The organism is Nitrospirillum pindoramense (assembly GCF_007827955.1).
In the GTDB taxonomy this organism is placed as follows: domain Bacteria; phylum Pseudomonadota; class Alphaproteobacteria; order Azospirillales; family Azospirillaceae; genus Nitrospirillum; species Nitrospirillum amazonense_B.
Map to the genome: position 1 here is coordinate 55,370 of NZ_VITR01000018.1, position 57,671 is coordinate 113,040.

The 57,671-nt window shown below is 67.1% G+C and carries 47 protein-coding genes and 2 tRNA genes (2 of these 49 running past the window's edge); 36 read left to right on the plus strand and 13 right to left on the minus strand.

Annotation, left to right across the window (positions count from 1 at the left end; all coding sequences use genetic code 11):
- Positions 1-1,321, plus strand: partial view of a methyl-accepting chemotaxis protein gene (locus tag FBZ90_RS24075; protein ID WP_145735628.1) — the 3' portion only. Its footprint begins 368 nt before the window's first position; 1,321 of the gene's 1,689 nt are visible here — the last part of the coding sequence; its start codon lies beyond the left edge, outside the window; the stop codon is at positions 1,319-1,321.
- A gap of 79 nt (positions 1,322-1,400) precedes the next feature.
- Here FBZ90_RS24075 and FBZ90_RS24080 read toward each other — a convergent pair whose 3' ends face one another.
- Complete coding sequence (locus FBZ90_RS24080; RefSeq protein WP_211102288.1) at positions 1,401-2,390, minus strand: alpha/beta fold hydrolase; 990 nt, start codon at positions 2,388-2,390, stop codon at positions 1,401-1,403.
- 104 nt (positions 2,391-2,494) lie between these two features.
- Between FBZ90_RS24080 and FBZ90_RS24085 the strand changes: the two genes are divergently transcribed.
- Positions 2,495-3,403 (plus strand): helix-turn-helix domain-containing protein, encoded by a 909-nt coding sequence (locus FBZ90_RS24085; RefSeq protein WP_246130825.1) that lies wholly within the window; start codon positions 2,495-2,497, stop codon positions 3,401-3,403.
- A gap of 60 nt (positions 3,404-3,463) precedes the next feature.
- Here the strand turns inward: FBZ90_RS24085 and FBZ90_RS24090 are convergent, their stop codons facing one another.
- Together FBZ90_RS24090 and pyrC are read right to left on the minus strand one after the other, a co-directional pair.
- Positions 3,464-4,138: an orotate phosphoribosyltransferase gene (locus FBZ90_RS24090; protein ID WP_145735630.1), complete on the minus strand. Its 675-nt coding sequence runs from the start codon at positions 4,136-4,138 to the stop codon at positions 3,464-3,466.
- A 201-nt stretch (positions 4,139-4,339) separates the two neighbouring features.
- Positions 4,340-5,416, minus strand: a complete 1,077-nt coding sequence (pyrC, locus tag FBZ90_RS24095; RefSeq protein WP_145735632.1) for a dihydroorotase — start codon at positions 5,414-5,416, stop codon at positions 4,340-4,342.
- A 191-nt stretch (positions 5,417-5,607) separates the two neighbouring features.
- Here pyrC and hisS point away from each other — a divergent pair, with 191 nt between their 5' ends.
- Positions 5,608-6,981 (plus strand): histidine--tRNA ligase, encoded by a 1,374-nt coding sequence (hisS, locus tag FBZ90_RS24100; RefSeq protein ID WP_145735634.1) that lies wholly within the window; start codon positions 5,608-5,610, stop codon positions 6,979-6,981.
- Positions 6,982-7,212: 231 nt separating this feature from the next.
- Complete coding sequence (locus tag FBZ90_RS24105; RefSeq protein WP_246130829.1) at positions 7,213-10,410, plus strand: transglycosylase domain-containing protein; 3,198 nt, start codon at positions 7,213-7,215, stop codon at positions 10,408-10,410.
- Here FBZ90_RS24105 and FBZ90_RS24110 read toward each other — a convergent pair whose 3' ends face one another.
- Complete coding sequence (locus tag FBZ90_RS24110; RefSeq protein WP_145735636.1) at positions 10,411-11,382, minus strand: alpha/beta hydrolase; 972 nt, start codon at positions 11,380-11,382, stop codon at positions 10,411-10,413. It abuts the gene before it with no gap.
- Here FBZ90_RS24110 and FBZ90_RS28725 point away from each other — a divergent pair.
- The 7 genes from FBZ90_RS28725 to FBZ90_RS24140 all read left to right on the plus strand — a co-directional run bounded on the left by FBZ90_RS28725 (position 11,381) and on the right by FBZ90_RS24140 (position 19,069).
- Entirely contained in the window at positions 11,381-11,512 is a 132-nt protein-coding gene (locus tag FBZ90_RS28725; protein ID WP_276509115.1) for a hypothetical protein, read from the plus strand. The genes FBZ90_RS24110 and FBZ90_RS28725 overlap by 2 nt on opposite strands.
- Before the next feature lie 133 nt (positions 11,513-11,645).
- Positions 11,646-12,848 carry an MFS transporter gene (locus FBZ90_RS24115; RefSeq protein ID WP_211102290.1) on the plus strand — a complete coding sequence of 401 codons (1,203 nt, stop codon included), beginning with the start codon at positions 11,646-11,648 and terminating at the stop codon, positions 12,846-12,848.
- A 117-nt stretch (positions 12,849-12,965) separates the two neighbouring features.
- The gene (locus tag FBZ90_RS24120) at positions 12,966-13,916 is read left to right on the plus strand and encodes a bifunctional riboflavin kinase/FAD synthetase (protein WP_145735640.1); all 951 of its coding nucleotides are present in this window, start codon (positions 12,966-12,968) and stop codon (positions 13,914-13,916) included.
- 275 nt (positions 13,917-14,191) lie between these two features.
- The gene (gene ileS, locus FBZ90_RS24125) at positions 14,192-17,071 is read left to right on the plus strand and encodes an isoleucine--tRNA ligase (RefSeq protein ID WP_145735642.1); all 2,880 of its coding nucleotides are present in this window, start codon (positions 14,192-14,194) and stop codon (positions 17,069-17,071) included.
- Positions 17,068-17,565, plus strand: coding sequence for a signal peptidase II (gene lspA, locus FBZ90_RS24130; RefSeq protein WP_145735644.1), 498 nt, complete (start codon positions 17,068-17,070; stop codon positions 17,563-17,565). Before ileS ends, lspA begins: the two co-directional genes overlap by 4 nt.
- A 153-nt stretch (positions 17,566-17,718) precedes the next feature.
- Complete coding sequence (locus FBZ90_RS24135) at positions 17,719-18,222, plus strand: DUF3035 domain-containing protein (RefSeq protein WP_145735646.1); 504 nt, start codon at positions 17,719-17,721, stop codon at positions 18,220-18,222.
- Between the two features lie 235 nt (positions 18,223-18,457).
- Positions 18,458-19,069 (plus strand): hypothetical protein, encoded by a 612-nt coding sequence (locus FBZ90_RS24140; protein ID WP_145735648.1) that lies wholly within the window; start codon positions 18,458-18,460, stop codon positions 19,067-19,069.
- 14 nt (positions 19,070-19,083) lie between these two features.
- On the opposite strand, the gene FBZ90_RS24145 is transcribed toward FBZ90_RS24140, so the two are convergent.
- Positions 19,084-20,118, minus strand: a complete 1,035-nt coding sequence (locus FBZ90_RS24145) for a GIN domain-containing protein (RefSeq protein ID WP_145735650.1) — start codon at positions 20,116-20,118, stop codon at positions 19,084-19,086.
- A 308-nt stretch (positions 20,119-20,426) separates the two neighbouring features.
- Between FBZ90_RS24145 and pgi the strand changes: the two genes are divergently transcribed.
- The 3 genes from pgi to FBZ90_RS24160 all read left to right on the plus strand — a co-directional run bounded on the left by pgi (position 20,427) and on the right by FBZ90_RS24160 (position 24,982).
- Positions 20,427-22,094 (plus strand): glucose-6-phosphate isomerase, encoded by a 1,668-nt coding sequence (gene pgi, locus FBZ90_RS24150; RefSeq protein WP_145735652.1) that lies wholly within the window; start codon positions 20,427-20,429, stop codon positions 22,092-22,094.
- A 151-nt stretch (positions 22,095-22,245) separates the two neighbouring features.
- Positions 22,246-24,189: a DNA mismatch repair endonuclease MutL gene (gene mutL / locus FBZ90_RS24155; protein ID WP_145735655.1), complete on the plus strand. Its 1,944-nt coding sequence runs from the start codon at positions 22,246-22,248 to the stop codon at positions 24,187-24,189.
- A gap of 127 nt (positions 24,190-24,316) precedes the next feature.
- Positions 24,317-24,982 (plus strand): glutathione S-transferase family protein, encoded by a 666-nt coding sequence (locus FBZ90_RS24160; RefSeq protein WP_145735657.1) that lies wholly within the window; start codon positions 24,317-24,319, stop codon positions 24,980-24,982.
- Between the two features lie 201 nt (positions 24,983-25,183).
- On the opposite strand, the gene FBZ90_RS24165 is transcribed toward FBZ90_RS24160, so the two are convergent.
- The gene (locus tag FBZ90_RS24165) at positions 25,184-25,477 is read right to left on the minus strand and encodes a hypothetical protein (protein WP_145735659.1); all 294 of its coding nucleotides are present in this window, start codon (positions 25,475-25,477) and stop codon (positions 25,184-25,186) included.
- A gap of 176 nt (positions 25,478-25,653) precedes the next feature.
- Complete coding sequence (apbC, locus tag FBZ90_RS24170; protein WP_145735770.1) at positions 25,654-26,775, minus strand: iron-sulfur cluster carrier protein ApbC; 1,122 nt, start codon at positions 26,773-26,775, stop codon at positions 25,654-25,656.
- Positions 26,776-27,001: 226 nt separating this feature from the next.
- Between apbC and hflK the strand changes: the two genes are divergently transcribed.
- The 4 genes from hflK to FBZ90_RS24190 all read left to right on the plus strand — a co-directional run bounded on the left by hflK (position 27,002) and on the right by FBZ90_RS24190 (position 31,253).
- A complete protein-coding gene (gene hflK, locus FBZ90_RS24175; protein ID WP_338121757.1) occupies positions 27,002-28,378 on the plus strand; it encodes an FtsH protease activity modulator HflK in 1,377 nt (458 codons plus the stop codon).
- 15 nt (positions 28,379-28,393) lie between these two features.
- On the plus strand, positions 28,394-29,281 hold the full coding sequence (hflC, locus tag FBZ90_RS24180) for a protease modulator HflC (protein WP_145735661.1): 888 nt from the start codon (positions 28,394-28,396) through the stop codon (positions 29,279-29,281).
- Positions 29,282-29,312: 31 nt separating this feature from the next.
- On the plus strand, positions 29,313-29,498 hold the full coding sequence (locus FBZ90_RS24185) for a DUF2065 domain-containing protein (RefSeq protein ID WP_145735663.1): 186 nt from the start codon (positions 29,313-29,315) through the stop codon (positions 29,496-29,498).
- Positions 29,499-29,723: 225 nt separating this feature from the next.
- Complete coding sequence (locus FBZ90_RS24190) at positions 29,724-31,253, plus strand: DegQ family serine endoprotease (RefSeq protein ID WP_246130831.1); 1,530 nt, start codon at positions 29,724-29,726, stop codon at positions 31,251-31,253.
- Positions 31,254-31,264: 11 nt separating this feature from the next.
- On the opposite strand, the gene FBZ90_RS24195 is transcribed toward FBZ90_RS24190, so the two are convergent.
- Positions 31,265-31,867, minus strand: a complete 603-nt coding sequence (locus FBZ90_RS24195; protein ID WP_145735667.1) for a TetR/AcrR family transcriptional regulator — start codon at positions 31,865-31,867, stop codon at positions 31,265-31,267.
- Positions 31,868-31,941: 74 nt separating this feature from the next.
- On the opposite strand from FBZ90_RS24195, the gene FBZ90_RS24200 reads away from it, so the two are divergent.
- The 3 genes from FBZ90_RS24200 to FBZ90_RS24210 all read left to right on the plus strand — a co-directional run bounded on the left by FBZ90_RS24200 (position 31,942) and on the right by FBZ90_RS24210 (position 34,630).
- Positions 31,942-32,310 carry a darcynin family protein gene (locus FBZ90_RS24200; protein WP_145735668.1) on the plus strand — a complete coding sequence of 123 codons (369 nt, stop codon included), beginning with the start codon at positions 31,942-31,944 and terminating at the stop codon, positions 32,308-32,310.
- Between the two features lie 262 nt (positions 32,311-32,572).
- Positions 32,573-33,034 carry a hypothetical protein gene (locus FBZ90_RS24205; protein WP_145735670.1) on the plus strand — a complete coding sequence of 154 codons (462 nt, stop codon included), beginning with the start codon at positions 32,573-32,575 and terminating at the stop codon, positions 33,032-33,034.
- An 87-nt stretch (positions 33,035-33,121) separates the two neighbouring features.
- The gene (locus FBZ90_RS24210; protein ID WP_145735671.1) at positions 33,122-34,630 is read left to right on the plus strand and encodes a GxGYxYP domain-containing protein; all 1,509 of its coding nucleotides are present in this window, start codon (positions 33,122-33,124) and stop codon (positions 34,628-34,630) included.
- 141 nt (positions 34,631-34,771) lie between these two features.
- Here the strand turns inward: FBZ90_RS24210 and serB are convergent, their stop codons facing one another.
- Positions 34,772-35,689, minus strand: a complete 918-nt coding sequence (serB, locus tag FBZ90_RS24215; protein ID WP_145735674.1) for a phosphoserine phosphatase SerB — start codon at positions 35,687-35,689, stop codon at positions 34,772-34,774.
- Positions 35,690-35,692: 3 nt separating this feature from the next.
- On the opposite strand from serB, the gene miaA reads away from it, so the two are divergent.
- The 12 genes from miaA (at position 35,693) to FBZ90_RS24275 (ending at position 48,897) form a co-directional block, all read left to right on the plus strand.
- The gene (gene miaA / locus FBZ90_RS24220; protein ID WP_145735676.1) at positions 35,693-36,778 is read left to right on the plus strand and encodes a tRNA (adenosine(37)-N6)-dimethylallyltransferase MiaA; all 1,086 of its coding nucleotides are present in this window, start codon (positions 35,693-35,695) and stop codon (positions 36,776-36,778) included.
- Positions 36,779-36,909: 131 nt separating this feature from the next.
- Positions 36,910-38,685 (plus strand): acetolactate synthase 3 large subunit, encoded by a 1,776-nt coding sequence (locus FBZ90_RS24225; RefSeq protein WP_145735678.1) that lies wholly within the window; start codon positions 36,910-36,912, stop codon positions 38,683-38,685.
- Between the two features lie 55 nt (positions 38,686-38,740).
- Entirely contained in the window at positions 38,741-39,271 is a 531-nt protein-coding gene (gene ilvN / locus FBZ90_RS24230; RefSeq protein WP_246130838.1) for an acetolactate synthase small subunit, read from the plus strand.
- Positions 39,272-39,368: 97 nt separating this feature from the next.
- The gene (gene ilvC, locus FBZ90_RS24235) at positions 39,369-40,388 is read left to right on the plus strand and encodes a ketol-acid reductoisomerase (RefSeq protein WP_145735680.1); all 1,020 of its coding nucleotides are present in this window, start codon (positions 39,369-39,371) and stop codon (positions 40,386-40,388) included.
- Positions 40,389-40,630: 242 nt separating this feature from the next.
- Complete coding sequence (locus tag FBZ90_RS24240) at positions 40,631-42,187, plus strand: 2-isopropylmalate synthase (protein WP_145735682.1); 1,557 nt, start codon at positions 40,631-40,633, stop codon at positions 42,185-42,187.
- 335 nt (positions 42,188-42,522) lie between these two features.
- On the plus strand, positions 42,523-43,551 hold the full coding sequence (locus tag FBZ90_RS24245) for a rod shape-determining protein (protein ID WP_040849683.1): 1,029 nt from the start codon (positions 42,523-42,525) through the stop codon (positions 43,549-43,551).
- Positions 43,552-43,665: 114 nt separating this feature from the next.
- A complete protein-coding gene (mreC, locus tag FBZ90_RS24250; RefSeq protein WP_145735684.1) occupies positions 43,666-44,544 on the plus strand; it encodes a rod shape-determining protein MreC in 879 nt (292 codons plus the stop codon).
- 8 nt (positions 44,545-44,552) lie between these two features.
- Positions 44,553-45,062, plus strand: a complete 510-nt coding sequence (mreD, locus tag FBZ90_RS24255) for a rod shape-determining protein MreD (protein WP_145735686.1) — start codon at positions 44,553-44,555, stop codon at positions 45,060-45,062.
- 136 nt (positions 45,063-45,198) lie between these two features.
- Positions 45,199-47,184, plus strand: a complete 1,986-nt coding sequence (gene mrdA / locus FBZ90_RS24260; RefSeq protein ID WP_246130842.1) for a penicillin-binding protein 2 — start codon at positions 45,199-45,201, stop codon at positions 47,182-47,184.
- Positions 47,181-48,335 (plus strand): rod shape-determining protein RodA, encoded by a 1,155-nt coding sequence (gene rodA, locus FBZ90_RS24265; RefSeq protein WP_145735688.1) that lies wholly within the window; start codon positions 47,181-47,183, stop codon positions 48,333-48,335. The genes mrdA and rodA overlap by 4 nt, the downstream gene beginning before the upstream one ends.
- A 141-nt stretch (positions 48,336-48,476) precedes the next feature.
- Positions 48,477-48,552 (plus strand) — tRNA-Lys (locus FBZ90_RS24270).
- 269 nt (positions 48,553-48,821) lie between these two features.
- Positions 48,822-48,897, plus strand: a tRNA-Lys gene (locus FBZ90_RS24275).
- A 151-nt stretch (positions 48,898-49,048) separates the two neighbouring features.
- Here FBZ90_RS24275 and FBZ90_RS24280 read toward each other — a convergent pair.
- A complete protein-coding gene (locus FBZ90_RS24280) occupies positions 49,049-49,930 on the minus strand; it encodes a hypothetical protein (RefSeq protein ID WP_145735690.1) in 882 nt (293 codons plus the stop codon).
- A 199-nt stretch (positions 49,931-50,129) separates the two neighbouring features.
- On the minus strand, positions 50,130-50,666 hold the full coding sequence (locus tag FBZ90_RS24285) for an acyloxyacyl hydrolase (protein WP_186456017.1): 537 nt from the start codon (positions 50,664-50,666) through the stop codon (positions 50,130-50,132).
- Positions 50,667-51,051: 385 nt separating this feature from the next.
- On the opposite strand from FBZ90_RS24285, the gene FBZ90_RS24290 reads away from it, so the two are divergent.
- The 3 genes from FBZ90_RS24290 to FBZ90_RS24300 all read left to right on the plus strand — a co-directional run bounded on the left by FBZ90_RS24290 (position 51,052) and on the right by FBZ90_RS24300 (position 54,561).
- Entirely contained in the window at positions 51,052-52,668 is a 1,617-nt protein-coding gene (locus tag FBZ90_RS24290) for a bifunctional aminoglycoside phosphotransferase/ATP-binding protein (protein WP_246130843.1), read from the plus strand.
- Positions 52,669-52,814: 146 nt separating this feature from the next.
- Positions 52,815-53,687, plus strand: a complete 873-nt coding sequence (locus tag FBZ90_RS24295; RefSeq protein WP_145735693.1) for a universal stress protein — start codon at positions 52,815-52,817, stop codon at positions 53,685-53,687.
- Between the two features lie 253 nt (positions 53,688-53,940).
- On the plus strand, positions 53,941-54,561 hold the full coding sequence (locus FBZ90_RS24300) for a YajG family lipoprotein (RefSeq protein WP_246130853.1): 621 nt from the start codon (positions 53,941-53,943) through the stop codon (positions 54,559-54,561).
- A gap of 46 nt (positions 54,562-54,607) precedes the next feature.
- Here the strand turns inward: FBZ90_RS24300 and FBZ90_RS24305 are convergent, their stop codons facing one another.
- On the minus strand, positions 54,608-55,141 hold the full coding sequence (locus FBZ90_RS24305) for a hypothetical protein (protein ID WP_145735697.1): 534 nt from the start codon (positions 55,139-55,141) through the stop codon (positions 54,608-54,610).
- Between the two features lie 118 nt (positions 55,142-55,259).
- Positions 55,260-57,671, minus strand: the 3' portion of a protein-coding gene (gene pepN / locus FBZ90_RS24310; protein WP_145735699.1) for an aminopeptidase N. It continues 267 nt past the right edge of the window; the window shows 2,412 of its 2,679 coding nt (coding positions 268-2,679); its start codon lies beyond the right edge, outside the window; the stop codon is at positions 55,260-55,262.

A 57,671-nucleotide genomic window follows, 5' to 3' on the forward strand; every position in this document is an offset into this window, starting at 1 on the left:
CAAGACCCTGCCTGTCTACGCCATCGACAAGGACAAGGAACTGCCCAAGAAGGTCACCGAGACCAAGTCCTTCGACAAGGGTGACCACCTGATCGTCATGGCGCCGGTGAAGGCGGGCGCCAACCATGACCAGGTGGGCACGCTGATCGTGGCGTGGAGCCGCCAGGGCCTGAATGAGGCCATCGCCTCCACCGTCAAGGGCTCGCTGCTGACCGCCGTCGTCGTCCTGGCCGTGCTGGTCGGTTTCCTGGGCGTGCTGCTGCATTTCCTGGTCAGCCGTCCGCTGACCACCCTGCAGACCGCCATGGGCCGCCTGGCCAGCGGCGACCTGTCGGTGGAGATCACCGGCACCGACCGTGGTGACGAGATCGGCGCCATGGCCGGGTCCGTCCAGGTGTTCAAGGACAACGCCATCGAGGTGGAGCGCCTGAAGAAGGTGCAGGAGCAGGCGGAGCGGGAGTCGGCGGAAGAGAAGCGCCGCACCATGAACCGCCTGGCCGATGAGTTCGAAAGCACCGTGAAGGGCGTCGTTGCCCAGGTGTCCGAGGCCGCCGCCCGCATGCAGTCCAGCGCCCAGACCCTGTCCGGTTCGGCCGACGAAAGCCGCAGCCAGGCCGGCGCCGTTGCCGCCGCCACGCAGCAGGCGTCCGCCAACGTCCAGTCGGTGGCCAGCGCCACCGAGGAACTGGCCGGCTCCCTGGCTGAAATTTCCAACCAGGTCAACACCTCCGCCCGCATCGCCAAGGCGGCGGCCTCCACCGCCGAGAAGACGAACGAGACCGTGCAGTCCCTGGCCTCGCGCGCCCAGAGCATTGGCGACGTGGTGAAGCTGATCAGCGACATCGCCAGCCAGACCAACCTGCTGGCGCTGAACGCCACCATCGAGGCGGCCCGCGCCGGTGAGGCCGGCAAGGGCTTCGCGGTCGTGGCCAGCGAGGTGAAGAGCCTGGCCAACCAGACGGCCAAGGCGACAGAGGAAATCTCCGCCCAGATCTCCACCATGCAGGACGCCACCCGCGACGCGGTCGACGCCATCATCACGATTTCCAAGACCATCGCCGAGATCAACGACATCTCCGACATGGTCGCGGGTGCGGTGGAGGAGCAGGACGCGGCGACCAAGGAAATCGCCCGCAACGTCCAGCAGGCCTCCATGGGCACCATGGAAGTGTCGCGCAACATCGGCTCGCTGCAGCACGCGGCCGAGGACACCGGCAAGTCGGCCAACCAGGTGCTGGGTGCCGCCACCGGCCTGTCCCAGCAGTCCGACACCCTGTCTGGCCAGGTGGACCGCTTCCTGCAGCAGGTCCGCGCCGCGTAAGCACTCAGTCAGGTTTTAAACAAAACCCCCGCGGGAGCGATCCCGCGGGGGTTTTTGTATGGGCGGGCGGATCGCGACGTCAGGCCGAAATCCCCCAAAGTTTCCGGGCCTCCTCCGCGATCACGTCCGGATATTCCTCGGGAAAGAACAGCTTGGCCTGGGGCAGATGGCGGACGCCCTGGCAATTGGGCAGGACGCCGGCCAGGTAGTCGCCGCCGGCGGGGTCGAAGATGGTGTCGGCCGCACCCCAGACGATGCGCGCCGGCGCCGCCACCCGGCGCAGGTTCTTCTCAATGCCGGCCAGCGGGTTGGGGGTCAGGCCCAGGGTGTAGGCATGCACCAGGTCCTTGCGCCGGGGGCTGCCGACCAGCGGGCCCAGGTAATAGTCGATGGCCTCATCCGTGGGGCGCGAGGGGTCGCTGAAGGTTTGGCCACCCAGGCCCATGGGGCTGCGGGCCAAGTCCTTGTCCGCCACCCAACGCGCCAGCCAGCGGTCGGCGAAGGTGCCGGCCCGCGCCATCTCCAGCACCGGTCGCAGGGCGGGGGGCGGGCTGTCGGGCTCGGTATCGCAGTTGGTCAGCAGCAGGCTGCGCACCCGCTTGGGGTACTGGGTGACGAACAGTTGGGCCACGGCCCCGCCGCTGTCGTTGGCCACGATGTCCACCGCGTTGGCGCCCACACCGTCCAGGAAGGCGGCCAGCATGCGCACCTGGACCAGGGGCGTCACCGCCTGGCCGTCCGGCACGCGGCTGTAGCCCAGCCCCAGGAAGTCGGGCGCCAGGCAGCGGCGGTGGGCCGACAGCCTGTCGATGGCGCCGCGCCATTGAAAGCTGTTCAGGGGGAAGCCGTGCAGGAACAGCGCGTCGGGCCCACGGCCCTGGTCCATGTAGGCGACATGGCCGAAGGGCGTGCCGGCGTAGCGGCGCAAGGCGCGATAAGCGGCGGCGTCCAGCGGCCCGGTGCCGGACAGGGCGGCGGCGCTGGCTCCGGGGGCCCCGAGCGCCATGGTGGCGCCGATCCCGGCCAGGCCGCGCAGGAAATGACGGCGGGCGAACGGTGCGGAGAGCATCTCTCATCCCTCAAGGGAAGGTTGTTCGAATGCCCCAGGGATATCCCTGTATGCGACACGCGGTCGATAACCCGCCAGGTCATGGATTCTTGACCTCCGAGGTCATGGCTTTTGCCCGTGGCGGCCGTATCATTCCGTCCATCATGACCCATGCCGCCGCCGCGACCGTGACCACCCTTCCTTCACAGCCTACGCCGCCCCAGCCCACACCCTTGGGCCTGTTGCTGCGTGAATGGCGGGCGGCGCGGCGCATGAGCCAGATGGATCTGGCGCTGGAGGCCGGCGTCTCCACCCGGCACCTCAGCTGTGTGGAAACCGGCAAGGCCCAGCCCAGCCGCGAGCTGTTGGCGCGCCTGGCCGACACGCTGGACATGCCCCTGCGGGAGCGCAACGCCCTGCTGGTGGCCGCCGGCTACGCCCCGCGCTACGGCGAGGCGACGCTGGCCACGCCGGCCATGGCGCCGGTGCGCCAGGCCATCGACTTCATCATCGGCCAGCAGGAACCCTATCCCGCCGTGGTGATGAACCGTCGCTGGGACGTGCTGCGCACCAACCGCGCCACCTCCCGCATCGTCGGTCTGGCGCGCGGCGGCATGCCCCGGCACAACAACGTTCTGCGCCAGATCTTCGATCCCGACGACATGCGGCCGGTCATGGGCAATTGGGAAAGTCTGGCTGGGGACCTGATCTGCCACCTGCACAACGAACTTGCCGCCACGCCCCTGGACCAGGGCCTGCGCACCCTGCTGGACGATGTGCTGGCCTATCCCGGCGTGCCCGCCCGCTGGCGGTCGCGTGATCCGGACGCCTATCCCTTGCCGCTGTGCACCACGGTCTTCGCCGGCGGCGCGCTGGATGCGGAGGGGCATCCGCTGCGCTTCTTCTCCACCATCACCACCTTCGGTTCCGCCCGCGACGTGACGGTGGAGGAACTGCGCATCGAGTGCATGTTCCCCGCCGATGAGCGCACGGCGGAGCGGTGCAAGGCGCTGGCGGCGGGTTCGTCTGTATAAGCAAACAGCGGCATGGGTCGCCCCATGCCGCTGCGGCAAATGTCGCGCTGGGTGGGAGGCTTACGCTTCCACCTTGCCGCCGTTGGCGGCCGACCATTCGGCCGGGGCGTGCAGGAACTTCTCCACTTCCGCCATCGTTGCGGTATCGAAATAATTGTGGTCGCGGGCCACCTTCAGCACGTCCCACCAGGTGGTCAGGGCATGCAGGGTGACGCCGATCTCCTTCATCGTCTCCACGCTCTTGGGGAAGATGCCGTAGTGGAAGACGACGAAGGCGTGCTCACACACCGCACCGGCCTGGCGCAGGGCGTTGACGAAGCCCACCTTGCTGCCGCCGTCGGTGGTCAGGTCTTCCACCAACAGGATGCGGTCGCCTTCGTCGAACTGGCCTTCGATCTGGGCGTTGCGGCCGAAGCCCTTGGGCTTCTTGCGCACGTACTGCATGGGCAGGCCCATGCGGTCGGCCATCCAGGCGGCGTAGGAGATGCCGGCCGTCTCACCGCCGGCCACACCGTCGAACGCCTCGAACCCGGCATCGCGCATCACCGTCTGCACGGCGTAATCGATGATGGCCGAGCGGGCGCGCGGGAAGCTGATGACCTTGCGGCAGTCGATATAGACCGGGCTGGCCTTGCCCGAGGTCAGGATGAAGGGCTGGGCGGCGTTGAAATGGATCGCCTTGATGTCCAGCAGCATGCGGGCGGTCAAACTGGCGGCGGTCTGGGCGTCGATCATGGGGGACCTCGGGCGCTGAATTGGGAATTGGGTGGGTAATTACACCAACGGGCATGAGCAAGTAACTCATGCCGTTGTAGGACGCGACTGCGTCTGCCGGAGCGAGCACCGGAGGGCGCAGCGAGGATAGCCAAGCGGCCGGATGGCCGCGCCCGGCGCTTGAGGGGGCATTTGAGCGGTTACGATCAAATGCCACACGCCTTAGTCCTGCAGCAGGCGCCAGTCCAGCCGTTCGCCGGCGCGGAAGGGCAGGACAGCGTTGCTGCCGCCGGCGTCCACCAGGTCGGGAACGATATGGCCGTCGCGTACCAGGGTGATGGTGTCCTCGTTCGGCGCCAAGCCGTGGAAGCGCGGGCCGTTCAGGCTGGCGAAAGCCTCCAGCGCGTCCAGCTTGCCTTCCTCATCGAAGACCTGGGCGTAAAGCTCGATGGCACTGGCCGCCGTATAGATGCCGGCGCAGCCGCAGCCTGATTCCTTGGCGCTGGTGGGGTGCGGCGCGCTGTCGGTGCCCAGGAAGAACCAGGGCTGGCCACTGGTGGCGGCGCGGCGCAGGGCCAGTCGGTGCTTCTCCCGCTTGGCGATGGGCAGGCAGTAGAGGTGCGGGCGGATGCCGCCCGCGAAGATGGACGACCGGTTGATCATCAGGTGATGGGCGGTGATGGTGCAGGCGAGGCGCCCACTGGCCCCGTGCGCCTCCACCACGGCCACCGCCTCCTCGGTTGTCGCGTGTTCCAGCACGATCTTCAGGGCCGGGTAGCGCTCCATCAGGGGCAGCAGCACGCGCTCGATGAACACGGCCTCACGGTCGAAGATGTCGATGGCGGGGTCGGTCACCTCGCCATGGACCAGCAGGGGCATGCCGATGTCCTGCATGCGCGCCAGCACGCCGGCCACGTTGGCGAGGTCGGTGACGCCGTGGGCGGAATTGGTGGTGGCATGGGCCGGGTACAGCTTCACCGCCCGGAACAGCCCTTCCTCATAACCGGCGGCGATCTCATCGGCGCTGCTGCCATCGGTCAGGTAGGCGGTCATCAGCGGCTGGAAGCGGGCACCCCCGTTCTCGGGCAAGGTGGCCAGGACTTCCTCGATCTCCGCCTTGTAGCGCCGGGCGGCGGCGCGGTCGGTCACCGGCGGAACGAGGTTGGGCATGATGATGGCCCGGCCCATCTGGCGGGCGGAGTGCGGCAGCACGGCGCGCAGCATGGCCCCGGTGCGGACGTGCAGGTGCCAATCGTCGGGGCGGCGCAGGGTCAGGCGGGCGGCGGTGGTCGCGCTCATGGGGATGGGTCCGGCTTATGATGTCCGGGCGCCAGTGGTACGCGCTCAGGTGCCTGGGCTCAACCCCTGTGCGCCCCAGGTGTCGCGGATGGCCCATGCTTGGGACGCGCGACCCATGCTTGTGGCGCGCCACCGGGCAAATCGGGTATGAAGCCCGTCTTGTCCGTCTCTTAAAATCCGAGTCCGATCCCATGGCCCTGATCGCCCCCCGCACGCCGCCCGGCACGATGGAACTGCTGCCGTCCAAGCAGATCGCCTTCCAGCGCATGCTGGACACCATCCGGCGGGGCTATGAGCGCTTCGGCTTCCTGCAGATCGAAACGCCGGTGTTCGAGACCGTGGACGTGCTGCTGACCAAGTCGGGCGGCGAGACGGAAAAGCAGATCTATTTCGTGCAGTCGACCGGCGCCCTGGAACAGGCCAAGCGCCCGGACATCGCCCTGCGCTTCGACCTGACCGTGCCCACCGCCCGCTATGTCGCGGAGCATGAGCACGATCTCAGCTTCCCCTTCCGCCGTTATCAGATTCAGCGCGTCTATCGCGGGGAGCGGGCGCAGAAGGGCCGTTACCGCGAGTTCTATCAGTGCGACATCGACGTCATCGGCAAGGACAGCCTGTCCGTCGCCTATGACGCGGAGATGCCGGCCGTCATCTACACCGTGTTCCGCGATCTGGCGGCGGTGGGCATCGATGTCGGCCCCTTCCAGATCAACCTGTCCAACCGCAAGATCCTGCGCGGCTTCCTGGAAGGGCTGGGGTTGAGCGAGGGCGAGGCCCAGGCCGCCGTGCTGCGTGAGATCGACAAGCTGCCCAAGGTGGGCGTGGACGCCGTGCGCACCACCCTGACGGGGGAACAGGCGCTGTCGGCCGAGACGGCCGACGCCATCCTGGCCTTCGTCGGCATCGATGGCAGCACAGATGAGATGTTGGCCAAGGCCAAGGATCTGGGCAGCGCCAGCGCCCTGGCCCAGGAAGGCCTGGATGAGCTGACCCAGGTGGTGGCGGGCCTGCGCGCCCTGGGCGTGCCGGACAGCCATTTCCGCGTCAATTTCTCCATCACCCGCGGCCTCGATTACTACACCGGCACGGTGTACGAGACCTTCCTGACCGACTTCCCCCAGATGGGCAGCGTCTGCTCTGGCGGGCGCTATGACAACCTGGCCAGCCAGTACACCAAGAGCAAGCTGCCGGGCGTGGGCATCTCCATCGGCGCCACCCGCCTGTTCTATGTGTTGGACCAGGCCGGTCTGGTGAAGGACCAGACCAGCACCATCGACGTACTGGTCACCCAGTTCGCGCCCGAACTGCTGCCCGACTACCTGGCCCTGGCGGGTGAGTTGCGCACTGCCGGCCTGAACGTCGAGGTGCATCTGGAGCCGGCAAAAATCGCCAAGCAGATGAAATATGCCGACCGTGCCGGCATTCCCGTGGTGCTGATGATGGGCCCGGATGAGAAGGCGGCGGGCACCGTCACGGTGAAGCGGCTGGCGAGCGGCGAGCAAGCGGCCGTGGCCCGTGCGGACCTGCCGGGTCACCTGCTGGAATCGTTCGGTCGCGCCCGCTGACGGCTGCGCGGCGCGGGGCTTGCATCGAAGATCCGGTGTTCGGGGCTTCGCCCGTGTTCGGATAACACCGGCGCGGGGCTACCCCCAACAGCAGGCGGCCCTTGATATCGCTTGATCACGGGCGGGTTAAGGCCGCTTAGTTCCAAGTGACGATGGGTTCCAGTTGAGGGTGGGGCTTTCGCCGGATGGCCTGGACGGGTCTGCGCTAGGGGGGTACCGCGTACGCGGGCGATGACGACCAGCACCGAGAACAGCTTGGGCGGGAGCCCTCTGGCGGGCATCGGCGGGCGCGGCGACACCTTGGCCGCGTTGCGTCCACCCGTGTCCCGCCTGTCGCCGGGAGCCAAGGCCGCCGATACCGACGCCGCCGGTCCCAAGGTCCGTCGCCGGGGCACCCCGCTATGGGTGCGTATCCTGGGCTGGACCACCAGCCTGGCCATCATGGGGGGCATCGGGGGCGCGGCCTGGCTGGAGACGCAAACGTCCGGCTTTGAATCCGCATTGCTGGCCCGGGTGGGCCGCGACCTGCGCTTCTCCGTCTATCCCGGGCCCACCACGGCGGTGCGCTACCCCACCGGCGGGCCTTATGACGAGAGGCTGGGCTATACCCAGATGCCCAGCTTCCTGGAGCGGCTCACGGCCGGTCCCTACCGCGTCACCGCCCAGGCGCGCATGTCGCCCACCCTGCTGGACTATCTGGACCTCAGCTTCTATCCGCCCTATGCGGAGAAAACCTCGGCCGGGCTGCAGGTGCTGGACCGCGGCGGCACGCTGCTTTACGGCGCCAGCTATCCGGAGCGGGTGTTCACCAGCTTCGCCTCCGTCCCGCCGCTGGTGGCCGACACCCTGCTGTTCATCGAGAACCGCAAGCTGCTGGACCCGGCGCACCCCTATCGCAATCCGGCGGTGGATTGGGACCGCTTCGGCCTGGCCCTGCTGCAAATCCCCTTGCAGGTCATCAACCCGGGCGCCCAGCGCATCGGCGGCAGCACCCTGGCGACGCAGACGGAGAAGTATCGCCATTCCGCCGGCGGCCAAACGGCCGACGGGGTGGAGAAGCTGCGCCAGATGGCGTCGGCCAGCATGCGCGCCTACATGGATGGCGCGGACACGACCCAGACCCGCTTCCGCATCCTGGTGGATTACCTGAACTCCACGCCCCTGTCGGCCCGGCCCGGCATCGGGGAGATCAATGGCCTGGGCGACGGCCTGTGGGCCTGGTATGGCACCGACTTCGCCACGGCGAACCAGATCCTGCGCGACCAGCCCCGGACGGAGGAGGATTTGGCGACCCAGGCGGTGGTCTATAAGCAGGTCCTCAGCCTGCTGCTGGCCCAGCGGCGCCCGTCTTTTTACCTGACCGCCAACCGCACGGCGCTGGACGCCCTGTGCAACGAGCATCTGCGGGTGCTGGAAAAGGCGGGCGTCATCCCCCCGGCGCTGGCCGACGCCGCGCAGAACTTCCAACTGCGCTTCCGGGAGGAGGCGCCGGACCCGCCCGATGTCTCCTATGTGGAGCAGAAGGCGGTCAACGCCATCCGCAACCGCCTCATCTCCATGCTGGGCGCCCACACGCTGTATCAGCTGGACCGCCTGGACCTCACCACCGACACGACGCTGGACCAGGCGGCGCAGGAACGGGTGACGGCGGTGCTGAAGCGCCTGGCCGACCCGGCGGCGACGGCGGAGCTTGGCCTGACCGGCGACCGGCTGCTGACCGGGGCCGATCCCGCCAAGGTGGTCTATTCCGTCACCCTGTATGAACGCGCGCCCCACGCCAACCTGGTGCGGGTGCAGGTCGACACCCTGGACCAGCCGCTGGACCTGAACGAGGGCGCGCGCCTGGATTTGGGCTCCACCGCCAAGCTGCGCACCCTGATCTCCTATCTTGAGATCATCGAGAAGCTGTACCGTGACTATCACCAGCGCGACGCCGCCGCGTTGCGCGACATTTCGGCTGCGGCGGACGACAACCTGACGCGCTGGGTGACCCAGACGCTGGCGCAGACGGGCGATCAGGGGCTGCCGGCCCTGCTGAACGCGGCCATGGAGCGGACCTATTCCGCCGGCACGGGTGAGCGCTTCTTCACCGGCGGCGGCCTGCACAGCTTCAACAATTTCGAAAAGTCGGACGACCACCGTATCCTGACGGTGTCGGAGGCGCTGCGCCGCTCGGTCAACCTGGTGTTCATCCGCCTGATGCGCGACGTGGTGAACCACTACATCGCCGAAGGGCCGGCGCGGAAGGACGACGTCCTGGACGATCCGCGCAACCCGGCCCGCCAAACCTACCTGGCCCAGTTCGCGGACCGGGAGGGCAGCACCTTCCTGAACCATTTCTGGGATGAGTATGGCGGCCTGAACCCCGACCAGGCGCTGGAAAAGCTGGCGGCCAAGGCCGGCACGCGGGAGGAGCGGCTGGCCGTCATCTACCGCTCCGTCCGACCCAATTCGACGCCGGAGGATTTGGCCCGCTTCCTGGCGGCCCACGGCGCCACGGAGAACGAGACCCGTGCCCCCGGGGCGCATGTCAACGCCAAGCCGCAACCGCTGAAGCCCGCCACGGTGGCCGCCCTGTTCGAGAAGGCGGACCCGGAGAAGTGGACCCTGAACGACCGGGGCTACATGGCCGGCGTCCATCCGCTGGAATTATGGCTGGTGGCCTATCTGCAGGAAAGCCCCAAGGCGCCCAAGCGCCAGATGCTGAAGGAAAGCAGCAGCTCGCGCCAGGAAAGCTATCAGTGGCTGTTCTCCACCCGCTACAAGCACGCGCAGGACACCCGCATCGGCATCGTGCTGGAGGAACAGGCCTTCGCCCGCATCCATGCCGACTGGAAGCGCCTGGGCTATCCCTTCGAGGCGCTGGTGCCCTCCTACGCCACCGCCATCGGCAGCTCGGGCGACCGGCCCGGGGCGCTGGCCGACCTGATGGGTATCATCGTCAACGACGGCATCCGCCTGCCCACCGCGCGCATCACCCGCCTGCACTTCGCCGCCGGCACACCCTATGAGGCGACGGTGGGTCTGGATGACCGGCTGAAGGGGGAGCGCGTGCTGTCCCATGAGTTGGTGGACGTGGTGAAGGCCCACCTGCTGGATGTGGTGCAGAACGGCACGGCCCAGCGCGCCAAGGGCGCCTTCCACGACGCCGAGGGCAACCCGCTGCCCCTGGGTGGTAAGACCGGCACGGGTGACCAGCGCTTCGACCGCTTCGGGCCCGGCGGGGTGCTGCTGGAATCGCGGGTGGTGAACCGCACGGCCACCTTTGTCTTCTATGCCGGCGATCGCTTCTTCGGCGTCATCACCGCCCATGTCCATGGGGCTCAGGCCGCCAACTACCATTTCACCAGCGCATTGCCGGCCCAGTTGCTGCGCGTGCTGGCCCCGGCGCTGCAGCCCCTGATGCTGATGCCGCCGGACCAGGGGTAATTACAACCCGTTTTCCTCCAGGAAGTGGTCGATATCCTCCCACACCGCGCGGCGGATGGCGTCAGTCTCCATCATCAGTTCGTGCTGGGCGCCGGGATACTGGTGGAACCAGGCATTGGGCAGGCGGCGGGCCAGGGCGCGCAGGGCGGGGGAGCGCACGATGCGGTCGGCGCCGGCCGCCAGGATCTGGATGGGCAGGTTCAGTCCCGACATGTCGCTGTGGCCCAGGTAATCCATGGACCGGAAGGCGGCCGACAGCCAGCCGTAGGTGACCCCGCCCAGGCATAGGTCCGGCTGGTGGCGGCAGGCGTCCAGGGCGACTTGGAAGCGGCGGGCGTCGCTGGTCAGGGTGTTGCCCTCGAACCGTTGGGCGTCCGGATCGAAATCGCGTTGGCCGGCGGCGTAAGCCTCCGCCTTGCCCTGGCGGCAGGCCAGGTCGGCGATCAGCGCCGCCGCAGGGGCGGGCAGGGGGGTGGTGTTGATGCGCAGCATGGCGGCGCACAGGATCACCGCCTTCAACCGCGGCACCTCCATCGCCGTGTCACAGTCCAGCACATGGCGCAGCATGAGATGGCCGCCCATGCTGTGGGCGAAAGCCACGACCGGCCCCGTGGGCGGGCACAACGCCGCCATCACCGCGTCCAAATCGTCCAGGTAGGTGCCGAAGTCGTCGATGTGCCCCATGTGCCGGTTGGCCAGAGCGCGCGTGGACAGGCCCTGGCCCCGCCAGTCGAACGACACCACCCGCCAGCCCCGGGCGGCCCACTCGGCGGCCTGTTCGGCGTATTTTTCCAGAAACTCGCTGCGGCCGTTGACCAGCAGGCAGGTGCCGCGCCGCCCGGCAGCCTCACCCCCCTGCCACGACCCCAGGCGCAAACGCGCGCCGTCGGGACGCTCCAGGTACGTGCAGGACCATCCGGTGGTGCCCGCCTGGTCCGCCCGGACGGCGGGTGTTTCGACTGCGGTGTCCATGACGGCGGCGATCCTGGCGCGGCTGGCTGTCGGTGATGCTTTGCTGATTGTCGGGGCGATTCGCCGCGCCCGTCCACCCCACAAGGCATATTTTTTCGATCTTTTGCCGGTTCCCGGCGGCGCGCTATGAGCCCGCTCACATCGTGCCGGCGTAGGGGCATGACAGGGGCGCCCATCTCCACCGACAGGTTAACGATGGACCCGCGGTGGTCATGGCGCCAGTTTCCGGGATGAACGATGCTGCCCCATCAGGATTGACGATCATGGAATCCCTGCACTGGCGACGGAACCTGTACGTCTGCCTGTTCGGATCCTTCACCACCATCGCGGGCCTCAGCCTGATATTGCCCTTCCTGCCCCTGTATGTGGAGCATCTGGGGGTGAGTGGTCACGCCGCCATCGTGCAGTGGTCGGGTGTCGCCTATGGCGCCACCTTCTTCGGTGCCGGGGCCACCGCCCCCCTGTGGGGCCGGTTTGCCGACCGCTACGGCCGCAAGATCATCCTGATCCGCGCCAGCTTCGCCATGGCGGCGGCCATCGCGCTGACCGGACTGGTCCGGGATGTCTATCAACTGGTGGCCTTGCGGTTGCTGGCGGGCCTATTGGGGGGCTACGCCTCCGGCTCCATCGTGCTGGTGGCGACGCAGACGCCCAAGTCCCGGTCCGGCTGGGCCCTGGGGGTCCTGTCCACCGGCATCCTGGCCGGCAGCTTGGCGGGGCCGCTGATCGGTGGCGCCCTGCCGGGGCTGATCGGTCTGCGGCAGACCTTCTTCGCCGCGGGCGGCGCCATCTTCCTGACCTTTATCGCCACCGCCACCCTGATCCGCGAGGAACCGCGGGCCAAGGTCGCCGGGCCCCCTCTTGTGGGCAGCCCGTGGCGCCAGATCCCCGACCGGCGGCCCGTGTACGCCATGCTGCTGACCGCCTGTATGCTGATGGTCGCCAATATGTCGATCGAGCCCATCATCACCGTCTATGTCGGCCAGATCGCCCCACCCGACAGCGACGTCGCCTTCCTGTCCGGGCTGGTGATGGCCGCCGGGGCGCTGGCCAGCATGCTGGCGGCGCCGCGCGTGGGGCGACTGACCGACCGGCTGGGGCCGCGTGCGGTGGTGGTGGCCTGCCTGGCTGCCACTGGCGTGCTGATGATCCCCCAGGCCTTCGTCACCCATGTCTGGCAACTGATCGCCCTGCGCTTCCTGATGGGGCTGACCCTGGCCGGCCTGTTGCCTGCCATCACCACCCTGATCCGGCACAGCGTGCCCGACCGGGTGGCGGGCGCCATCCTGGGCTATTCCACCTCCGCCCAATTCGCGGGGCAGGTGGCCGGGCCGCTGCTGGGCGGTTTCATCGGCGGGCATGTCGGCATGCGGTCCGTGTTCTTCGTGACCGCCCTGCTGCTGTTCGCCAGCGCCGCCCTGAACGCCATGCCGAGGGCCGGCGCGGGGCCGGCGCATGCGGCGTGAGGGCGTGCCGCATGCGTGGGAAGGGGCTTTGCAGAGCGGGCCGTTAAAGCCTATATCCGGACGCATTGGATTTCCGCCCGTTCCACGGCCCACCCAAGCGATGAAAAGCCGCCGGTCATGAAGCTATTGCGCCACTATGAGGATGCGCCCGCCGACGTGCGCGGGGCGGTGGTGGCTTTGGGCAATTTCGACGGCGTGCACCTGGGGCATCGCGCCGTCATCGGCCAGGCCAGGGCCTTGGCCGATGACCTGGGCCGCCCCGCCGCCGTCATGACGTTCGAGCCGCACCCGCGCAGCTTCTTCCGCCCCGACGACCCGCCCTTCCGCCTGACGCCACTGCGCATCAAGGCGCGCCTGGTCGCCGCGTTGGGCGTCGACGCCCTGGTGGTGCTGCACTTCGACGCCGCCCTGTCGGGCATGACGGCGGAGGAGTTCGTGGAGAAGGTGCTGGTCCAAGGCCTGGGTGCGCATCATGTCGTGGCGGGCTACGACTTCCTGTTCGGCCACAACCGGGGCGGGGACATGGGCCTGCTGCGGACCCTGGGCGCTCAACACGGCTTTGGCGTGACCGAGGCGCGGCCGGTGGCCAACGGGGCGGGGGAGCCTTATTCCTCCACCTCCGTCCGCCGCCATCTGCAGGAAGGCCGCCCGCAAGAGGCCGCCGCCATCCTGGGCCACCCGTTCGAGATCGAGGGCCGGGTCGAGCACGGCGACAAGCGCGGCCGCACCATCGGCTTCCCCACCGCCAACATCGAAATCCACGATTACCTGCGCCCCCAGTTCGGCGTCTATGCCGTGCGCGCCGGGGTGGACGAGGGCGCGGCCACCGTCTGGCATGACGGCGTGGCCAACCTGGGCCGCCGCCCCACCGTGGGCGGCACGGTCGAGCGGCTGGAGGCCCACCTGTTCGATTTCGACGGCGACCTCTACGGCCGGCATGTCCGTGTCCAGTTGCTGGACTTCATCCGGCCGGAGATGAAGTTCGAGAGCTTCCAGGCGCTGAAGGACCAGATTCTCAGCGATGCGGGTGAGGCGCGCCGCCGCCTGGCCACCCTGCCTAAAACGTGAACCGGGTCATCGCCGTGACGCCGACCGGTTCCGTCCCATGCCGCTTGACCCGCTGGGGCCGGCTGCTAACATCCGCCCCCATGTTGATACCGCGCCAGATCAGGGTCATGGACCTGCGAATTATCGACCCGGTCTCCTGAGGGGGGCCGGGATTTGGGCGCGTTCATCCGCGTACCGCCACCGCCGACAATCCCGCCGGCCTTCTCCCGGGACGCCCGCTTCCGCGCCCGGGCCAGGGAGGGCCGCCATCCGAACACCGGATTTTCTGACCCGCCATGACCCGCGATCTTAAAGACACCGTTTTCCTGCCGCGTACCGATTTCCCCATGCGCGGCGGCCTGCCGAAGAAGGAGCCGGAGTTGCTGGCCCACTGGGCGGCCATCGACCTGTACGGCAAGCTGCGCCAGGATGGGGCGGAACGCGCGCCCTTCGTGCTGCATGACGGCCCGCCCTACGCCAACGGCAACATCCATATCGGCCACGCGGTCAACAAGATCCTGAAGGATGTGGTTATCCGCAGCCAGCAGATGCAGGGCCGCAACGCCGTCTACGTCCCCGGCTGGGACTGCCACGGCCTGCCCATCGAATGGAAGATCGAGGAGAAGTACCGCAAGGCCGGCAAGGATAAGGACGAGGTGCCCGTCCTGCAGTTCCGGGCCGAATGCCGCAACTTCGCCGCCGAATGGGTGGGTATCCAGGCCGCCGAGTTCCGCCGCCTGGGTGTGGAAGGCGACTGGCAGAACCCCTACCTGACCATGGCGTTCGACGCCGAATCCGCCATCGTGCGCGAGATCCACAAGTTCCTGCTGAATGGCGGCCTGTACAAGGGCGCCAAGCCCGTCATGTGGTCGGTGGTGGAAAAGACCGCCCTGGCCGAGGCGGAGGTCGAGTATCAGGACGTGACCTCGCCCATGATCTGGGTGCGCTTCCCCGTGGTGGCGGCGCCCACGCCGGTGCTGAACGGCGCCGCGGTCGTCATCTGGACCACCACCCCCTGGACCATGCCGGGCAACCGCGCCGTGGCCTATGGCGAGGATATCCCCTACGCCGTCTATACCGTGACCGAGGCCCAGGAAGGCTCGCTCGCCAAGGTGGGTGAAAAGCTGATCCTGGCCCAGGCCCTGGCCGACGGGGTGGCGACATCGGCCAAGGCGACATTCGCGAAGGGCGCCGACGTCACCGCCGCCGACCTCAACGGCGCCATCCTGGCCCATCCCTTCCGCGGCCATCCGGAGGCCAACGGCGGCTACGACTATGCCGTGCCGCTGCTGCCGGGCGACCATGTCACGTCCGACGCCGGCACCGGCTTCGTCCACACCGCCCCCGGCCATGGCGCGGAGGACTTCGACCTCGGCCGCAAGTTCGGGCTGGAGGTGCCGCAGACCGTGGACGCGGACGGCAGCTACTACGCCCATGTGCCGCTGTTCGCCGGCGCCCGCGTCTACACGCCCGAGGGCAAGCCGGGCGACGCCAACGGCAAGTCCATCAGCACCCTGATCGCGCAAGGGGCGCTGCTGGCCAAGGGCAACCTGAAGCACAGCTATCCGCACAGCTGGCGGTCCAAGGCGCCGCTGATCTTCCGCACCACGCCGCAGTGGTTCATCTCCATGGACACCAACGACCTGCGGACGCGGGCGCTGGCGGCCATCGATGAGACGCAGTGGGTGCCGCCGCAAGGCCGCAACCGCATCTATTCCATGGTGGAAAGCCGCCCCGACTGGTGCATCAGCCGGCAGCGCGCCTGGGGCGTGCCCATCGCCCTGTTCCTGTCCAAGACGGATGGCCAGCCCCTGAAGGACGAGGGCGTGCTGAACCGCATCGCCAGCTTCTTCGAGACCGAGGGGGCGGATGCCTGGTACAGCCGGCCCGCCGCCGACTTCCTGGGCCCGGACTATGACCCCGCCGATTACGACCAGGTGTTCGACATCGTCGACGTCTGGTTCGAATCGGGTTCCACCCACGCCTTCGTGCTGGAGCGGCGCAACGACCTGTCGTCGCCCGCCGACCTCTACCTGGAGGGGTCGGACCAGCATCGCGGCTGGTTCCATTCCTCGCTACTGGAAAGCTGCGGCACCCGGGGCCGCGCGCCCTTCAAGGCGGTGCTGACCCACGGCTTCGCCCTGGACGAACAGGGCCGCAAGATGTCCAAGTCCCTGGGCAACGTGGTGGCGCCGCAGCAGGTGATGGAGGAATACGGCGCCGACATCCTGCGCCTGTGGGTCGTGGGCTCCGACTATTCGGAGGACCTGAAGGTCGGCAAGGAAATCCTGAAGAGCAACGCCGACCTTTACCGCCGCCTGCGCAACACCCTGCGCTATCTGTTGGGCGCCCTGGCCGACTTCACGGAGGCCGAGCGGGTGGAATCGGCGGCCATGCCTGACCTGGAGCGCTGGGTGCTGCACCGCCTGGCCGAGATGGACGGCATCGTGCGCCAGTCTACCAAGGAATACGACCTGCACCGCCTGATCACCGAGCTGCATAACTTCTGCGCGGTGGACCTGTCGGCCTTCTACTTCGACGTCCGCAAGGACAGCCTGTACTGCGACGCGCCGACCAGCGACCGCCGCCGCGCCGTGCGCACGGTGCTGGAGCAGCTGTTCCTGACGCTGACGGCCTGGCTGGCCCCCATCCTGTGCTTCACGACGGAGGAGGCTTGGCTGGCCTTCCGCGCCGAGGGCGACGACGCCCGCCGGGCGGCGCTGCCGGAGAGCGTGCATCTGCGCCAGTTCCCGGACATTCCGGCCGGCTGGCGCGACGACGCCCTGGCCGCCCGCTGGGCGGTGGTGCGCGACCTGCGCCGCGTGGTCACCGGCGCCCTGGAACTGAAGCGCGCCGACAAGACCATCGGCTCCTCCCTGCAGGCGCATCCGACGGTGCATGTGCAGCCGGAGCATCAGGCGGCTCTCGCCGGCCTGGATCTGGCGGAAATCAGCATCACCTCCGGCATCACCGTGACCCTGGAGCCGGCGCCGGAAGGCGCCTTCGCCCTGGCCGACGTGGCCGGCGTGGGCGTGGTGTTCGGCGCGGCCGAGGGTGAGAAGTGCGAGCGCTGCTGGCGCATCCTGCCGGAGGTGCCGGCCGCCGCCGAAGGTGTGGAACAACTGTGCCATCGCTGCGATGACGCCGTTGGTCCCGTTGGGGGCGACCAGGTATGAGCATGCTGGCCCGCGTCTTGGGGCGCTTCGGTGTTCCTGGCCTGGTCGCGGCGGCCCTGGTCCTGGCCGCCGACCAGGCCAGCAAGGCCGCCATCCTGGGCCGCTTCGCCGAGGCGGGTGACGGCATCACCCTGCTGCCCTTCTTCAACCTGGTGCTGGTCTGGAATCACGGTGTCAGCTTCGGCCTGTTTAATCAGGGCGGCGCGACGGGCACCGTCATGTTGATCGTGTTAGCCCTGGTCATCACCGCCGCCATGGCGGTGTGGATGCGGCGCGCGGCCCGCCTGGTCGAGGCGGTCTGCGCCGGCATGGTGATCGGCGGGGCGTTGGGGAATGTGATCGACCGGCTGCGCCTGGGCGCCGTCGTTGATTTTCTGGACTTCCACATCGCGGCATGGCATTGGCCGGCATTCAACGTCGCCGACAGCGGCATCGTGGTCGGGATGCTGGTGCTGGTCGTGGATGGGCTGTTCGTCAGGCCCGCGACGCGGTAGGGTGTCGCCGGCACGGGGAATGCCGGCAGGGGAACGCCAGTTGGGGAACGGTGGGGTTCCCCGGGTGGGGTTTACCCAACGGGTTCCCAGAGTGGGTTAGGGTCAGGTTCACGGGGTCCCGGGGTCCGGGGCCTACATTCGACGGACGAGGATATGGGCGAGAATTCTAAGGTGTTTAGCGCGCGGCTGATGCTCGCGGCGGCCGGTTTGGCAGCCCTGACGGGGTGTGACAGCCTGGACTACCTGTTCGGCGGGTCGCGGCCGACGCCGGACGAGTTTCGGGTGCTGGCGCGCGCGCCGCTGGAGGTGCCGCCCGATTTCAACCTGCGTCCGCCGCAGCCGGGCAGCCCGCGCCCGCAGGAGATCGTGAAGGAGACGCGGGCCACCAGCACCGTGTTCGGCGCCGCCACCACCGAGGCGACGGCCGTGGCCTCCGCCACCGCCAACCAGAGCAAGGGCGAAGCGGCCCTCGTGGCCAAGGCCGGCGGCGATCAGGCCGACCCGCAGATCCGCAAGATCGTCGACAAGGAATGGCCGGGCACCGTGGTCGGCGACCGTGGTTTCCTGGACAGCCTGATGTTCTGGAAGGGTGACGACAAGCCGTCGGCGAACGCCCCGACGGTGCAGCGCGACAGCAGCTCTGCCGGCGCCCACTGACGCCTGCCCCAATGCGAAGGCCCGGACGGGATGACCTCCCTCCGGGCCTTTTGTCATGGACTGATGATTTTCGGGCAAACCCTTGCCCCATGCATTGCGTTTTGCAAGCTCCGGGTCGTTTCCGGTGTCAAGCCCGGAGGATGGCCTCCCTTTTCCGCCGCCCGTGACGCCCCGCCCGCTGGCATGCGGGTTGCTGTTGGACTCCTGACAGCGATCCAGGCTCCGGGGGGTTCCGATGACGTTCACGTTCGACGATTTCAAGGCACGCTTCTTCCAGGCCGGTCCCCTGGCGGGCCGGACCGCTCCGGAAACCCCGGCGGCCGTGGCCATGCAGGACAATCCGCTGCCCAACGGCTTGGGCGCACGCCGCCGGGCCGCGCGTCCCGGCGCCGGTTCCGACAGCCTTGACGGCCTTCCCATCTCGGCAATTCTTGCCGCCATCAAGGCAGATCCTGCCGCCCTGCACCGGCGCCGTGCCGTGCTGGAGGGGGAAATCCGTTCCGTGTGGTCCACCCTGCAGGAACTGGTGCGGGAGTATCGCGCCCTGGGCGATGACGCCATGCTGCCCCAGGATGTCAGCCCCACCTTGCCCGCCAAGGCCCCCAAGGCTTCTAACGGCCTGCCAAAGGAAATGGCGTCCCTGGGCGACGCCATCGGCCTGCCCCTGAGTGTCCTGCCCGACAGTGCCCTGCCCGCCGCCGCGCCCGCACCGGCCCCCGCACCGGTGGTGGTGGACCAGGGCGGCCTGTTCGCCGTGGAGGAGGATGTCGCGGTGGTTCAGTCGGAACCGGTGCGCCTGCCCCGGTCCCGGGCCATGGTGCGCCCCGCCCGCCGCCAGGCCCGTTGATCAATCCCGTCAGGTCAGCGTCCGCCCGCGTGAACGTCGCCGCTGCCGCTGCGTGACTGCTCCAGCCGGCCGGTCACCTGATCGATCGTCACGTCACCACTGCCGCTCAGCGAGAGGGTGGCATCGGTGACCTTGACGTGCAGCACTTGGTCGCCGCTGCCGCTGATGGCGGTGGACAGGGTGCCGATCTCCCCGCCGTCGATGGTGATGTCGCCGTTGCCCGACTGCTTCAGTTGGGCGGTGGGCGCCGACACCGCGTGGATGGTCAGCGAACCCGAACCGCCGAGATGGGCCGACAAGGGCCCTTGCACCTTGGCCGCCGCCAGATCGCCCGAGCCGTCGATGGTCAGGCGCAGGTCCTGCACCGCCGGCAGGGTGACGTTGCCCGATCCGCTGATCTTGGCCTGGGTGGTGCCGCCGCTGCCCCCGCCGATGGTGATGGTGCCGCTGCCGCTGCTCTCCAGGTCGGTGGAGGGGCCGGTCATCTGGATGATGCCGACATTGCCCGAGCCGGCCACGCGTACCTTCAGCGCGCCCTCCAGGCGATCCAGCTGGGTATCGCCCGACCCATGGATGCGGATCTGGGCGCCGCCCGCCACCCGGTCGACCTTGAAATCGCCAGAGCCGTCCAGGGTCAGCCCCAGGGCGCCGAAGCCGCCGTTGGCCTGGTAGTCGGTGGACCCGCCCTCCTGCACCTCCAGCGGGATACCGGCGGGTACGGTGATGGCGATGCGCAAGGTGGGCTGCCAGCGCGTCCAATCCTCCCCCTCGCGGTAGCAGCGGCGGCCGCTGATGCCCAGCTGGGCCACCTGGCCGCCGCTGGCCGTCAGCTGGTCCAGCTCCTTCGGGTCATCCGCCGTGGCCCGGATGCTTACGTCGTGCGCGCTGGATGAGGCGGTGATGTCCACCGTGCGGGCGCAGGGGGTTGTGATCCGCAGGGACTGCCCCTGCAGCGTCCAGCTGCGTTCCCCCGCCCAGGCGCTGGCGGCGGCGGTGAGTGTCACGACCGAGAGGGGCAGGGCGAGGGCGATTCGATGAAGACGGGACATGGGGGCGGACTCGTCCAGGGTTGCGGCATTGTCACCATTGTCGCCGGGCGGCGGGGGCGATCAAGCGCGTAGCGGGCGATGGAACCGATCCGGCCCGCCGGCTTGTGCCAAGTGGCCCCATTCGCCCGGGCCTGCGCCGCCGCGCCCCCGCCCGGTAACGTCAAAAACGGGGACAAAATCGCGTCAAACGGACGAAATTCCCCTCCGGACCGCTGCTTAACCCCCGGCAACCGTGCTAAACCCCTGGGGCTTTCCAGGGGCGGGATAATGGGATCCGGATGCCCCTGGCCACAGGTCAGGAGAGAACGATGTCAGCCACGCAGACCCCCACCCCGGACACGCCCCTGGTTCAGTCCCCGGCTTGGGCGGCGCTGGCCCGGCACCGCCAGGCGCTGGACGGCGTGCATATGCGCGACCTGTTCGCCGCCGACCCGGAGCGGTTCGACAAATACTCCCTGAAGCTGGGCACCCTGCTGCTGGACTATTCCAAGAACCGGCTGACCGACGAGACCCTGCCCCTGCTGCTGGACTTCGCCCGCGCCCGTGACCTGGAAGGCTGGCGCGACCGGATGTTCGCCGGTGCCGCCATCAACCTGACGGAAGGCCGCGCCGTGCTGCACACCGCCCTGCGCCAGCCCAAGGGCGCCACGGTGCTGGTCGACGGCCGCAACGTGGTGCCGGATGTGCACGCCGTGCTGGATCGCATGGGCGCCTTCGCCACCGCCGTCCGCGATGGGGTGTGGCGCGGCTGGACCGGCCAGCCCATCACCGACATCGTCAACATCGGCATCGGCGGTTCCGACCTGGGCCCCGTCATGGTGACCCAGGCGCTGACCCCCTATCACCACCCGCACCTGCAGGCCCATTTCGTCTCCAACGTCGACGGCACCCACATCGCCGAGGTGCTGAAGAAGGTGGATGCGGAGACGACGCTGTTCATCATCGCCTCCAAGACCTTCACCACGCAGGAAACGCTGGCCAACGCCCACACGGCGCGCGACTGGCTGCTGGCCCAGGGCGCGCCGGCGGACGCGGTGGCCAAGCACTTCGTGGCCGTGTCGACCAACGCCAAGGAGGTCGCGGCCTTCGGCATCGACACCGACAACATGTTCGGCTTCTGGGACTGGGTGGGCGGCCGCTATAGCCTGTGGTCGGCCATCGGCCTGCCCATCCTGCTGATGATCGGCCCCGACCGCTTCGCCGAGCTGCTGGCCGGCGCCCACGCGATGGACGAGCATTTCCGCACCGCCCCGCTGGACGCCAACATGCCGGTGCTGATGGGCCTGATCGGCCTGTGGTACGTGAATTTCTGGGACGCCCAGTCCTATGCCGTGCTGCCCTATGACCAGTACCTGGCCCGCCTGCCGGCCTACCTGCAGCAGGCGGATATGGAGAGCAACGGCAAGGGTGTCGACCGCGACGGCCGCCCGGTGGACTACGCCACCGGCCCGGTGCTGTTCGGCGAGCCCGGTACCAACGGCCAGCACGCCTTCTACCAGCTGATCCACCAGGGCACGCCGCTGATCCCGGCGGATTTCCTGGCGCCCATCGAGACGCACAACCCGGTGGGCCGCCACCACACCCTGCTGCTGGCCAACTTCCTGGCCCAAACCGAGGCCCTGTTGCTGGGCAAGACCGAGGATGAGGCGCGGGCCGAACTGGCCGCCCAGGGCCTGGATGGCGAGGAGCTGGAGGCCCTGGTGCCGCACAAGGTCTTCACCGGCAACCGCCCGACCAACACCCTGCTGTTCCAGAAGCTGGACCCGCACACCCTGGGCACGCTGATCGCGCTCTATGAGCACAAGATCTTCGTGCAGGGCATCCTGTGGAACCTGAACTCCTTCGACCAGTGGGGCGTGGAGCTGGGCAAGCAGCTGGCCAAGGCCATCCTGCCGGAGCTGGAGGGCGGGTCGCGCCGGGGGCATGACTGCTCCACCGCCGGCCTCATCCGCCTGGTGCGCGACGGCCTGCGCTGAGTGCCTGAGGGAAGTGCCGGGCATGCCCTTACAGGGTGCCCGGCTTTCCCGTGGCGCTTTGCGTCGGCGTTTCCGCTGAGTCTGTCCGCGAGCAGATTCACGCTGCACGGCGATTCCGCCGTTATGCGATCTGCTCTAGACTGGCGTCATCATGCCCATCCGTCTTCTGCCTGAAACCCTGGTCAACCGCATCGCTGCCGGCGAGGTGGTGGAGCGTCCCGCCGCCGCCGTGAAGGAGCTGGTGGAGAACGCGCTGGATGCCGGCGCCAAGCGCATCGACGTCACCCTGCGCGATGGTGGCAAGGCCCTGATCCAGGTGGTGGACGATGGCGGCGGCATGGCGGCGGAGGAGCTGTCGCTGGCGGTGGAGCGCCACGCCACCTCCAAACTGCCGGGCGACGACCTGCTGAACATCCACACCCTGGGCTTCCGGGGGGAGGCGCTACCCTCCATCGGCGCCGTCAGCCGCCTGACCATCACCAGCCGCCAGCCGGGCAGCGACAGCGCCTGGGCCCTGACGGTGGAGGGTGGGGCCAAGGGCCGGCCGGTGCCAGCCGCCCATCCAGTGGGCACCCGCATCGAGGTGCGCGACCTGTTCTACGCCACCCCGGCGCGGCTGAAGTTCCTGAAGACCACGCGGACGGAGACGGACCACGCCGTCGACGTGGTGCAGCGCCTGGCCATGGCCCACCCGGACGTCGCCTTCACGGTGGCGGACGAGGGGCGCACGCCCCTGCGCCTGCCGGCCCAGGCGGCAACTCTTAACGGCGAGGATCCGCTGCTGGCCCGCCTGGGCGCCATCATGGGGCGGGAGTTCCAGGAGAACGCCCTGCCCATCGACGCCCGGCGCGAGGGCGTGCGGCTCTACGGCCATATCGGCCTGCCCACCCTGAACAAGAACACCGCCGCCGGCCAATACCTGTTCGTGAACGGCCGGCCGGTGCGCGACAAGCTGCTGCTGGGCGCCGTGCGCGGCGCCTATGCCGATTTCCTGGCCCGCGACCGTCATCCCCTGCTGGCCCTGTTCCTGGACATCCCGTGCGAGGATGTGGACGTCAACGTCCACCCGGCCAAGACGGAGGTGCGTTTCCGCGACCAGGGCCTGGTGCGCGGCCTGATCGTCGGCGCGCTGAAGCATGCCCTGGCCGGCGCCGGCCACCGCGCCTCCACCACCGTGGGCCAGGCGGCCCTGGCCAGCCTGCGCCCCGAGGGGGCCAAACCCATCCCCCAGACGGCCTTCCAGTGGCAGCCGCAACCCCATGCCGGCGCCCATGCCGGTAGTAGCGCCTGGCCCGGCATCACCCGGCCCACGGCCGGGCAGGCGGAGGCCGCGCGCGCCTTCCAGGCGCCTGCCACCGCGTGGGAGGGCCCGACCCCGGCCGCCCCCGCTTATGCGTCGTCGGTCCTGGCGGAGGCGCCGGCCTGCGCCGACGCGACCCCCGGTCCCATCAGCCCCGGCTTGGCGACCGCCGTCGCGGCGCTGGCACAGACCAACACCGACGATGTGTCCGACTTCCCCTTGGGTATCGCCCGCGCCCAGATCCACCAGACCTACATTGTCGCCCAGACCCGCGACGGCATGGTCATCGTCGACCAGCACGCCGCGCATGAGCGCCTGGTCTATGAGCGCATCAAGCAGTCCATGGTGGCCCAGGGCGTGAAGCGGCAGATGCTGTTGATCCCCGAGGTGGTGGAGCTGGAGGAGGCCGCGGCGACTCGCCTGGCCGAACGCTCCGACGAACTGGCGGAGTTGGGCCTGTGCCTGGAATCCTTTGGCACCGGCGCCGTGGTGGTGCGGGAGATCCCGGCGCTGCTGGGCGCCAAGGCCGACATCAAGGCCCTGGTCACCGACATCGCCGATGAGCTGGCGGAGCTGGGCGACCAGCACGCGCTGAAGGAGCGGCTGGAGGAAGTTTGTTCCTCCATGGCCTGTCACGGGTCCGTCCGGGCGGGCCGGGTGTTGACGCTGGGCGAGATGGACGCGCTGCTGCGCGAGATGGAGGCCACGCCCCACAGCGGCCAGTGCAACCACGGACGCCCCACCTATGTTGAGCTGAAGCTGGCGGACATCGAGCGGCTGTTCGGCCGGCGGTGACGGCCGCGCATCGCGTCGCCCAGACCCTGCCGTATCCTGATGTTTACGTTGTAATCATCCGTGTCAATGATTACGGTGTAAACACTGACGTCCCAAGGGCTGGGCCGCCGCGCAGGATCGATGCCCCATGATCACCGTCCACCATCTCAACAACTCGCGTTCCCACCGGGTGCTTTGGCTGCTGGAGGAACTGGCGCTGCCTTACCAGCTTGTCGTTCACCAGCGGGATCCGCGGACGCTGCGGGCGCCCATGGCGTTGAAGGCGGTTCATCCCTTGGGCAAATCGCCCGTGATCGTGGATGAGGGGCGGGTGATTGCCGAATCGGGGGCGATCATCGAGTACATCCTGACCCGGTATGGGGAGGGGCGGCTGGCGCCGCCGGCCGGCTCGGAGGACGGGCTGAGGTTCACCCACTGGCTTCATCATGCGGAGGGATCGGCCATGCCGCCCTTGCTGCTGAAGCTCATCTTCCGCGATCTTCCCGGCCGTGTGCCCTTTCTCATCCGGCCCATCGCGCGAGGGATCGCCGCCGCGACGCAGCGGGTGCTGGTCGATCCCCAACTCTCGCTGCACGCCGGCTATTGGGAGGCGGAACTGGCGCGGCACCCCTGGTTCGCCGGGGACGCGTTCACCGCAGCCGACATCCAGATGAGCTACCCGCTTGAGGCGTTCGCAGTCCGTGCCGGCATCGTGGACGCCTATCCCAACATCCGGTCCTTCCTGGCGAAGATCCGCGCGCGGCCCGCCTATCAACGCGCCATTGAGCGTGGGGGGCCGCTGGCGCCCCCCTGATCGCCGTCCCATCGTGTCCCCCGGTCGGGCACAGCAAAAACGCCCGGAAGGCGGACCTTCCGGGCGTTTCGCTTCGGCTCCCAACGAGCCACGCAGGCTTGGTGTTTCCTCTATCCCTGTTCGCCCGTCCGGTGTTTTCCCGGATTTGCAGGCGGCACTCTCACCGGAGCGGCCCCTGGGGCCGTCCGACCTCTGGACGTGTCAGCGCAATTCCCAGGCGAACTCGACCTTGACCGGGGCGCCGGCGACGCTGGCGATGGGGTTCTGGCGCAGCCAGTTGAAGAAATCATCGAAGGGCAGGGCGGGGCGCGCCACCACCCGGCGGCCGGACAGGCCGGTCGCCCGTTCGGACAGGGTACGGGTCACCTGCTCATACGCGATCTCGGGAACGCCGTGGGCTACCGCGATGGCACCCGTGGCCGGATCCTCCACCTGGAAGGAATGGGCGCCGTTCCGGAACGCATATGCAACCTGAACCGTATCGACCTGACGCATGATGTCCACTCTAGCTCCGCTACACGGAACTTTATGTATCATGAGCCCCTGCCATTGGAAAGGAAAAAACAGCGGACGCCGGAATGGCGCAACAGAACGTCGATTTCGGGTTCGATGCGGAATGTTGCGACCGCGTACCGCCGTTTTTCCAAGGACTTGGCTATCGGGTGATAGGTTTATTCGATCACGAAGCGCGGGGCGGCGCGGCCGCCGCCGGCCTTGATCTTCTCCGCCACCCGTGCGGCGATGGCGCGATAGGTCTGGGCGTGCACGCCATCCGGCTGCTGGATGGTGATGGGGGTGCCGGCGTCGCTGGTCTCACGGATGGTGATGTCCAGCGGCACCTCGCCCAGGAAGTCGATGCCCAGCTTGTCCGCCTCGGCGCGGGCCCCGCCATGGCTGAAGATGTCGCTGCGGTGGCCGCAGTTGGGGCAGCAGAAATAGCTCATGTTCTCAATGATGCCCAGGACGGGCACGTCCACGCGGCGGAACATGTTCAGGCCCTTGCGCGCGTCCAGCAGGGCAATGTCCTGCGGGGTGGAGACGATGACGGCGCCGGCCAGCGGCACGCTCTGCGCCATGGTCAGCTGGGCATCGCCCGTGCCCGGCGGCATGTCGACCACCAGCACGTCCAGCTCGCCCCAGTTCACGTCGCGCAGCATTTGGGTCAGGGCGCTCATCACCATGGGGCCGCGCCAGATCATGGGCGTGTCCTCGGCCACCAGGAAGCCCATGGACATGACCTTGACGCCATAGTTGACCAGCGGGTCCAGGCGCTTGCCGTCGGCGCTGTCGGGCTTGCCGCTCAGGCCCATCATGCGCGGCATGGACGGGCCGTAGATGTCGGCGTCCAGCAGGCCCACCTTCAGGCCGTTGGCGGCCATGGCCAGCGCCAGGTTGGTGGAGGTGGTGGACTTGCCCACCCCACCCTTGCCCGAGGCGACGGCGATGATGGCGCCCACGCCGGGAACGCCGGCCTTGGCGGGCTTGCCCGCACCGGGCGCGCCGGTGCCGGGGGCGCCGCCGCCGCTTACGGCCTTGGGGACGGGGCGGTGGGCGGTCAGCACCGCCGTGACCGACAGCACGCCCGCCAGCCGGTCCACCGCCTTCTCCGCCGCCTGGCGCAGGGGTTCCAGGGCGGCGCCGCGCGCCGGATCGACCTCCAGCGTGAAGTGGACATGGCCGTCCTTCACCGCGACGCCGGAAACCATCTTGAGGCTGACGATGTCAGATCCGCGGTCGGGATCCGCCACCTGCCGAAGGGCCTCCAACACCTGGGACTCGGTAACCGCCATGATCAAACGCCTTCATCTTGTAAAGTGGGGGGCGGGGGGTCATATCGCCCGTGTCGGGCTTCCCTGCGACTGCCCGACTATATACGGTGCCGCCCGAATGGGGGGAAGCCCAGGGGGAGAGATGGCCGCCCATGGTGGCCGCTCGGCCACTGACGCCCTCTGTCTTGGGTGCCTCTCATATGGGTACGGGTACCGGAATAATCAGATCACGGGGACAGGAAAGGCGAACATGCCCTGGTCCAATCAAGGGTCGAACGGCGGCAACAACGGATCCGGCAACGGATCGGGGGATGATCCCGGCAAGGGATCGGGACCCGGCAGGCAACCGGACAAGGACACGTCCCCGGCCAGCGCTTCCCCCCACAACCCCTGGGGCCAGAGCCCCGGTGTCGCAGGCGGCGGCTCCTCCGGTGCGTCCAAACCCGGCGGCAAGCCGGGTTCGCGGCCGCAGCCGGGGCTGGAGGACGCGGTGCGCCAGGGCGGTGAGCGCCTGCGCGTGCTGCTGGGCGGCAACGGCGGTGGTGCTGGGCGCGGCTCGGGCGGGGGCAACGGCGGCCGGCCGCGCGGTGGCGCGCCCGCCGGCGGGTCCTTCAACCTGAACAACTGGAGCAGCGGCCGCATCGTGGGTGTCGGCGTGGCGGCGGCGCTCATCCTGTGGGGGCTGACCGGCATCTACCGGGTCGCGGCGGATGAGCAGGGCGTGGTCCTGCGCTTCGGCAAGCCGGTGCGGGTGGAACAGCCGGGCTTGCGCTATCATCTGCCGGCCCCCATCGAGCAGGTGCTGCTGCCCCAGGTCACCCGCGTGAACCGTATCGAGATCGGCTACCGCAGCCAGGGCGACGGCCGGCGCAGCGTCAGCGACCGCGACGTGGCCGACGAAAGCACCATGCTGACGGGCGATGAGAACATCGTCGACATCGACTTCGCCGTGTTCTGGGTCATCAAGGACCCGGGCAAGTTCCTGTTCAACATCCGCGAGCCGGAAGAGACGGTGAAGAAGGTGGCGGAAAGCGCCATGCGCGAGATCATCGGCCGCACCGAGATCCAGCCCGCCCTGACCGACGCCCGCCAGCGCATCGAGAACGACAGCCGCCAGTTGCTGCAGACCATCCTGGACCAGTACCAGGCGGGCATCGAGATCACCCAGGTGCAGTTGCAGCGGGTGGAGCCTCCGCCGGCGGTGGTGGAGGCGTTCAACGACGTGCAGCGCGCCCGCCAGGACCGCGAGCGCCTGCGCAACGAGGCGGAGACCTACCGCAACGACATCATCCCCCGCGCCCGCGGCGACGCTGAGCGCCTGAACCAGGAGGCGCAGGCCTACCGCGACCAGGTGGTCGACCTGGCGCAAGGTGACGCCAAGCGCTTCCAGCAGGTGCTGGAGGCCTACGCCCAGGCCCCCGACGCCGCCAGCCGGCGCCTGTACATCGACACCATGGAGCAGATCCTGAAGGGCACCCGCAAGATCCTGCTGGACGACAAGGCCGGGGGCGGCGCCGTGCCCTACCTGCCCCTGAACGACATGCTGAAGCCGCCGGCGCATCCGGCCACTCCGCCGGCCACCCCGCCGGCATCGTCGTCCGGCGCGTCCACCGCGGCCGGCAATTAAGGGGAGGGACGCATCATGGAAAAACGCTGGATCGTCCCTCTGGGCGTGCTCGTGCTGCTGGCCATCCTGTTGCAGGGCACCTTCTTCACCCTCAACCAGACGCAACAGGCGCTGGTGCTCCAGTTCGGTGAGCCCATGCGCGTTATCCGCGAGCCGGGGCTGTGGGCCAAAATCCCCTTTGTGCAGAACGTGGTGATCCTGGACCGCCGGGTGCTGGACATCGACCCGCCGGTGGAAAGCGCCATCCTGGCCGACCAGAAGCGGCTGGAGGTGGACGCCTACGCCCGCTACCGCATCGCCGACCCGCTGATGTTCTTCCAGACCCTGGGGAATGAGCAGCAGGCCCGCCTGCGCCTGTCGGTCATCGTGAACTCGGCCATGCGCCGCGTCCTGGGCAATGTCGCCCTGCCGGCCGTGCTGTCGCAGGAGCGCGAGAAGGTCATGGCCGACATCAAGGCCCAGGTGAACCAGGAGGCGCAGCGCCTGGGCATCGAGATCGTGGACGTGCGCCTGCGCCGGGCCGACCTGCCGGAACAGACCAGCCAGGCGGTGTTCGCCCGCATGCGTTCCGAACGCGAGCGCGAGGCGGCGGAGGCCCGCGCCCAAGGCCAGGAGCTGTCGCAGCAGATCAAGAGCCGGGCCGACCGCGACCGCACCGTGCTGCTGGCCGAGGCCCAGCGCCAGGCCCAGATCACCCGGGGCGAAGGTGACAACCAGGCGATTCGCATCATGAATGAGGCGATCAGCCGCAATCCCGAATTCTACAGCTTCTATCGCAGCCTTCAGGCCTACCGCGACACGCTGAAACCGGATGACACCACCCTGGTGCTTTCGCCCGGCGCCGACTTCTTCAAGTACCTGGGGGCGGGCGGAACGGCGGAACGCAAGCGGGCCGAGAAGTAGGCCGGGAAGTGGGAAGACGGGGGCTAACGGCTTGAACGACTTGATGACGGGGGCGGCGCTGGCCCTGGTGCTGGAGGGCGTGTGCTATGCCCTGCTGCCGGGGGCCATGCGCCGCTTGGCGGGCCGTATGGCGGAGACGCCGCCGGAGCGCCTGCGCTGGGCCGGGCTGGCGGGGGCGTGCATCGGCGTCGCCCTGGTGTGGCTGGAGCGCCGCTGAGTTGGGGATTCGGCGGGCTGCCGTCTTATCCCCTTGCGATATCACGAGCCATCCCCCTTAACAGGCGCGACATCAGCCCCCTATAGTGGGGCGATGGCCCCACAGGGGGAAAATGGCCCCATCGTGGGAAAATGGAATGATGACGGGCGGATGCCATTCTTGAGGCGTCCCCCTGCCAGGAGTGGCCCGACAGTGACGTCTCCCGCCTTTGCCGCACCCTCGCCGATGGCCGTCCCCCCGAAGAAGGGCGCCGCCCGCCCGTTCTCGGCCCTGCGCCGGTCGCTGATGGTGTTGGGCGTGCTGCTGTTGCCCACGGCCTGCGGCGACCCGGCCCCGGCGCGGGCGGAGCCGCCGCCGCACAGCTTCGCGCCCCTGGTGGAGAAGATGCTGCCGGCGGTGGTCAACATTTCCACCAGCCAGACGGTGAAGAACAAGAAGCAGGGCCAGTTGCCCATGCCGGAGTTCCCCCCGGGTTCCCCCTTCGGCGACTTCTTCCGCGACTATCAGGAGCGGCAGAAGGAGAACGACCAGGGCGGCGGCGATGACAAGGGCGGGCAGGCCACCTCGCTGGGCTCGGGCTTCATCATCGATTCCTCCGGCTATGTCGTGACCAACAACCACGTCATCGAGGGGGCGGATGAGATCACCGTCCGCCTGCAGGACGACACCCAGATGAAGGCGACGCTGGTGGGCACCGACAAGGCCACCGACATCGCCCTGCTGAAGGTGGAGCCGGCATCCAAGCTGCCCGCCATGGTGTGGGGCAACAGCGACGCGCTGAAGGTCGGTGACTGGGTGGTGGCCATCGGCAACCCCTTCGGCCTGGGCGGCACGGTCACGGCCGGCATCATCTCCGCCCGCGGCCGCGACATCGGCGCCGGCAAGTACGACGACTTCCTGCAGACCGACGCCTCCATCAACCTGGGCAATTCCGGCGGCCCGCTGATCAACCTCAATGGCGAGGTCATCGGCATGAACACCGCCATCTTCTCCCCCCAGGCGAATGACGGGGAGGCGGGCTCCGTCGGCATCGGCTTCGCCATTCCGGCGGTGGTGATCAAGAACGTGGTGCAGCAGTTGCGCGACACCGGCAAGGTGCGGCGCGGCTGGCTGGGCGTGCAGATTCAGGACGTGACGCCCGACATCGCCGAAACCCTGAAGCTGAAGCAGCAGCGTGGCGCCCTGGTGGCGGTGGTCAGCCCCGGCGGTCCCGGTGAGCAGGCCGGCCTGAAACAGGGTGACGTCATCGTCAGCATCGATGGCAAGGACGTCACCAACGGCCGCATGCTGCCCCGCATCGTGGCGGAGGAGCCGGTGGGCCACAAGGCGGCGTTGGTGGTGCTGCGCAAGGGCGGCAAGATCAACGTCACGGTGTCGCTGGGTGAATTGAGGGAAGACACCGACGCCGGGGCGGCGTCCGCCGCCGCCAGCAATGCCGGCCCCGCCGAGGCCGAGGGCACCATTGACAGCGTGGGCCTGACCCTGGACGCCCTCAGTCCCAAGGTCCGGCAGAAATTCAGCGTGCGGGACGACGCCCAGGGCGTGGCCGTGGTGCGCGTCGCCCCCAACAGCCCCGCCGCCAAGCGCGAGCTGAAGGCCGGTGACCTGATCGTGGAAGTGGGCCAGGAAGAGGTCAACACCCCCAACGACGTGGCCGTGCGCGTGACCAAGGCCAAGGACAACGGCCAGAAGGCGGTGCTGCTGCTGGTGGAACGGGCGGGCGATCTGCTGTTCGTGGCCTTGCCGCTGGAATAACCGGGCGGCCGTCAGGCCAGGCCCAGATAACCGAACACGGCGCGCTCGACCCGATGCTGAAGGTCGGTCGCGTCCACTTCGCCCCGGCTGCCGGCATGGTCCACCATGCCGCGCACGATGGCGAACAGGTCGGCCCCGGCCGTGTCCGCGGACAGCCCGGCCGGCAGGTCGACGCGGGCCAGCACCTGGTCCAGCAGATCCTGCAATTCCTTGGTTTTCTCGTCCTGCTGCTCACCCAGGGGCAGGCGGCTTTCCTCGATATCCAGAAGGCGCGCCAGAATGGGGCGGCGCAACTGATGGCCCACGGCGGCGGCGATCATGCCCGACAGGGCGGCCCGTGCCATCGGCAGGCGGGCGGCGGCGGCCATCTCCTCCCGCAGCACCTCGCCGTCCCGCTGGATCAGGGCGGCGGTCAACGCGTCCTTGCCGGGGAAATATTGGTAGAGCGACCCGACGCTGACGCCCGCCCGCTCCGCCACCGCGTTGGTGTTGAAGCCCGCCAGGCCGCGCGCCTCCAGAATGCGAGCCGCGGCTTCCAGGATGATGCGGACCGTTTCCGCCGCGCGTGCCTGGGTGGGGGATTTCCGGGGCTTCAGGTCGGGTGTCTTGCTCATGGGGATGCGAGTAGGGCAATGGGGTCAATCGCCTCATACTGCCGCCATCGCAACACAGTGCAAGGAAAAACCAAATGAATTCCGAAATCGCCAAGGAAAACTTTGAGCCGGCCATCACCGTTTTCATGCTGGTGAAGACCATGCCCGAATGGCTGGGCATGCCCATTGACCAGCGTTTCCAGGAATTGGCGCGGCATCTACAGCCGATCGTCACCCGGTACAAGGACGATGCGCGCATGCGGTTCTATGATGTGGAATTTTACTCCACCAATGTAACCGATATCTGGGTATGGGATGCCCGCAGCCATGAGGCCTACCAGCTTCTGGTCGAGGCCCTGCGGGAGACGCCGTTCTGGGACCGCTACTTCCAGATCGTCGACATCCTGGCCGGGGTCGAGAACGCCTACGCCAATAACTACGGCCGCGCACCGCTGGCGGCGTGACGGTACGGGTCCGGTGCGGGATGTGGCGCACGGCGTCTTTGAGCCGTGTCCAACACGTCCGACGCGTCCGCGACCGCTATGGACACGACGGTCATCCCCATAAAGCACCATGAATCATTGAAAATGTAGTTGGCACGGAAACTGCTGATTGGGATTTGGCCGGGGTGCCCAACAAGAAGCCCCAGCCTCAAGGCCAGGGTAACGGCCCGGCTTATCCCGGCGTTCAGAGGCCGAAAACGCAGCTACACCAATGGGGATTATCATGACGCTCAGCAGTAAAGCACAGTTCACCGTGTCCGGCATCGTCGCCCTGGCCATTTGCGCCTTGGTTCCCTCCGTCGCTTCCGCCGGGGAGGTTAAGCTGGCCACGCCGGAGCAAGCTCTGGCCATCTGTAAGGCCAACAAGATGGGCGAATGGGACATCGCCTATGTCATCGGCAAGAACGGCCTCGTCCAGAAGGGCCCCGGCTACCAGTGCGCGCAGGAGTCGGCGCCGGCTCAGGCCAGTGGCGTCGGTAACGCGATCACCGCTGACGGCGCCGTCGTGAAACTAGCCACCCCGGAAGAGGCGCTCAAGGCTTGTCGGGATGGCAAGATGGGTGAGTCGGATATCGCCTATGTCATCGGTAAGAACGGTCTCGCCCAGAAGGGCCCCGGCTACCAGTGCAAGCAAGAGGCGATGCTTAATCAGGGTACCGGTGTCGGCAACGCGCTGACCCCTTAATCGGGATAGGAGGCGGCGGGCATCAGCGCGCCGCCTCCTTCAATCTGATCAGCACCTGTATCGAATGCGGGGCTGAACTTCTTTCTGGTGCAGCGCAACGCCGGCGACGGTACTGGCGGGATGGAGCCGATAATGACCTTCTCTTTACTTCACGTCATTCCGAACGCGGTCTATAACGCCATGACGAGCGCCGAGAAATTGTTGTTCTCGGCGCTGCAAGGGTTGGCTAGCCGAGGCCCCAAAGCGATTTACTGCGTGTCCAACAATTTTAATGACCTGTCTTTCGAACCTTTGGCGGCCGACTTCTGGTTACAGAAGATTGATATAAAACAAGAAGCTGTCGAAGATTACTGGAAACTTCTTACGAGCTACAAAAACATAAATCATTATATATTATGCGATATTGAAAATAACGGAGACTCTGTGAATATCGCGACATCCTTGTCTGGAATCTTGGGAGCGATTCCGGTGGATGTTTCTCTGAAAGATAGAGTTGAATCTCTTAAATTCAACATGGTAGAGGATGTAACGAAGTGGAAATTTGATAAATTTCTTAAAAAATATAGTGATAGTATCAGCAAATCCATGGCGGTCGAGCTGAATCCTAATATTTTTTGGGGGCCAAGAGATTACGCTGTCGCCAATCAGGCAGTCGTTATCTATGGCGCTACCCAGCGCGCCAGCATCCTGACCCTGTTAGAGGCGCCGGCGCCTATTTATGGCTGGGGTCCCACTGACCAATTCGGCGAGAAAGCCTTTATCACGGATGTTGGCAAGGCCGGCGACTACTACGTGGCCGCAGATGCCGCTTTCAATCTGACAGTGTTCAATGGTCTGGACGTTTCCCCCACATCGGTCCCTGCGGCGGTGAGCAGCTTCCCAGCTGGCCGCGCCCAGCCAAAGAAGAAAGTCTATGTCGCCTTCATGATGTCTGATGGTGACAATCTTCAGTGGTTGTTGAATCGGGGAAATTGCAGTAACTGGTGGGGTAATTCCAGCCGTGGCACGTTACCCGTAGGGTGGACATTCTCGCCGTCGCTTTATAATTTGGCGCCGGCCATTTGGAATTACTATGTCGGCACGAAGACGGAGAATGATGAAATTATATGCGGTCCTTCCGGCATTGGTTATGTATTCGACAACATAGCCCAGAGCGATAATTTCGTATCGTTTCTGAGTTTGACGGAAAAATTCATGAGCGATGCCAATATAAACTTGGTGTCCGTTTTTGGAAACCAATATCCAAACTCAGAATACTTGCAGGGGTATGCGGATCAGGATGCCGTAAGCGGCGTTATGTATGTGTCGTATACGCCTTGGGTGGTTCCCAATAGTACGGCGCTCAATAAATATAACAATAAGACTGTCATCCCCATGAATATAAACCTAGATGGCGATGTCAATGTCGTCGCCAAGAAGATTTTGGGCAACCCGCCCAGTCCGCCATTCTATATGGTCTATGTCAATGCCTGGGGGAGTAATGGTGACAACGATCCATGGGCTCTTATGAACGGACTGTATGACGCCTTGAAAGACAAGAATGTGGAATTTGTTCTCCCGTCAGTCTTGTTTTCCATGGCGGAAAGCCATTCTTAAACTCCAAGCGCCAATTCGGGCGCCCGGGTGTGAAACACCTTTGGGTTCGATAGGTTCGAACCCAGGGCCGGCCTCGGAGTAGGAGGCGATAAATCATGATCGCCTCCTACTCTGATAGCTCTCTCCTGATCGCGCTTCACTTTAGCCGGCCACGATCTCCGCCTCGCGGTAGCCCTGGGCGTACAGCAGGGCCGTCAGGTCGCCGTGGTCCACCCGGGCGCGGGCCGATGCCGCCACTGCCGGCTTGGCATGGAAGGCGATGCCCAGGCCGGCGGCCAGCAGCATGGGCAGGTCGTTGGCGCCGTCGCCCACGGTGACGGCGGCGGTCAGGGCTACGCGCTGCTGGGCGCAGATGCGGGTCAGCGCGGCGGCTTTGGCGTCCTTGTCCAGGATGGGCTCCACCGGCTGCCCGGTCAGCTTCCCATCCTGGATGACCAGGTCGTTGGCCTGGTCCTCATCGAAGCCCAGCAGGGCCCGGACATGGGCGGTGAAGGGCTTGAAGCCGCCGGACACCAGGGCGCAATAGGCGCCATGCTTGCGCATGGTCGCCACCAGGGACTTGGCGCCCGGCATCAGGGTGACGATGCCTTTCAGCTCCTCGATCACCGTGGCGTCCATGCCGGCCAGCAGGGCGACGCGCTCGCGCAGCGCGCCTTTGAAGTCGATCTCGCCGTTCATGGCCCGGCGGGTGATTTCGGCGATGGTGTCGCGCTGGCCGATCAGGGCGCCCAGCTCGTCCAGCATCTCCTGGTGGATGATGGTCGATTCCATGTCGGCCACCAGCACCGCCTTGCGGCGCCCCGCCGATTCTTGCGTGATGGCGTCCACCGGCTGGCCCAGCAGCGCCTGGGCGCAGGCGGCCTGGGCCTGGTCGGGATGCAGCCCGGCGAAGGCGATGTCGCAGGCCCGCCCCGGCGCCAGCCAGTCGGGCGCGCTGGTTTCCGCCCCCAGCGCTTGCAGGGCGGCGCGCGCCGCGCGGACCATGCTATCGTCCAGCGTCGTCGCCGCGTCTCCCGAGGTCAGGGGGGCGCCGGCGATCAAGGTCACCACATGGGTCATGGCATGTCCGAAGGGTTTGAGGGGGCTTCCGCCGGTCTTGATACGGGGGGCGGGGCCGGCAGGCAAGACGCAGTCGGGCATCCGGCCCCTGCGATCAGCACGGGTGCCACCCTGGACCCTGGGACGAACGGACCGGCCGCGCCGCGCAAGCTGGTGGTGGTCATCGGTGGCCCCACGGCGTCGGGCAAGTCGCGCCTGGCCCTGGACCTGGCGGTGCGCCTGGGCGGCACCGTCATCAACGCCGACAGCATGCAGATCTATCAGGGCCTGGCGCTGCTGACCGCCCAGCCAGGGGCGGAGGATTTGGCACAGGCCCCCCACCGCCTCTACGGCACGGTGCCGCCGGCGCTGCGCATGTCCGCCGCCCATTGGCGCGACCTGGCCCTGGCGGAGGTGCGGGCGGCGGAGCGCCCCATCCTGGTCGGCGGCACCGGCCTGTACCTGCGCACCCTTATGGCCGGCATCGCCGACATTCCCGCCATCGAGGACTCGGTGCGGGAGCAGGCCAAGGCGCTGCATGCGAAGCTGGGCGGCCCCGCCTTTCATCAGGACCTGGCGGTACGGGATCCGGAGGCGGCGGCCCGGCTGTCCCCCGGCGATACCCAGCGCCTGGTACGGGCGTGGGAGGTGGTGGTGGGCACCGGCCGCACCCTGGGAGACTGGCAGCGCGCCGCGGCGGCCACCGCGCCGGCCGACCTGGCCTTCCACGCCCTGGTCGTCGATCCGCCCCGCGAGCGGCTCTACGCCAACGGCGACGCCCGCTTCCTGGCGATGATGGAGCGGGGTGCGCTGGAGGAGGTGCGGGCCCTGCTGGCCTTGGGTCTGGACCCGGACCTGCCGGCCATGAAGGCGCTGGGCGTGCCGGAGTTGGCCGCCCATCTGGCCGGCACCCTGGACCAGGCGGCGGCGGTGGCCCTGGCGCAGCGGCACACCCGCAACTATGCCAAGCGCCAGACCACCTGGTTCCGCCACCAGATGCCGGACGCCCGCCGGGTTGATCCCGGTTTCAGTCAGACGCATACCGGTTATGAGAAATTAATCGAAAGTCTACTGGGTGAAATCTTTGCGATAATTCGCAAAAGCGGTTGACCCTGGGTACGGTTCCGTCTAGGGTCCCGATCCGCCCGGCCTTCGCGTTTGCGAAGGGGGCTATTTGGTGTTCCCAAGCGGCCCCGGTGAGCGGGGGCGACGGGGCGACTAGAAACCAGGATTTTTGGGAAATGAGTGCTGCCACGAGCGAGACCAGTCTGACCGGTGCCGACATCGTCCTGAAGGCGTTGCGGGATCAGGGCGTAGAGGTCATTTTCGGGTATCCGGGCGGCGCGGTACTTCCCATCTACGACGCGCTTTTCCAGCAGAACGACATCCGCCACATCCTGGTGCGCCATGAACAGGCGGCGCTGCATGCGGCGGAGGGCTATGCCCGGTCCACGGGCAAGGTCGGCGTCGTGCTGGTCACCAGCGGCCCCGGCGCCACCAACGCCGTCACCGGCCTGGCCGACGCCCTGATGGACAGCATTCCCATCGTCTGCCTGTCGGGTCAGGTCGCCACGCATCTGATCGGCAACGACGCCTTCCAGGAATGCGACACCACGGGCATCACCCGTCCCTGCACCAAGCACAACTACCTGGTGAAGGACGTCAACAACCTGGCGCGCACCCTGCACGAGGCGTTCTACGTGGCCAAGAACGGCCGCCCGGGCCCCGTGGTCATCGACATCCCCAAGGACGTGCAGTTCGCGGAGGGCACCTACCGCTCCCCGGCCGACAGCATGCCCAAGAGCTATCGCCCGCAGGTGAAGCCGGACCTGAACCGGGTGGAAGAGGCCATCGACCTGCTGGCCAAGGCCAAGCGGCCCATCTTCTACGTCGGTGGCGGCGTCATCAACGCCGGCCCGGTGGCCAGCCAGCTGCTGACCCAGTTCGTGCGCATGACTGGCTATCCCTGCACCACCACCCTGATGGGCCTGGGCGCCTTTCCGGCGTCGGACCGGCAGTGGCTGGGCATGCTGGGCATGCACGGCACCTACGAGGCGAACCTGGCCATGCACGGCTGCGACGTCATGGTCTGCATCGGTGCCCGTTTCGATGACCGCGTGACCGGCAAGGTTTCGGAGTTCTCGCCGAACTCCGTGAAAATCCATGTCGACATCGACCCGTCCAGCATCAACAAGAACGTGCGGGTGGACGTTCCCATCGTTGGCGACGCGGCCCACGTGCTGGAAGACATGATCCGCATCTGGAAGGCGCGCGGCAAGCAGCCGGACAAGGCGGCCCTGGCCCAGTGGTGGGAGCAGATCGAGTTCTGGCGGGCCCGTGATTGCCTGCGGTACGAGAAGACCAGCAAGGTGATCAAGCCGCAGTTCGCGCTGGAGCGCCTGCGCGCCGCCATCTCCGGCCGCGACGATGTCTTCATCACGACCGAGGTCGGCCAACACCAGATGTGGGCCGCCCAATTCCTGCCCTTCGACCGGCCCAACCACTGGATGACCTCCGGCGGGCTTGGCACCATGGGTTATGGCCTGCCGGCCGCCATCGGCGCCCAGGTCGCCCATCCGGACGCCCTGTGCATTGACGTGGCGGGTGAGGCCAGCATCCTGATGAACATCCAGGAAATGGCGACCGCCCTGCAGTACCGCCTGCCGGTCAAGGTCTTCATCCTGAACAACCAATACATGGGCATGGTCCGCCAGTGGCAGGAGTTGCTGCACGGCGGCCGTTACTCGGAAAGCTATTCCGAGGCGCTGCCCGATTTCGTGAAGCTGGCCGACGCTTTCGGTGGCGTGGGCCTGCGCGCCACGGAAGTCGGTCAGGTGGACGACGTCATCAATGAGATGATCAGCATCCGCCGGCCCGTCATCGTGGACATGTGCGTGGATCCGAAGGAAAACTGCTTCCCCATGATCCCCGGCGGCCGTGCCCACAACGAAATGCTGCTGGGCCCGGACGAGAAGGTGGAGAACGCGACGCCGGAGGACGGCATGGTGCTGGTATGAGCGCCGCCCGTCCCGCCGCCGCCCCCTTCACCGCCCTGCCTGACCGGAGCCCATCTTGACCGCCCGTCCTGTCCTGTCCGCCCCCCCCGCCATCGAACGCCACACCATTTCCATCCTGGTGGATAATGAGCCGGGCGTGCTGGCCCGCGTTATCGGCCTGTTCTCGGGCCGCGGCTATAACATCGAAAGCCTGACGGTGGCGGAGGTCGACCGCGACGCCACCCTGTCGCGCATCACCATCGTCACCACTGGCACGCCCATGATCATCGAGCAGATCAAGGCGCAGCTGGGCCGCCTGGTGCCGGTGCACCGGGTGCATGACCTGACGATGGAAGGCCCCTTCGTCGAGCGTGAGACGGCGCTGGTCAAGGTGGCCGGCACCGGCGAGAAGCGGGTGGAGGCCCTGCGCCTGGCCGACGTGTTCAAGGCCCGGGTGGTGGACGCCACCATCACCAGCTTCGTGTTCGAGATCACGGGGCAGGGTGAGGAGCTGGACCGCTTCATCGGCCTGATGGCCGAGCTGGGCCTGGTGGGCGTGTCGCGCACCGGCGTGGTGGCCATGTCCCGCGGCCCCGGCGGCATCTGATCTTTTTTTCCAAACCGCTTTCCCCCCGGGAAGGCGACAATCCATGAGAGCGCGCCCCCAAGGGTTGGCGGGCGCAACCAACAAAAGGCTGAGACCCATGCGCGTTTATTATGATCGTGATGCCGACGTTAACCTGATCAAGGGCAAGAAGGTTGCCATCATCGGTTACGGCAGCCAGGGCCACGCCCACGCCCAGAACCTGCGCGACAGCGGGGTGAAGGACATCGTGGTGGCGCTGCGCGCCGGCTCGGCCACGACCAAGAAGGCCGAAGGCGCCGGCTTCAAGGTGGTCACCCCGGCCGAGGCCGCCGCCTGGGCCGACGTCGTCATGATCCTGACCCCGGACGAGCTGCAGGCCGACCTGTACCGCGACGAGCTGGCCGCCAACCTGCGCCAGGGTGCCGCCATCGCCTTCGGCCATGGCCTGAACGTGCACTTCCGCCTGATCGAGCCGCGCCCGGACCTGGACGTGTTCATGATCGCGCCGAAGGGCCCCGGTCACACCGTGCGCGGTGAGTACCAGAAGGGCGGCGGCGTCCCCTGCCTGGTGGCCGTGCATCAGAACGCCTCGGGCAATGCCCTGGAAGTGGCGCTGTCCTACGCCTCCGCCGTGGGCGGCGGCCGCTCGGGCATCATCGAGACCACCTTCAAGGAAGAGTGCGAGACCGACTTGTTCGGTGAGCAGGCCGTGCTGTGCGGCGGCCTGACCAAGCTGATCCAGGCGGGCTTCGAGACCTTGGTCGAGGCGGGCTACGCCCCCGAGATGGCCTATTTCGAGTGCCTGCACGAGGTGAAGCTGATCGTGGACCTGATCTACGAGGGCGGCATCGCCAACATGCGCTACTCCATCTCCAACACCGCCGAGTACGGCGACTACGTCACCGGCCCGCGCATCGTCACCTCCGAGACCAAGGCCGAGATGAAGCGCGTGCTGGACGACATCCAGTCCGGCCGCTTCACCCGCGACTGGATGCTGGAGAACAAGGCCGGCCTGCCCAGCTTCAAGGCCACCCGCCGCCGTGAGGCCGAGCACCCCATCGAGGAAGTGGGCGGCAAGCTGCGCGCCATGATGCCCTGGATCGCCAGCAACAAGCTGGTGGACAAGAGCCGCAACTAAGCGGTTCGGGACCTCAGTCAGGATCAAGGCCGGTGCCGACGCGCCGGCCTTTTTCTTCTCCTGGGCCCGGCACAACCGATGCATTCCTTTCCAAGGGATCTGTCCTGCGGCAACAAAACGCCCGTTGGCCGTTGCCAGCGGCCAGATTGCGGCGTAGATCAAGTCGATCCGGCTTGGCTCGTCGTCAGTCTCAATACCCGTCCCGCCCGCATGTCCGGGACGGCAGCGCAGGATTTTTCGTCATGACCCATCCGTCTTCCGACCGCGTCGTCATCTTCGACACCACCTTGCGCGACGGCGAGCAATCGCCCGGCGCCTCCATGAACCTGGAAGAGAAGATCCGCATCGCCCAGACGCTGGAAGAGATGGGCGTGGACGTGATCGAGGCCGGCTTCCCCGCCGCCTCCAACGGCGACTTCGAGGCGGTGCGGGAAGTGGGCCGCGTGGTGCGCAACGCCACCATCGCCGGCCTTGCCCGCGCCCACCGCAACGACATCGAGCGCGCGGCCGAGGCGTTGAAGGGGGCGGCGCGCCAGCGCATCCACACCTTCATCTCCACCAGCCCGCTGCACATGAAGTACAAGCTGCAGATGGAGCCGGATGCCGTGGTCCAGGCCATCTGGGACAGCGTCACCCTGGCCCGCAACCATGTCGAGGACGTGGAGTGGTCGGCCGAGGACGGCTCTCGCACCGAGCTGGATTTCCTCTGCCGCTGTGTGGAAACCGCCATCAAGGCCGGCGCCACCACCATCAACATCCCCGACACCGTGGGATACGCGGTGCCGGAGGAATATGGCGCGCTGATCCGCGCGGTGCGCGAGAAGACGCCCAACAGCGACCAGGCCATCTTCTCCGTCCACTGCCACAACGACCTGGGCCTGGCCGTGGCCAACTCGCTGGCCGGTGTCGCCGGCGGCGCCCGCCAGGTGGAATGCACCATCAACGGCCTGGGGGAGCGCGCGGGCAACGCCGCCCTGGAAGAGATCGTGATGGCCCTGCGCACCCGCGCCGACTATCTGCCCTACAAGACCGGCATCAAGACCGAGGCCATCACCCGCGCCTCGCGCCTGGTGTCCACCATCACCGGTTTCGTGGTGCAGCCCAACAAGGCCATCGTCGGCGCCAACGCCTTCGCCCATGAGTCCGGCATCCACCAGGACGGCATGCTGAAGCACGCCGGCACCTATGAGATCATGACGCCGGAGTCGGTGGGCCTGAACCGGTCGACCCTGGTGATGGGCAAGCATTCCGGCCGCGCCGCCTTTCGCGCCAAGCTGAAGGAACTGGGCTACGACGACATGGGCGACAACGCCGTGAACGAGGCGTTCCGCCGCTTCAAGGATCTGGCCGACCGCAAGAAGGACGTGTTCGACGAGGACATCATCGCCCTCATCGATGACGAGGTGGGCCGCCAGCACGATCACATCCAGTTCGTTTCGCTGCAGGTGGTCGCGGGTTCGCGCGGGCCGCAGCACGCGGTGCTGGAGGTGACGGTGGGGGGCGAGGCCGTGCCGCCGGTGGTCAGCTTCGGCAACGGCCCGGTGGATGCCGTTTTCAACGCCATCAAGCTGGTCTTCCCCCACGACGCCCGGTTGCAGCTGTACCAGGTGCACGCCGTCACCGCCGGCACCGACGCCCAGGCCGAGGTGACCGTGCGCCTGGAGGAGGGGGGCAAGACCGTGAACGGGCAGGGCGCCGATGCCGACACCCTGGTCGCGACCTGCCGCGCCTACCTGCACGCGTTGAACAAGCTGCTGGTGAAGCGGCAGAAGACCGCGCCGGCGGCGATCAGTGCCTGAGGCCCGACACCCGTTAACGCTGTAAACCCCGAGTCTGCCGGCAAGAGGTGGTGTCGGGCGGTGCCCGCCACCGCCTGCGCGCCCGCAGGTTGAGTCCCGGGCCCGGTTGAGCGGGCAGGCTGCCCGGCCGCGTCGGAAGCGCGTCCCGGGGTCCGCTGGGTTCGCAGACGTTCCGCGCCGCGGCGATAAAATCGCCGCCGAGGCCTTTCTGGGCTTGAGCGGCCTAGCGATTCTGTTCTATGCAACCCCTGTGGCGGTGCGATGGTCGTTTCCCAGGGGAAACCACGGTTCGCAGGGCCATCTTCCCGCAACCCACTAACCGATGTCCTACGAACTTGCTTGGCATTTTCTCCGCCGATATGGCGATCGACCTCGGCACGGCCAATACGCTGGTCTACGTCAAGGGTCGCGGTATTGTCCTGAACGAACCGTCCGTGGTCGCGATTGCGAACGTCCGCGGCAAGAAGCAGGTCTTGGCCGTCGGTGACGAGGCCAAGCTGATGCTGGGCCGCACGCCGGGCAACATTCAGGCCATCCGTCCGTTGCGCGATGGTGTCATCGCCGATTTCGAGGTCGCGGAAGAAATGATCAAGCATTTCATCCGCAAGGTTCACAACCGCCGCAGCTTCGCCAGCCCGCAGGTCATCATCTGCGTGCCGTCGGGTTCGACCGCTGTTGAGCGCCGGGCCATCCAGGAATCGGCCGAGGCCGCCGGCGCGCGCCGCGTTTTCCTGATTGAGGAACCAATGGCCGCCGCCATCGGCGCCGGCCTGCCGGTGACCGAGCCGACGGGCAGCATGGTGGTGGACATCGGCGGCGGCACCACCGAGGTGGCCGTCCTGTCGCTGGGCGGCATCGTCTATTCCCGCTCCGTGCGCGTGGGCGGCGACAAGATGGACGAGGCCATCATCGGCTACATCCGCCGCAACCATAACCTTCTGGTGGGCGAAGGCTCGGCCGAGCGCATCAAGAAGGAAATTGGTTCCGCCTGCCCGCCGGAAGACGGCGAGGGCCGGGTGATGGAGATAAAGGGCCGCGACCTGATGAACGGCGTGCCCAAGGAACTCATCATCAGCGAACGCCAGATCGCGGAAAGCCTGGCGGAGCCGGTGAGCCAGATCATAGAGGCGGTGAAGGTCGCGCTGGAACACACGGCACCCGAACTGGCCGCCGACATTGTGGACAAGGGCATCGTGCTGACCGGTGGCGGCGCGCTGTTGTCCAACCTGGACTTCGTGCTGCGTCACGCCACGGGGCTGCCGGTGTCGATCGCCGACGATCCCCTGTCCTGCGTGGCGCTGGGCACAGGCCGGGCGCTGGAAGAAATGAAGACCCTGCGCAACGTGCTGATCAGCATGTATTGACCAGGGGCCTTCGGCTGCCCAAATGGGCGGCAGGCTTTGTTTTTGTAGGGTGGGCCCGGATCGGTTCTGAACCGGACAGGATCCGGGGCCCCCTGTAGCGGACGGGGACTGCCTGTGAAGACGCGCAGCGGTGGCACCGCGCTCAGGATCGCAGCACCCATGCGGGCGCTGCTTCAGCGATTCTCATTCATGCTGATGGTGCTGGCCGCCATCGGGCTGATGATGATGACGCGCGCCGACCCCGTGTTCATCGACGCCGCACGCGCCCGCGTCACCGACGCCTTCGCCCCCATCCTGGGTTTCATCGCCCGCCCCGCTGGCGCCGTCGCCAGCGTGTTGGAGTCGGGGCGCCAGCTGGTTTCCGTCTATGCGGAGAACCAGCGCCTGCGCGAGGATAACGAGCGGTTGCGCCAGTGGCAGCAGACGGCCCTGCGGCTGGAGGCGGAGAACAACTCCCTGCGCGGCCTGCTCGCGTACAAGCCCGACCCCGCCGCCTCCTACATCACCGCCCGCGTCATCGCCGACCCCGGTGGCGCCTTCGTCCGGACCCTGGTGGTGATGGCCGGCCAGCGGGACGGCGTGCGCCGCGGCCAGGCCGCCATGGCCGGGCAGGGTGTCATCGGCCGCGTGGTGCAGGTGGGCGAGTGGTCGTCCCGCATCCTGCTGGTCACCGACCTGAACGCCCGCATTCCGGTGGTGCTGGAAACCACCCGGCAGCGCGCCATGCTGTCGGGTGACAATTCCGACCAGCCGCGCCTGATGTACATCCCCCGCGGTGTGGAGCCGACGGTGGGCGAACGGGTGTTCACCTCCGGCCACGGTGGCCTGTTCCCCGCCGGCCTGCCGGTGGGCGTCGTGGCCGCCACCCATGATGGCGAAACGCGGGTGACCCCCATCGTCGACCTGTCGCGCATCGAATACGTGCAGCTTGTCGATTTCGGTATCCCCGGCGGACTGGCGGCCGAGGCGGCCCAGCCCGGCGCGATGCAGTGACGCTGGCCATGGCGGTCGGCATCTGGCAGCGGCTGGACCAGGCCGGTCGGAACTCGGTGCCGTTCAGCACCACGGTGGCGGCCATGCTGGTGGGTATGATGCCCCTGCAGTTGCCCGACTACTCCTTCGTGGCGCCGCCCCTCACCTTGATGGCCATCTACTACTGGGCGATCTATCGCCCCGACCTGCTGAAGCCCTATATGGCCTTCGGCATCGGGGTATTGCAGGATCTGCTGGGCGGATCGCCGCTGGGGATGAGCGCGCTGGTCTATGTGCTGTCCTACTGGCTGGTGTTGACCCAGCGCCGCTATTTCCTGGGCAATTCGTTCTGGTTCCTGTGGCTGGGGTTCGCCCTGGTGGCGGTGGGTGCCGGTGCCGTGCAGTGGGTGGCCTACAGCCTCATGACGGTGCACCTGGTGGCCCCCGGTAACGTGGTGGCCCAGGCGCTGCTGGCCATCGTGCTGTTTCCGGTTCCGGCCTGGTGCTTCAGCAAGCTGCACCGCAGTCTGCTGAGCTGACAGGGTGTTTTTCAGGCCAGCGACGGCTGGCCGGGCAGTTGAGTACCGAAGGGCGGGACGGTGAAGCCAAGCGGCGCCCGGCGCCCGAGGGGGCCCCTGGATCGGTCACGATCGGCGGCCGCAGTAAGAGGTTTACATGTTCAACGCGATCGATAGGGACGCCGAACGCCAGCGCGTCATGAACCGCCGCACGCTGGTGCTGGGCGGGCTCAAGGCCGGCGCCTTGTCCGCTCTGGTGGCGCGTCTCTATTACCTGCAGGTCCTGGAAGGCGACCACTACACCACGCTGGCGGAGGACAACCGCATCTCCCTGCGCCTGCTGGCGCCCTCGCGCGGCATCATCGTCGACCGCGCCGGCGTGCCCCTGGCGGTGAACGAGCAGAATTTCCGCGCCGTCCTGGTGTCCGAACGCACCGATGACGTGGACGAGACGCTGGACAAGGTGGTCAAGCTGCTGCCGCTGACGGACGCCGACCGCCGCCGCATCCTGCGCGATGTCGACCGCCTGCGCTCCTTCGCGCCGGTGACCCTGCGGGAGAACCTGACCTGGGACCAGGTGTCGGCCATCGAGGTCAACCTGCCCGACCTGCCCGGCGTGTCCATCGAGGTGGGGCAGGTGCGCTCCTACCCCTTCGGGGAACAGGCGGCCCATATCCTGGGCTACGTCGGCGTGGTGTCGGAGCAGGAGTTGCAGAACGCGCGCGATCCGCTGCTGTCCCTGCCGGGGTTCCGCATCGGAAAGAGCGGCATCGAGCGCAAGCATGACCTGGCCCTGCGCGGCACCGCCGGGACCAGCCAGCTGGAGGTCAACGCCGTGGGCCGCGTCGTGCGTGAGCTGGCGCGCAATGATGGTCAGCCGGGCCACCAGGTGACCCTGACCATCGACGCCAAACTGCAGTACTACGCCCAGCAGCGCCTGGCGGAGCATGAGAGTGCGGCGGCCGTGGTGCTGGACGTGCAGACGGGCGGCGTCCTGGCGCTGGCCTCCCATCCCAGCTTCGATCCCAACCAGTTCGCCATGGGGATCCCGCAGGACCTGTACGACAGCCTGATCAAGAATGAGGCCTCCCCCCTGACCAACAAGGTGGTGGCGGGCCATTACGCGCCCGGATCAACTTTCAAGCCCATGACCGCGCTGGCGGGGCTGGAGGCCGGCGTGGACCCCACCCACCGCGTCTTCTGCCCGGGGCACTATGATTTCGGCGGCCATACCTTCCACTGCTACAAGAAGGGCGGCCACGGGTCCGTTGACATGCACGACGCCATCCGCATGTCGTGCGACGTCTATTTCTATGACCTGGCGCGGCGTATCGGGGTGGACCGCATCGCCGACATGGCCCGCCGCTTCGGCCTGGGTGAACGGACCGACCTGGACCTCCCGGGCGAGAAGAACGGCATCATCCCCGACACCAAGTGGAAGCGGCGGACCTACAAGGAAAATTGGTACGATGGCGAAACGTTGAGCGTCGCCATTGGCCAGGGCTATGTCACGGCCACCCCCATCCAGCTGGCGGTGATGTGCGCCCGCCTGGCCAGCGGCGGCAAGGCGGTTAAGCCCCACCTGACCAAGGCGGTGGAGCAGGAATACACCGAGCAGACGGTTTGGCCCGACATCGGCGTGAAGCCGGAGTTCATCCAGCGCATCCTGGCCGGCATGGCCGGTGTGACCTCCGCCGGCGGCACGGCCTATGCCGCCCGCATCACCCAGCCGGGCATGGAGATGGGCGGCAAGTCCGGCACCGCCCAGGTCAAGCGCATCACCATGGCGGAGCGCAACGCGGGCCTCTTGAAGGCCGAGCGGCCGTGGAAGGACCGCGACAATGCCCTGTTCATCGCCTTCGCGCCGGTGCAGGCGCCCCGGTATGCCTGCGCCGTCATTGTCGAGCATGGCGTGGGCGGCAGCTCGGTCGCGGCCCCCATCGCCCGTGACCTGCTGCTGGAAATCCAGTTGATGGAGGCCGCGCGGGCCCAGCAAGCCGATGCCAGCCCCGCGGCGGGCCCGGCGCCAGGCGATGCGCCCACCGCTTCCGGCCAGGCCATCCCTTCCGCTCAACCCGCCGCCCCGCCCCTGACCCGGGTCACCAGCGTGCCGGCCGCGCCGGGGGAAGGGACCCCGCAATGATGAACCTCGACATGGGGCTCGACCCCCAATCCAACATGAGCCTCAGCGAGAAGCTGGGCCAGATCAGTTGGAGCCTGGTGCTGCTGATCACTGCCGTGGCCTGCATCGGCTTCGCCATGCTCTATTCGGCCGCTAACGGCAATTTCGATCCCTGGGCCACACGCCAGATCATGCGCTTTGCCGTGGGCGCGGTGATCATGCTGGTCGTGGCGCTGATCGACATCCGCATCTGGCTGAAGTTCTCCTACTTCCTCTATGGCATCGCCTTCTTCCTGCTGATCGTGGTGGAGGTGATGGGCCATGTCGGCATGGGGGCCCAGCGCTGGATCGACCTGGGCTTCATGCAGCTGCAACCGTCGGAGCTGATGAAGGTGACGCTGGTGATGGCGCTGGCGCGCTATTTCCATGGCGCCTCGCTGGAGGATACCGGCCGCATCACCTTCCTCATCCCGGCCTTGATCATGATCGTGGCGCCCGTCTGCCTGGTGCTGCTGCAGCCCAACCTGGGCACCTCGCTCATGCTGCTGATGGTGTCGGGCGCCATCTTCTGGCTGGTGGGCGTGCGGCTGTGGAAGTTCGCGTTGGTCATCGGCGGTGTATTGGCCGCCATCCCGGTCATCTGGCACTTCATGCACGACTACCAGAGGAACCGGGTGAACACCTTCCTGAACCCCGAGAACGACCCCCTGGGCCACGGCTACCACATCATGCAGTCCAAGATCGCCCTGGGCTCCGGCGGCATGTTCGGCAAGGGCTTCCTCATGGGCTCGCAAAGCCACCTGAACTTCCTGCCGGAGAAGCAGACGGACTTCATCTTCACCATGCTGGCGGAGGAGATGGGCATGGTGGGGGCCCTGGTCTTCCTGGCCCTCTATACCCTGCTGCTGGTCTACGGCTATGTCATCGCCATGCGCTGTCGGCACCAGTATGGCCGGCTGGTGGCCATGGGGCTGACGGTGAACCTGTTCCTGTACATGTTCATCAACATCGCCATGGTCATGGGCCTGATCCCCGTCGTGGGCGTGCCCCTGCCGCTGATCTCCTACGGCGGGTCATCGGCGTTGACGGTCATGACCGGCTTCGGCCTGCTGCTGTGCGTCCACGTTCATCGCGACGTGCGCATGTCCCGCCGCGGCATGAGCGATTTCTGACGCCCCCGGTTCGCGCAAGGGCGCCATGCGAAGGCGCCCCTGCATTTTTCTGTCGACAAGCACCGCCTATCGCCGTATGAAACCGCCCTCACCGCGACACAGCGCGGATGACCGGCGCCACGGCGGCGGTCCATGAGGGGCGGGTGTATAGCTCAGTTGGTAGAGCAGCTGACTCTTAATCAGCGGGCCCAAGGTTCGAGTCCTTGTACACCCACCACTCCTCTCCCTTGAAAATTCGACGTTCATTCAGGCGCCATGCTGATGTGCCCGCCGTTGGGCGCGCTTGCTAAGTCCCTGCCTTGCCAATCAATTTTCGGTATGCGGCGTGTATCGTTCGCCGCATGGGTGCCATTCCTGGCGGCTGGCTGATGACGCGCTTTTGCTGTCATTTTTCTGTCGACAAGGGCGCGCCGGAACGCTACAAAGCGGCCCTCACCGGGACGCAACGCCCGGCGGCCGGCGCCTCGGCGGCGGCTCATGAGGGGCGGGTGTATAGCTCAGTTGGTAGAGCAGCTGACTCTTAATCAGCGGGCCCAAGGTTCGAGTCCTTGTACACCCACCACTCCTCTTTTTTTCCACAAAATCCAACGGTGTCGCCAAGCAGTGAAAATCGCTGCCGGGCTGGAGCATACTTTTATGCCCGCCGTTGACCTTTCATTTGGAGGAGGGTCGCGGAGGCCGCGTTTGGCCACCCCCGCGACGGCTTTGCCGGTTTATGGCTGTGCATCCAGCCAGGCCGGAATATTGTCGAAAGTCTTGTCTTCCATACCCATGCCGACCCGCAAATTCAGCCCGCCATCGGCTCCGTTCACGAAGCGGACGCTGCCCACACCCAGGGTCCGTTGCGCCACCACGCGGTCCTTGCCTGTTGCCAGGTTGAGGACATGTGCCTCGTCAGCCCCCGAACCGATATAGGCGGCATAGGGCACGCCGCCAGCCAGAGTCCAGCCCACATGTAGGGTCAGGTCAGGCACTGCTGTCTTGGACGTGGGGCCAGCCAGGTGGATTGATACCATGTTTCCCGATTTAGTATTGATGAAGCCATAGGATGGAGCGCCCGCCAGGGAGCGCAAAAGGCCACCGCTGTGTTCCTCAGGCCCCTGCAGCAGCGCATAACCGGTACCGCAAGGATCGCCCAGCTGGTCGGGAAATACGGCCCAGCCTGGTTGCAGGGAAATCTGGTCGACTTGACCATCCACATGCAGGCGCGCCAGCAGACCGGCCCGGGAGACAATCACGCCGTCGCCGCAAGCCCAGATGCGCTGGGCTTGCACTTGCCGTTGTGATCCGGCCAGGGTGACCAGCCAGCCGCTGTCGCCATGCTGCGCCTGGGCTACGGGAGTCGGAGCGTTAGTAGCGAGGTCCAAGACCTTGATGGTGAACTGTTCGCCCTGGACGGAGCGAGGACCCCGAACGAAATAGGCGATCTTGTTGGAACTGGTGTCCAGGGAAGCGCTGGTAATGTCGCCGTCCAGGTCGGTATAGGGGCGGCCGTCGATCGTGATGCCGCCCTGTGTCCTGCGAATTTCCGTCGCCTGAGTCGATGAAAAGGAAAGGGCGAGCAGCACCGCCGGAATAACGGTAATTAATCTCATTTTGTTTCCATTTTTATTAATCTAAGGAAGTGTCTGGTGGATATAGCTACCAGAATTCCATTTCTGATCAACGTGAAGGTGAGCGAAAAAGGTATCCATTTAACAACCGGTATGCATCGCCGCGTTGGTTGCCAGAAAACGAAAAAGGGCGCCCGAAGGCGCCCTTGATCATCTCAGCCCTTGATGGCTTGGGATCGGCTTACCAGCCGCCGAACAGCCAGCTGGTGGGGATGTGATAGTACAGGGTCACGATCTCGGAACCGGGGTTCACCTCGCCGATGCCGGCGTTGGAGATGTGGCCGAAGGACAGGCCCAGGCGGCTCTGGTTCTCGAACTTGTACGAGATTTCGGCGGTGGAGCGGAACTCCACCCAGCTGCCGAGGTTCTTGCCGCTGCCGGTGCCATAGACGCCGACGCCGAAGTTGGGCGTGAAGTCGAAGGAGCTGCCCAGCGGAATGTCGAACAGGATGCCGCCGACACCATAGGCGCCGCCCTGGCCGGTGAACTCACCACCCACCCATGGGCTGATCCGGATCCAGCTGCTGGAGAACAGCGCGGTGTTGGGGCGATACTCGATGCGATAGTCGGTCGTGTTGTGCTTCGGCCCGGTCCGCAGCACGTCGTACTCGCCGATGCCGAGGCTGAGGAAGCTGGGGGTGTCCTCGGCGAAAGCCGGCGCCGCGACTGAAACCAGCCCCAACGCCAATACCGTGGACTTGAGAAGACGCCGTAGCACGACCGTGATCCTTAATAAGAAGTTTCCAGGATGATTCCCGAATGAGGCAGGCAACTCAACGGGCAAAGCAGTGACCGCTACCTTTTGCCTCGCATAGCCGCCAACTGTTGCGCATATGCGACAAAGAGGCGTCCAGCCAGACAGGCTACACACGCGCAAGGCCTTACCTTCGATCCCGTCGCCGCACTTGATAGGTCCGGCCGGTTACAATTTCATGAAGAGACGCTGTATGGGCGCGATATCCGTCCTTATATGGTTTCGTTGCCACATCACTGTCAGGGTCATAGGACGCAAGGCAGGGGTGATTGGGGTATTCGTCCCGCTGCCAGCAAAAGGGACGTACGCCGCACGTCGGCCTGTCATAAAACATCGCTAAAATCGGCTTATGGATCTGTGTCCGGCGCCCACGATCTCGTCCTCCATGGACCAGGCCGCCACGATCGCCCTGCTGGGCGATGCGGCGACCCATCAGGGTTTGGCGGTGGAGCGAATCGACACCGACGGCGCCGTCATCTTCCTGGCTGGCGACCGGGCCTATAAAATCCGCCGCGCGGTCCACTTCCCCCACCTGGATCTGTCCACGCCCGACAGGCGGCGGCGGGTGGCCCTGGCCGAGGTGGCGGTCAACCGGCGCACGGCCCCGGGCCTGTATGAGGGGGTGCTGGCCGTGGTGCCGGGCGCCCATGGCCGGCTGGTGTTGGCGCCGGCGGGCCCAGGCGCCGATGCCGCGGCCGTGGACTGGGTGGTGGTCATGCGCCGCTTCGCCGAATCCGGCCTGTTCGACCGCCAGGCGGAGGCGGGGCTGCTGACCCGCGACGGCATGCGCGCCGTGGCCGATGCCGTGGCCTCCCTGCACGAAAGCGCCCATGACGAAACCCCCGACCGTCCGGATCGCCCCCCGCCCGGCGGCGTCGAGGCGGTGCGGGCGGCGGTGGCCGGTGCGCTGGGCGCCCTGCGCCTGCATCCCGACCTGTTCGATCCCCCCGCCCTGGACCGGCTGGAAGGGGGGCTGATGGGAGCCGTCACCCGACAGGAATGGCTGATCGAACGGCGCCGGCGCTCTGGTTATGTCCGGCCCTGCCACGGCGACCTGCAACTGGGCAACATCTGCGTCTGGGCTGACCAGCCCACCCTTTTCGGCGCCGCCATCCTGCTGGACGAAGCCGGCGGGCAGGAAGGCGAGGCGGCCGGTGGTGGCCCGGCGGTCATCGATGTCTTCCATGACCTGGCCTACCTGCTGATGGATCTGGAGCATCGGCGGCTAAGGCCGTTCGCCAACCTGGTGCTGAACCGGTATCTGGAGCAGACCGGGGACTTCGCCGGCTTGGCCCTGCTGCCGCTGTTCATCAGCCTGTGCGCGGCCATCCGCGCCCACATGACGGCCAGCACCGCCGCCGCCCGGCGGCCGGTGGGGGCGGGCGCCTCCTTCCGGCGGGAGGCGGCGGCCTATCTGGATTTGGCCTTGTCCGCCCTGAATCCACGGGCGCCCCGGCTGATCGCCATCGGCGGCCTGCCCGGCACGGGCAAGTCCACCTTGGCCCGCATGCTGGCGCCGGAGATCGGACCCATCCCTGGGGCCGTCATCCTGCAGTCCGAGTCCCTGCGCCGCCGCCTGTTGGATGCGCCGGAGGAGGGAACGCTGGCCGCGTCCGGCTACAGCGAAGCGGTGACGGCCCGCGTCTATGGTGAGATGGCGGGACGCGCCGGCCTGGTGCTGGAGGCCGGCCATGCCGTGGTGGCCGACGCCGTCTACGCCCGTCCGGACCAGCGCGCGGACATCGAGGCCGTGGCCCATGCGGCGCCCGTGCCCTTCCTGGGCCTCTGGCTGGTGCTGAACCAGCAGCAGGCCACGGATGAGGGGCGGCCCAAGGGCGAACGGGGCGGGCGCGGCCTGGGTGAGATGCGTTGGGATATCCTGTCCGTCCTGGGATCCGCCGCCGATGTGGCCCGCCGGCTGCTGAGCCAACTAACCAGGCCGGAACCCTGGCGGACCGAGGCGTGAGGCGCCGGCTTTCCCCGTGGCCCTTGCTCCCGGGGGGGTACGGGTCCATGCTTGAGGCACGTCAATGCGTGCATCCGTCCAAACGGTGAAGCTTCTCCATGATGTGCCGGCCGCCTGAGCGCCGGCGTCCAGAGGAGAACGGCCCCATGTCCTATCGCAAGATCCTGTCCGTGCTGACCGGCGGCGCCGGTGACCGTGCGGCCCTGGCGGCTGCCTTCGCCCTGGCCCGGCGCGGTGGCGGTCACGTCCTGGGCTTGGTGCCCAATCCCGACCCACGCGAGGCCGTGCCGGCCCTGGGCGAGGGGGTGTCGGGCGCGCTGGTCGAGGAGATCATGACCATGGTGGAACAGGAGTCGCGCAACCACCGCACCCGCGCCCACCAGACCTTCGATGCGGTCCTGGCCGAGGCTGGCGCCAGCCTGGCCGAGAGCCCCGTTGCGGCCGCCTCCGTAACCGGCGACTTCCGCGAGGTGGTGGGCAACCAGGAGGATGTGGCCGTGGTCCAGGCCCGCCTGGCCGACCTTAGCGTCATGGCCCAGGTGGCGGAAACGACGGGGGGCGAGGCCCTGTTGATGCTGGAGGCCATCCTGCTGGACAGCGCCCGGCCGCTGCTGGTGGTGCCGCCGGCCTTCAATGCCGATGCCGGCCTGGGACGCCACATCGTCATCGCCTGGAACGGCAGCCGTGAGTCGGCCCAGGCGGTGGCGCAGGCGCTTCCCCTGCTGACGACGGCGGAGACGGTCACCGTCATCGCCGTGGAAACCGACAAGACCGACGGCGCCGCCGGCCGCGACCTGGCTGAGTATCTGGGCTGGCACGGCGTCACCGCCCAGGTGCGCCAGCCCATGGCCGAGGGCCGCTCGGTGGGCGCCCTGTTGCTGGCCGAGGCGAAGGCCGCCGATGCCGACCTGCTGGTGCTGGGCGGCTATGGCCACAGCCGCCTGCGTGAGATGATCCTGGGCGGTGTCACCCGCCACGTCCTCTACAACGCCACCCTGCCGGTCCTGCTGGCGCATTGAGGGCGGTGCGTCGTTCTGCCGCAGTGCTGAGCGCTGCGGCAGCGGCCCACCGGCAAGAGGCGGGGGCCTGGATTTTCATACGAGGTAACAACGCATTAGCGGGCAATCCCACCAACGTATCCTTGTGTTGGGCCCTCAACTATTAATGCATTATTGTACAACCGCATTGCTGACATCAGCCGCTTTGGCATACCCCTTAAAGCCTAGGTAGGGCGCCGGTTGGCGGCCCTACGCCAAGATATGGGGGTAGTTGATGATCCGCGTGTTTGCAGGCCTGGTAGCCATTTCCATGCTCGCCGGGTGTGCGCTGTCCGAAGATGTCGCCACCGTGAAGTACGTCCCCACCAAGGCCGAGGTTGTGGTCGATGCCAAGCCGGTGGGCTTGACCGTGGTGGACGCCCGCACTTCCGACCGCAATCGCATCTCCGCCAAGATTAATGGTTTCGGTACCGAAATGGCGGCCATCCGTTCTGATAAGGATGTCCCGGCCATCGTGACCGATGCGTTCAAGACGGAGTTGGAGGCGCGGGGCTTCCACGTGCAGGCCGGTGGCCGGCCGATCACCGTCTCTGTCAACCAGTTCTATAACCAGTATGGTGCGGGCGTGTTTTCCGGCACGGCCACCGCTGATGTGAATTTGACGGTCGCGGTGGGTAATGGCTCTGGCGCCCCTGCTTTCAGCCAGACCTATGCTGGTACGGCCAAGAAGACCATCCTGATGGCCAACGGCTCCAACGCGGCGGAGACCGTCGCCAGCGCCCTGAACGACGCCTTGGCGAAAATGTTCGCCGATCCTGCCTTCGTTGCCACGCTGACCGGCAAGGCGTCGCCAGTGGTGGCGACCCCGGCGGCCGCCGGCAGCCCCACCAGCTGATGACGGCCAGGGGCGGCGGACGCATGTCCGTCGCCCCATGGCTTGGTCAGTGGCTTTGTTGATGTTTGGTTTCGGCCTTGAAGGCTTGCTCACAGACTTGGTTGGCGAACGCTTGGGCCATTTGACCTTCAGCACCGCTCAGGCCGATAGCCGCCAGAACGCCGCCGCCGCCCACCGAGCGGTTGACGTCATAATCACCGGCGAGAGCACCGTCCGCGGTATCGAACAGCTGCACGGAACCGCGCACGACGTTGGAGTCGCCCAGTAAGATGGCGCGTCCCGCGTTTTCGCCGCTGAAGCGGGCGACACGGGCTTCCAGACGCAGGGGGTGGCTGCCCTTGGCGCATTTCGCCAGTTCCGTGCGCAGGGCGAGTTCCAGCTTGCCCTTGAACTCGGGCGAGGCGTCGGGGGGCAGCGCCTTGATCTCGATATCGGAGACGTAACCGTCATGCGCCAGCGTGGCGGACAACGGCTTTACCGCCTCGCTGCTGCTGAATGGCATGCAGCCGGTCGCGATGGATAGGAGAAGAAAGCAGAGCCGGGCTTGCCCTTTTTGTTTTGATAACGCCATGGTTTCCATCGTGAGGAATTAAATATTCCTCCAGTATACAGGCGATCAACCGGCAAGAGAATTTGGAAATGAACAGGAATGCCAGGTTCCTTGACTGGAGTTGGCATTCCTGTTCCGTTGTCTTTATTCAGGCGGCCAGGCTCTTCGACACGATCTCATAGACGTCGCGCGACAGGCCGGCGGTGCCGACGATCCGCTCCAGCGCCGCCCTGGCGTGTTCCTGGCGGCCGGTGTCATAGGGGCGCCAGCGGGCCAGGGGCTTCACCATGCGGCTGGCCACCTGCGGGTTCAGCTTGTCCAGCGTCAGCACCGTGTCGGCCAAGAAGGCATAGCCGCTGCCGTCGGCGGCATGGAACTTGGACGGGTTGGCGGTGAAGCTGCCCACCAGGGCATAGACCTTGTTGGGGTTGCGGATGGAGAAGGAGGGGTGCTCCATCAGGCCGCGCACCCGGTCCAGCGTGTCGGGGCGGTCGCTCAGCGCCTGCACCGCGAACCACTTGTCCATCACCAGCGCCTCATGCTTCCAACGGTCGGCGAAGTCGGCCAGGCAGCTGGCGCGTTCGTCCATGGCGCTGTCGGCGATCAGGGCCAGGGCGGCGATGGCGTCGGTCATGGTGGCGGCGCCCTGGTACTGCGCCAGGCACAGGGCGCGCGCCGGGGCGTCGTCCAGCGCCATCAGATAGGCCAGCGCCGCGTTTTTCAGGGCGCGGCGGCCCATGGCATCGGGGGTGATGGTGAAGGCGCCATCCGTGCGGTTGCCGTCATAGGCCTTGCGGAAGGCGCCATTCAGTTCGCGCGCCAGGGTGCGGCGCAGGCCCAGCCGGGCGGCATGAATGCCGTCCACGTCCACCAGGACCCGCTGCTGCCCCAGATAGCCTTCGGTCGGCAAGGCCAAGGCCAGGGCGGCGAACGTCCGGTCCTCCCCCGCCCGCGCCAGGGTCTGGGCGATGGCGTCGATATAGGCTTGGGGGGCTGCGGTCTCCCCTCCCTGGGCGCGGGCGTCGACATCGGCCAGGATCAGCCGGGTCGCCAGAGTCTGCCCCGCCTCCCACCGGTTGAAGGCGTCGCTGTCATGGGCCATGAGGAAGGTGAGCGCCGCGTCGTCCTGTTTGAAATCCAGCCGCACCGGGGCGGAGAAGCCGCGCAGCAGCGAGGGCACGGGTGCCTGTGGCACATCGACGAAGGTGAAGCTCTGTTCCGCCTCCGTCAGCGCCAGGATGCGGGTGGTGGCGCCGGCCTCCCTCTCTCCTTCCAGCGTCAGGGGCAAATCCTGGCCGTCCGGGCCCAGCAGGCCCAGAGCCACCGGAATGACCTGGGGGGCCTTGTCCGGCTGGCCGGGCGTGGCCGGCAGCGTCTGGCGCAGGGTCAGGGTGTAGGTGCCGGCGGTGGCGTCATGCCGGCCTTCGCCCGAGACGACGGGCGTGCCGGCCTGGGTGTACCAGCGTTGGAACTGCGCCCACAGCGGATCGGTCGGCTTCTGGCCGTTGGCCTCGACCATGGCGGCCAGGAAGTCGTCGGTCGTCACCGCCTGGCCGTCATGGCGGGCGAAGTACAGGTCGATGCCCTTGCGATATCCCGCATGGCCCAGCAGGGTGCGGTACATGCGCAGCACCTCCGCCCCCTTCTCATAGACGGTGGGCGTGTAGAAGTTGCTGATCTCGATGTAGCTTTCCGGCCGCACGGAATGGGCGGTGGGGCCGGCGTCCTCGTTGAACTGCACCTGGCGCAGGCGCTGCACGTCCTGGATGCGCTTCACCGGCGCGGAGTTCATGTCGGCGGAGAATTCCTGGTCGCGGAAGACGGTCAGGCCCTCCTTCAGGCTCAGCTGGAACCAGTCGCGGCAGGTGACGCGGTTGCCCGTCCAGTTATGGAAGTATTCGTGCGCCACCACCGTCTCGATGCCGAGGAAGTCGGTGTCGGTGGCTGTCTCCGGCTGGGCCAGGATGTACTTGGTGTTGAAGACGTTCAGGCTCTTGTTCTCCATCGCGCCCATGTTGAAGTCGGACACGGCGACGATGTTGAAGATGTCCAGGTCGTATTCCAGGCCATAGACGTCCTCATCCCATTTCATGGATTTCTTCAGCGACTCCATGGCGTGGCCGCATTTGGCCTCGTTCCCCGGCTCGACATAGATGCGCAGCGCCACCTCGCGGCCGGAGCGGGTGGTGAAGCGGTCCTCGATATGCACCAGCGCGCCGGCCACCAGCGCGAACAGGTAGCAGGGCTTGGGCCAGGGATCCTCCCACCGCGCCCAATGGCGTCCGGCCTCGGTCGCGCTGTCGCCGTTGGCCGTCAGGTTGCCGTTGGACAGCAGCACGGGATAGCGCGCCCGCTCCGCCTCGATGGTGGTGGTGTAGCGGGCCATCACGTCGGGACGGTCCAGGAAATAGGTTATCTTGCGGAACCCCTCGGCCTCGCACTGGGTGCAGTAGTTGCCGGAGGACTTGTACAGCCCCTCCAGCGCGGTGTTGTCCTGCGGCCGGGTGCGGGTGGTGATCTCCACCGTGGCCTGGTCGGGCAGGCCGGCCAGGGTCAGCCG

What these genes read in the sequence shown, in the direction of transcription:
- FBZ90_RS24080 (WP_211102288.1), bottom strand. Translation starts at nt 2,390, where the DNA reads ATGCTCTCCGCACCGTTCGCCCGCCGTCATTTCCTGCGCGGCCTGGCC.
- FBZ90_RS24160 (WP_145735657.1), top strand. Translation starts at nt 24,317, where the DNA reads ATGATCACCGTCCACCATCTCAACAACTCGCGTTCCCACCGGGTGCTT.
- mutL (WP_145735655.1), top strand. Translation starts at nt 22,246, where the DNA reads ATGCCCATCCGTCTTCTGCCTGAAACCCTGGTCAACCGCATCGCTGCC.
- rodA (WP_145735688.1), top strand. Translation starts at nt 47,181, where the DNA reads ATGATGAACCTCGACATGGGGCTCGACCCCCAATCCAACATGAGCCTC.
- FBZ90_RS24190 (WP_246130831.1), top strand. Translation starts at nt 29,724, where the DNA reads ATGGCCGTCCCCCCGAAGAAGGGCGCCGCCCGCCCGTTCTCGGCCCTG.
- miaA (WP_145735676.1), top strand. Translation starts at nt 35,693, where the DNA reads ATGTCCGAAGGGTTTGAGGGGGCTTCCGCCGGTCTTGATACGGGGGGC.
- FBZ90_RS24085 (WP_246130825.1), top strand. Translation starts at nt 2,495, where the DNA reads ATGGCTTTTGCCCGTGGCGGCCGTATCATTCCGTCCATCATGACCCAT.
- mreD (WP_145735686.1), top strand. Translation starts at nt 44,553, where the DNA reads ATGGCGGTCGGCATCTGGCAGCGGCTGGACCAGGCCGGTCGGAACTCG.
- FBZ90_RS24135 (WP_145735646.1), top strand. Translation starts at nt 17,719, where the DNA reads ATGGGCGAGAATTCTAAGGTGTTTAGCGCGCGGCTGATGCTCGCGGCG.
- FBZ90_RS24090 (WP_145735630.1), bottom strand. Translation starts at nt 4,138, where the DNA reads ATGATCGACGCCCAGACCGCCGCCAGTTTGACCGCCCGCATGCTGCTG.
- FBZ90_RS24120 (WP_145735640.1), top strand. Translation starts at nt 12,966, where the DNA reads ATGAAGCTATTGCGCCACTATGAGGATGCGCCCGCCGACGTGCGCGGG.
- FBZ90_RS24195 (WP_145735667.1), bottom strand. Translation starts at nt 31,867, where the DNA reads ATGAGCAAGACACCCGACCTGAAGCCCCGGAAATCCCCCACCCAGGCA.
- FBZ90_RS24115 (WP_211102290.1), top strand. Translation starts at nt 11,646, where the DNA reads ATGGAATCCCTGCACTGGCGACGGAACCTGTACGTCTGCCTGTTCGGA.
- FBZ90_RS24290 (WP_246130843.1), top strand. Translation starts at nt 51,052, where the DNA reads ATGGATCTGTGTCCGGCGCCCACGATCTCGTCCTCCATGGACCAGGCC.
- FBZ90_RS24110 (WP_145735636.1), bottom strand. Translation starts at nt 11,382, where the DNA reads ATGGACACCGCAGTCGAAACACCCGCCGTCCGGGCGGACCAGGCGGGC.
- FBZ90_RS24145 (WP_145735650.1), bottom strand. Translation starts at nt 20,118, where the DNA reads ATGTCCCGTCTTCATCGAATCGCCCTCGCCCTGCCCCTCTCGGTCGTG.
- FBZ90_RS24105 (WP_246130829.1), top strand. Translation starts at nt 7,213, where the DNA reads ATGACGACCAGCACCGAGAACAGCTTGGGCGGGAGCCCTCTGGCGGGC.
- FBZ90_RS24165 (WP_145735659.1), bottom strand. Translation starts at nt 25,477, where the DNA reads ATGCGTCAGGTCGATACGGTTCAGGTTGCATATGCGTTCCGGAACGGC.
- hflK (WP_338121757.1), top strand. Translation starts at nt 27,002, where the DNA reads ATGCCCTGGTCCAATCAAGGGTCGAACGGCGGCAACAACGGATCCGGC.
- hflC (WP_145735661.1), top strand. Translation starts at nt 28,394, where the DNA reads ATGGAAAAACGCTGGATCGTCCCTCTGGGCGTGCTCGTGCTGCTGGCC.
- FBZ90_RS24140 (WP_145735648.1), top strand. Translation starts at nt 18,458, where the DNA reads ATGACGTTCACGTTCGACGATTTCAAGGCACGCTTCTTCCAGGCCGGT.
- serB (WP_145735674.1), bottom strand. Translation starts at nt 35,689, where the DNA reads ATGACCCATGTGGTGACCTTGATCGCCGGCGCCCCCCTGACCTCGGGA.
- lspA (WP_145735644.1), top strand. Translation starts at nt 17,068, where the DNA reads ATGAGCATGCTGGCCCGCGTCTTGGGGCGCTTCGGTGTTCCTGGCCTG.
- FBZ90_RS24205 (WP_145735670.1), top strand. Translation starts at nt 32,573, where the DNA reads ATGACGCTCAGCAGTAAAGCACAGTTCACCGTGTCCGGCATCGTCGCC.
- FBZ90_RS24225 (WP_145735678.1), top strand. Translation starts at nt 36,910, where the DNA reads ATGAGTGCTGCCACGAGCGAGACCAGTCTGACCGGTGCCGACATCGTC.
- FBZ90_RS24305 (WP_145735697.1), bottom strand. Translation starts at nt 55,141, where the DNA reads ATGGAAACCATGGCGTTATCAAAACAAAAAGGGCAAGCCCGGCTCTGC.
- FBZ90_RS24295 (WP_145735693.1), top strand. Translation starts at nt 52,815, where the DNA reads ATGTCCTATCGCAAGATCCTGTCCGTGCTGACCGGCGGCGCCGGTGAC.
- FBZ90_RS24200 (WP_145735668.1), top strand. Translation starts at nt 31,942, where the DNA reads ATGAATTCCGAAATCGCCAAGGAAAACTTTGAGCCGGCCATCACCGTT.
- ilvC (WP_145735680.1), top strand. Translation starts at nt 39,369, where the DNA reads ATGCGCGTTTATTATGATCGTGATGCCGACGTTAACCTGATCAAGGGC.
- mrdA (WP_246130842.1), top strand. Translation starts at nt 45,199, where the DNA reads ATGTTCAACGCGATCGATAGGGACGCCGAACGCCAGCGCGTCATGAAC.
- FBZ90_RS24280 (WP_145735690.1), bottom strand. Translation starts at nt 49,930, where the DNA reads ATGAGATTAATTACCGTTATTCCGGCGGTGCTGCTCGCCCTTTCCTTT.
- FBZ90_RS24300 (WP_246130853.1), top strand. Translation starts at nt 53,941, where the DNA reads ATGATCCGCGTGTTTGCAGGCCTGGTAGCCATTTCCATGCTCGCCGGG.
- FBZ90_RS28725 (WP_276509115.1), top strand. Translation starts at nt 11,381, where the DNA reads ATGACGGCGGCGATCCTGGCGCGGCTGGCTGTCGGTGATGCTTTGCTG.
- FBZ90_RS24240 (WP_145735682.1), top strand. Translation starts at nt 40,631, where the DNA reads ATGACCCATCCGTCTTCCGACCGCGTCGTCATCTTCGACACCACCTTG.
- ileS (WP_145735642.1), top strand. Translation starts at nt 14,192, where the DNA reads ATGACCCGCGATCTTAAAGACACCGTTTTCCTGCCGCGTACCGATTTC.
- pyrC (WP_145735632.1), bottom strand. Translation starts at nt 5,416, where the DNA reads ATGAGCGCGACCACCGCCGCCCGCCTGACCCTGCGCCGCCCCGACGAT.
- pgi (WP_145735652.1), top strand. Translation starts at nt 20,427, where the DNA reads ATGTCAGCCACGCAGACCCCCACCCCGGACACGCCCCTGGTTCAGTCC.
- hisS (WP_145735634.1), top strand. Translation starts at nt 5,608, where the DNA reads ATGGCCCTGATCGCCCCCCGCACGCCGCCCGGCACGATGGAACTGCTG.